Source organism: Streptomyces sp. NPDC007905, assembly GCF_042959345.1.
Taxonomy (GTDB): domain Bacteria; phylum Actinomycetota; class Actinomycetes; order Streptomycetales; family Streptomycetaceae; genus Streptomyces.
This window is the reverse complement of record NZ_JBIBKS010000035.1, coordinates 1-56,387: the sequence shown is the minus strand read 5'-3', so window position 1 is coordinate 56,387 and position 56,387 is coordinate 1. Positions and strand designations below refer to the sequence as shown.

Sequence of the window (56,387 nt, the reverse complement as noted above, 5' to 3'; positions counted from 1 at the left end):
CCGGCCGCACCCCGGCCCGTTCGAAGGCGAGCCTGCCGCTCACCGCCGCCGGGGAGACCGTGAAGTCCGGCCACGCGGACATCGCGGCGTGGGACACGTGCTCTCCGGTGCCGAGGATCCACACGGGGCGGGTGCGGCAGTCCGGCACGTACTCCTCGGCCGCCAGCAGCACCGCCGCCCCGCCGTCCGAGCGGATGCAGCAGTGCAGCTTGGTGAACGGGTCGGCGACCAGCGGCCCGTCCAGGACGTCGTCGACGGTGATCGGGTCGCGGAACATCGCCTGCGGGTTCAGGGCCGCGTTGGCCCTGGCCTGGACCGCCACCTCGGCGAGCTGCTCGATTGTCGTGCCGTGTTCGATCATGTGCCGGCGGGCCGCCATCGCGTACTTGGCGATCAGTGTGTGGCCGTAGGGGACCTCGAACTGGAGCGGGCCGCGCGCGCCGAAGGACAGGTTGCCCGTCCTGCGGCCCGCCCTGATGTCCGCGCGCGCCGTCGAGCCGTAGACCAGCAGGACGGCGTTCGCGTGGCCCGCCGCTATCGCGTCCGCCGCGTGCGCCGCCATGACCTCCCAGGTCGAGCCCCCGACGGAGGTGGAGTCCACCCAGGTGGGGCGCAGGCCCAGGTACTCCGCCACCTCCACCGGGGCCAGCGTGCCGAGGCCCGCCGAGGCGAAGCCGTCCACCAGGGCGCGGTCCAGGCCCGCGTCCGCCACGGCGCGGCGGGCCGCCTGGGCGTGCAGGGCGTACGGGGTCGCGTCGTCCATGCGGCCGCAGTCGGAGAGGGCCACCCCGGCCACGGCGACCTTCCGGTTCCCGGGCTTCATGAATCTGACGGTACATCAGATGCGGCGGGCCGCGGCAGGTGTCGCGCCTCTGGGTTTCCCTCCCGACCGGGCCTAATATGACGAACCGTCAGATCAGGTCGGAGGGATCGGATCAGCCATGGACACGCGCCTCACCGCCGAGCAGGACGAGATCCGCCGCACCCTGCGCGAGCTGCTGCACAAACGCTGTGGCGCCGAGGAGCTGCGGGCGGCCGTGGACAGCCCGGCCGGGTACGACCCCGCCCTGTGGTCCGCCCTCGCCGACCAGCTCGGACTGCCCGGGCTCGCCCTCCCCGAGGCCTACGGCGGTGTCGGCTGCTCGACCACCGAACTCGCCCTCGCCTGCGAGGAGACCGGACGCGCTCTCGCACCCTCCCCGCTGCTGGCCGGCTCCGTGCTCGCGGCCCCGCTGATCCTCGCCCTCGGGACGGAGGCGCAACGCGCCGCGCTCCTGCCCCCGCTCGCCGCCGGCACCCGCACCGCCACCCTCGCCGTCCCCGGGCACGCCCTCACCACCGCCCTCGCCCTGACCGGCGGCAACGGCGGGGAGTGGGCCGGTGGGGGCCGGGCCGGGGGTGTGCAGGCCCGGCACGGCGCGGACGGGTGGCGGCTGTACGGGCAGGCCGACCAGGTGCTGGACGGACACTGCGCGAGCCTGCTCGTCGTCGCCGCGCACACCGGGGGGTTCGCCCGGTCCCGGACCCTGCTGTTCCTGGTCGAGGGGGACGCCGTGGGGATCGTACGGGCCCGGCGGACCGCGCTCGACGCCACCCGGCCGCAGGGGCGGATCGAGCTGCGCGACGTGGCGGCCGAGTTGCTGGGCTCAGCCGACCAGGACGTGCTTGCCGCCCTCTCGGAACTCGGTGACACCGCGGCCGCCGTGCTCGCCGCCGAAGCGGTGGGAGCCGCCGGCCGGGCGCTGGAGCGGACCGTGGAGTACGTCGGGCAGCGGGAGCAGTTCGGACGGCCCGTCGGGTCCTTCCAGGCGGTGAAGCACCGGCTCGCGGACGTGTACGTCGAGGTGCAGGCCGCACGCTCGGCCGCCTGCTACGCGGCCTGGGCGACCGCTCATGGGCAACGCGTGGGCCGGCTCGCGCTCGCGCAGGCGCTCGAGGCGTTGCGGTGTGCGGCCGGGGAGGCGATCCAGCTGCACGGCGGGATCGGGTTCACCTGGGAGCACGAGGCCCACCTGTACTTCAAACGGGCGGCCGGGGACGAGCTGCTCTTCGGGCCGGTGCACCGGCTGCGGGAGCGGGCCGCCGAGGAGGCCGGGCTGTTCGTGCGCGGGGAGGTGGCGGTCTGATGGCCGGCGGCGTGCGGTTCGTGCAGAGGGTGTCCGCCACCCGGGCCTTCGCCAAGGCCGCCCCGCATGTGGTCCCGGCCCTCGACCGAGCCGTCCACCGGCTCACCCGGGGCCGGGTGCTGCTCAGCGCCCGGCTGCTGCCCGGGGTGATCCTCACCTCCACCGGCGCCCGCAGCGGACTGCCCCGCAGGACCCCGCTCGCCTGCATGCCCGAGGCGGAGGCGGCCGGACAGAGCTGGATCCTCGTTGGCTCCAACTTCGGCCGGACCGGACACCCCGCCTGGACGCACAACCTGCTCGCCCATCCGGAGGCGGCGGTCAGCTGGAAGGGTGAGGACATCCCGGTCACGGCCCGGCTGCTGACCGGCGAGGAGCGGGCGGCGGCCTGGCAGGCGGTCCTCGCCTTCTGGCCGCCGTACGCCGCCTACCAGGCGCGGGTCGACCGGGAGATCCGGCTGTTCCGGCTCGTCCGGAGGTGAGCGCTCTCCTTTTCCCCTTCCTTCCGCCGTTCCGCCGTTCCTCCGTTCCGCCTTTCCGCCTTTCCGGCGTCGGCGCCGTGGGGATACCCGGAGGCAGGGCACGTCGTACCGGGTCGGGGCGAGGGTGCGCACGGCGTGCGCGCGCCGATTACTCAGAGCGTCGACAACCGCTCCACCAGCAGGAACGCGCCGATTCCGAGCATCGCAGCGCCCGAGGTGCGGGTGACGGCGCGGGCCGCGGCCGGGCGGGCCGCCAGCAGGGCGCGGGCGAGGGTGCCCACGGTGAGGTACACCGCCGCGCAGCAGGCCATGTGGAGCACGCCGAGCGTGGCCGTCTGCACGGTCACGGGCAGGTGGGCGCCCCGCAGGGTGAGGAACTGCGGGAGCACGGAGAGGTAGAGCAGCAGGCCCTTCGGGTTCAGCCCGCTGATCGTGGCGCCCCGGAGGAACAGGCGGTGGCCGGCACCCGGCGCCTCGTCGGCCGCCCCCGGAGCGGCCGGCCGGCGCAGCACCCCCCAGCCCAGCCACAGCAGGTACCCGGCACCCGCCACCGTCAGTGCCGTCAGCAGCCGGGGCGAGCCCGCCACCAGCACCGCCAGGCCCGCCGTCGCCAGGACCGTGTGCAGGGCGTACCCGCAGACCAGGCCCGCCACCGCGCGCGGCACCCCGCGGCCGCGCAGGGCGGTCGCGATGACGTACGCCCAGTCCGCGCCCGGCACGCACACCAGCAGCAGGTCCACAGCGAGGAAGGAGAGGAGCAGTCCCGAGTTCATGCTGGGGACATTAGGCGTGAATGGCCCGAAAGTGTTCCTGAAGTTTGCCCATGATCGCCGATACTGAGCAATAATCTTCTTCATGGACGACGTGGACCGGAAAATCCTTGCCGAGCTGCAGCAGGATGGGCGGCTGACCGTGACCGAGCTGGCCGCCCGGGTGCGCCTCAGTGTCTCGCCCTGCCACCGGCGGCTGCGCGAGCTGGAGCGATCCGGCGCCATCCAGGGCTACCGGGCGGTGGTGGACGCGACCGCGCTCGGGCTGAACTTCGAGGCGCTGGTCTTCGTGTCCATGCGGCAGGAGGACCGGGACACGGTCGCGGAGTTCGAGCGGGCGGTCAGCGAGCTGGAACACGTCCTGGACGCCCAGCGGCTGTTCGGCGAGCCCGACTACCTGCTGCGGGTGGCCACCGCCGACCTCGCCGCCTTCCAGCGGCTGTACGACGAGCGGCTCGCGACCCTGCCGGGGGTGCAGCGGCTGACCTCGACGCTGGTGATGAAGCACGTGGTGCGGGACCGGGCGCTGCCCGCATAGCGCAGCAGGCGGTGGCTCATCGCAAGTGAACCGCCGCCTGCCGGACAGGACTTGGACCGGGAAAAAGGGCCGTGGGCTACTTCGTCGGCTTCTTGCCCGTCACGCCCAGGTGGACCAACAGCGCCAGGTTGGGCTTGAGTTCGGCCTGCTTGACGCCCCAGGAGGAGAAACCCTTCTGGTGCGCGGCCACCGCCGCGAGCATCGCGACGAGCGAGCCGGCGATCGCCGCCGGGTTCACGTCCTTGTCGACCCTGCCCTTGGACTGCAGTTCGGTAATGGACTCCGCGAGGGAGTTGTTCACCGAGTTCAGGATCTTCATGCGGATCTTGTAGAACCGTTTGTCCCCTTCGGCGGCGCCGAGGTCCACCACGCGTAGGATCGCCTCGTTCTTCCGCCAGAACTCCAGGAAGCCGTCCACGAGTTCCTGTGCGGTCTGCCACCCCGCCTTGCCGGTCCAGGTGCGCCCTTCGAGCAGCTCGGTCAACCCGGCACCCTCGGCGGCCATTTGCTCGGCGATCTCCAGGACGGCGCCCTCGACGTCCGGGAAGTACTGGTAGAAGGTCGCGGGCGAAGTGCCCGCCTTCCTGGCGACATCGATGACCTTGACGTCCCGGTAGGGGGAGGAGCTGAGCATCTCGCTGAGGCAGTCGAGCAGCTTCTGCCGGGTCGCCTGCCCACGCCGGCCGGCCACGCGGCCGTCGACGGTACGCACTTGTCCTGTCATGCCGTCAGCTTACCGAGGGGGGATGAGAGCGCGATTCGGCCGACTGCAAATGGGGTGCACGGGGGTATTCGGGGTGGTGTGGCTGGTCTGCGGGGTGTGCGCGGCACGGTTACTTTGGCGGCATGGCCGAAAACAGGGCATCCGGGAACGAAGAGGCGTACGCAGAGGGCGTCCCCTGCTGGGTGGACGCCGAGCTGCCCGACGTCGAGGCGGGCAAGCGGTTCTACGGTGAGCTCTTCGGGTGGACCTTCGAGGAGGCGTACGGCTCCTCGGTGTGGGCCCGGCTGAACGGCGACCTCGTCGCCTCGCTGGCTCCCAAGACGGACGGCCGTATGCCCACCGTCTGGACGGTCTCCTTCGCGACCTCGGACGCCGAGGCCCTCGGCCGGCGGATCACCGCGGCCGGCGGGCAGGTGGTCATGGCCCCGTTCCCGCTCGGCGACCTCGGGGTCGCCGCCCTGGCCGCCGACCCGGAGGGCGCGGTCTTCGGCCTGTGGCAGCCCGGCACCCACGCCGGCTTCGAACGGCGGCGCGAGCCGAACACCTTCGTCTGGGCCGAGCTGTACACCCGCGACACCGCCGCCGCGAACGCCTTCTACGGCGACCTCTTCCATGACGCACTGTTCGGCTCCGACGCCGAGCCCGACTTCGGCCGCGCCGACGTCTCCGAGGTCTTCCCGGCCGAGATGCCACCGCACTTCCTCGCCCACTTCCGGGTCACGGACCTGGACGACGCCGTCGGGGCCGTGCAGCGGCTCGGCGGCCGGGTCCAGGCGCCGGCCTTCGAGACGTCGTACGGACGAGTGGCCGTCGTCACCGACAATCAGGGGGCGTCGTTCGCGGTATTGCAGCGGTGATGCGGTCGTGATGCGGTCGTGATGCGCGGCACTACAGCGATGAAATGACCTTATTCGGCATGAGACACCCCGATTCGTCACCGGGTTCGCAACCAGCCGCCCGGCCAGGAAGAATCGGGGTGCGTGCCGCCATGGCGGTGCGGTGGTGAGACGCTGCACTTCGGTCGCGTACATATGTGGATGGCGCGGCTCGTACGGGGAGGTGGCAGGCAAGTGGTGGATCAGCTGACGCAGCACGATCCGCGGCGGATCGGGCCGTTCGAGGTGCTGGGCCGGCTGGGGGCCGGCGGCATGGGGCTGGTCTATCTCGCACGCTCGGCGTCCGGCCGGCGTGTGGCGATCAAGACGGTCCGCACCGAGCTGGCCGAGGACCAGCTCTTCCGCGTCCGCTTCACCCGGGAGGTGGAGGCGGCCCGCGCGGTCTCCGGTTTCTACACGGCGGCCGTGGTCGACGCCGACCCGCGCGCCGCCGTGCCCTGGCTGGCCACGGCCTACGTCCCCGCGCCCTCCCTCGAGGAGATAGTGAACGAGTGCGGGCCGCTCCCGGCCCAGGCGGTGCGCTGGCTGGCGGCGGGCGTGGCGGAGGCCCTGCAGTCCATCCACGGGGCGGGTCTGGTCCACCGTGACCTGAAGCCCTCGAACGTCCTGGTGGTCGAGGACGGCCCCCGGGTGATCGACTTCGGCATCGCCTCCGGTGTCTCGAACACCCGTTTGACGATGACGAACGTCGCCGTCGGCACCCCCGCCTACATGTCCCCCGAGCAGGCCAAGGACTCCCGCAGTGTCACCGGCGCCAGCGACGTCTTCTCGCTCGGCTCGATGCTGGTCTTCGCCGCCACCGGACACCCGCCCTTCCACGGCGCCAACCCCGTCGAGACCGTCTTCATGCTGCTCCGCGAGGGCCCGGACCTCACCGGTCTGCCGGACGAGCTGCGCCCGCTCATCGAGTCCTGCATGCAGATGGAGGCCACCGGCCGGCCCAACCCCGCCGACCTCCAGGCCCAGCTCGCCCCCCACCTCTTCGGTTCCGGCTCCGACGACAGCGGCACCGCCTCCGCCTGGCTGCCCGAGAAGGCGGTCGGCCTCATCGAGGCCCGCCGCGGCGGCCGCCCCGCGGTCAAGCCGGCCCCCACGGCCTCCGGCCCGCGCAGCGCGGGCAGAGCGGCCGTACCCCCGCCCCCGTCCTACGACCCCGTGGTCCCGGTCGGCGCCCCCGACACCGGCCCGGTCCGGCTGGCCGGCGCCCCGGTGCCCATCGGGCCCGGCCCGCGGGTCGCCGACGCCCGCGCCGCCGCCGTCAAGGCGCCCCCGCCGGAGGCCGGCCTGGTCGCCGGCTGGTCCCGCCCCCGCCCCGGCGTCAACGGCGCCGACCCCGCCGTACCGCCCGCGCCGCCGGTGTCCCCGGAGACGGCGAACGGCTGGCGCCCCTGGCGTTTCCGCATGTCGAACGACCTCTGGGGCACCCCGTCCGTGGACGGCGACCTCGTCTACGTCACCTCCTTCGAGGTGCACGCCCTGGACGTGGCCACCGGCCGCCGACGCTTCAAGACCCGGGACGTGGCCTGGTCCATGGCGGTCGCCGACGGCCGCATTTACGCCTCCGACGGCCCCACCCTGTTCGCCCTGGACGCCCGCGAGGGCGGCGACCTGTGGCGGCTGTCCACGGACGCCTGGGTGTACTCCCTCCAGGCCGCCCACGGCACGGTCGTCACCGGCACCCGGGGCGGCGGCGTCCAGGCCTGGGAGGCCGCGAACGGCCAGAAGCTGTGGGAGATCACCGGCTGCCAGACCGACTTCGAGTCCCCCGAGGCGGGCCCCGCCGTCCACGACGGCACCGTCTACGTCTGGCAGGACGCCCGCCTGCGCGCCCTGGAGGCCCGCACCGGCGAGGAGCGCTGGTCGTACCCCATCGGGGACGCGGCCTCCTGCGGCGGCGTCCCGGTCCGCATCACCCCGGCCCCCGACGGCTACGTCTACGTCTCCGCCGGCACCCGCGTCCTCGCGATCGACGTGGCGAGCGGCATGGTGCGCTGGCACTTCGAGGCCCCGGCGGTGTTCCTGTGCCCGCCCGCCTTCGCGCCCGGCCCCGCCGTCACCGGCGGCGGCATCTACCTGGCCGACTACCTCGGCACGGTCTACGCCCTGGACGCCACCGACGGCCGCGACCGCTGGCGCATCGCCACCGAGGCCCGCTCCTCCATCGAGCCGGTCCTGGTGGCGGCCGGGCACGTCCACGTCGGCAGCGGCAAGGGCCTGTACACCCTGGACGCGGTCACCGGCACCCCCAAGTGGCGCTTCCAGGCCGGCGGCGACGTCGCGGGCGCCCCCGTGGTCGCCGAGGGCCGCATCCACTTCGGCTCCACCGACCACCTCCTCTACACCCTCAAGGCCGACGACGGCCGACTGCGCTGGAAGCTCGCCACCGGCGGCGAGATCACCGGCTCGCCGGTCGTCAAGGACGGGGTGGTGTACGCGTGCAGCAAGGACCGCTGCGTATACGCGCTGGACGCGGAGAAGGGGACGGGGACGGCGCGGACGGCCTGAGTGCGTGACGGCCGTCGCACCGGTTTACACGGAAGGGCCTCGGACGGCGGCCGTCTCACGGCTGACGCTACCTCCGGTGCCCAGCACCCGCCAGGCGGTGCCACCGGCCGATAAGCTGCTGGCATGCACATGCAAAGCCGGACGCGCGCGCTCAAGTTCACGGCCGTACTGTCCTTCGTGGTGCTCAGCCTGACCGGCTTCTCGACCGGACGGCACCACAGCCGCCACGGGGGCGCAGGCGGGGGCGGGTGCAGCAGCTCCCACCAGGATCACGACAGTTCGTCCTCGTCCACGTCGGGGGGCGGGTCGTACGACGACTCGGACGAAGCCAGCTACGGCAGCAGCGGTACGAGTGGCAGCACCGGCGGGGGTTACCACTACACCCGGCGCCCGACCCACCGGGCCACCTCCACCCCTTCCGGCGGCGGCAGCAAGCCGCTGCGGGACGGGACGGCGAAGCTGATCAGCTGTGCGACCGAGAAGAAGCCGTACGCGACGGTCGAGGTCACGAACCCGAACGACCGCAAGGGCACCTTCAGCGTCGACGTCTCCTTCCGGGACGGCTCCGATGCCGAGGCCGACTACGGCTACACGTATGTCACCGTGCCGGCGAAGGGCCGGGCGACGGTCAGGGTGAAGCCCGACTCGGGGAACGCGGACCTGATCGACCACTGCCGGGTGGAACCGGAGGCCGACGCGGACTGACCGCCCTGCTCACCGCACCCGGAAGCGCCCGGCGGACCGTCTGCCGGCGAACAGCTCGGCCTGCCCTTCCGTCGGCAGATTCCCGAGCGCGATGAGATGCGGCGCCTGCGCGAACGCCTGCGCGCACGCCGCCTCCCTGGCCGCCCACAACGCCCGTACGGTCCCCTGCACGGCCTCCGCCGGACTCCCGGCGACGACGGTTGCACAGCGCACGGCCGCGTCCAACGCGGCGCCCGGTTCGGTGAGTTCGGACACGAGCCCGATGGCATGGGCGCGCTGCGCGGAGATCCGTTCCGCGGCCCCCATGAGCATCATCCGCGCCACCTCCCCGTACGGCATCCGTTGCGCCATGAGCACGGACTCGTACGCGCTGACCATCCCGTACGTCGTGTGCGGATCGAAGAAGGTGGCCGTGGTGTCCGCGACGACGAACTCACTCTCCCCGAGCAGGTAGAAGGCGCCCCCGCAGGCCATCCCGCGCACCGCGGCGACGACCGGCTTCCACAGGTCGTTCGCCTTCGGCCCGATCGACAGCAGCGGATCGTCCTGCATGTACGGCGACGAGGGCTGCGGCACGACCACGCCCCGGTCGATCCCCGTACTGAAGGCCCGCTCCCCGGCCCCGGTCAGGACGACGGCCCGCACGGAGTCGTCGAACCGCACCTCGCGCCACAGCCCGCCGAGTTCGCGTGCCATCTCCACGTCGATGGCGTTGAGCCGCTCGGGCCGGTTCAGGGTGACGACGGCGACACCGGTGCCCTTGTCGGCGTCGTAGCGCACGGAGTTCACGCGAGCACCCACTGCGGAAGCCCGCCGGAGAAGACCACCTGCACCCGGGCGCCGATCCGGATGCGGCGGGGATCAAGGGAGTCGAGCGGGGCTCCGGGACGGGCGACCAGATTCCCGACCAGCCGTATCCGGGGTACGTCCTCCAGCTCCACGACCACCACGTTGTACGGCGCCTGCGCGGCATAGTCGGGCAGCAGCGGCGGATGCGGCATGACGTACGACCACACGCGTCCGCGCCCCGAGACCGGACGCCACTCGCTCGCGAAGGACTGGCAGTGCGGGCAGCAGGGCCGGGGCGGGAAGCGGGGCTCGGCGCAGTCGGCACAGGCCTGGACCCGCAGCTCGCCCTGGGCGGCGTACTCCCAGAAGGGGGCGCCGTCGGTGTCGGTGACGGGCGTCAGCATGCCGGCTCAACTCCTCAGCAGGAGGGCGGAGGTGGGGACACCCTCGCCTGCGGTGACCAGACAGGTGGCGGCCCCCGGAACCTGCGCGGTGCTGGTGCCGCGCAGCTGCTTCACCCCTTCGTTGATGAGGTTGAAGCCGTGCACGTAGGCCTCGGAGAGCCCGCCGCCACCGGTGTTGACGGGCAGCCGCCCCCCGATCTCCAGGGCACCCTGCTCGGTGAAGGCCCCGCCCTCGCCCCTCCCGCAGAAGCCGTACCCCTCCAGGGAGAGGGGGACGAGGGCCGTGAACGCGTCGTAGATCTGCGCAACGTCGACGTCCTCGGGCGTGAAGTCGGCGTGCTTCCACAGGTGCCGGGCTGCGGTCCAGGCCGGGCCGGTGAGGGGGTCGTCGTTCCAGTAGTTGACCATGCCGTGGTGCTGGGCGGGCAGCCCCTGGGCGGTGGAGTGGACGTAGACGGGCTTCTTGGCGCAGTCCCGGGCCCGCTCCCTGCTGACCACCACACAGGCCAGTGCCCCGTCCGTCTCCAGGCAGTTGTCGAAGAGGCACAGCGGCTCGCTGATCCAGCGCGAGGTCATGTACATCTCGCGGGTGAGCGGCCGTTCGTACATGACCGCGGCCGGATTCTGATTGGCCCGGTTCCGGCAGGCGAGGGCCACGTTGAAGAGATGGTCGCGGGTGGCCCCGTACTCGTGCATGTACCGCCGTGCCAGCATCGCGATCTCGTCCGCGGGCCGGAGCAGCCCGAAGGGCCGGGTCCACTGGGCCGGAGTGGGCAGCTGGACGGTGGTGTTGGTCCAGGGCCGGGGGCCGCTGCCCCGCTTGCGCGAGCGCCAGGCGACCCCGACGGTGGCCTGCCCGGCGGTGATGGCGGCGGCGAGATGCGCGACGGTGGCGCAGGAGCCGCCACCCCCGAATCCGACCTTGCTGAAGAAGGTGAGGTCCCCGAACCCGACGGCCTTCGCCAGCTCCACCTCGTCGGTTTCCTCCATGGTGTAGGAGGCGAGGGCGTCGACCTCGCCGGGCGCGATCCCGGCGTCGTCGAGGGCGGCGAGAACAGCCCGGCAGGCGAGGGTCCTCTCGTCCTCCGGGAGGTGCTTGGCGAAGGCGGTCTGCCCGATCCCGACGATGGCGGTGGCGTCTTTCAGCCCCGTTCCTGCCATGGTGCACCCACCCTTCCTCTGCTGACAGCCCGTCAGGTTACAGCTAATCTGACGGACAGTCAGCTGCGGCGTAGGGGGCTGCTATGAGTGACTGGGGCACCATCCCGGGTCTGGTGCGATGGTCGGCGGAGCGGTACGCGGCCACCGAGGCGGTGGTCGAGGGCCGTACGAGGATCACGTACGCGGAACTGGGCGCCCGGGTGGAGCGAGCCGCCGCCGCCTGCCTGGCGAGCGGGGTGCGGGTGGGCGACCGGGTGGCGGTCTGGGCACCCAACTCCCTGGACTGGATCGTCGCGGCGCTGGGCGCGGTGTCGGCGGGCGCGGTGCTCGTGCCGTTGAACACGCGCTTCAAGGGTGGGGAGGCGGCGGACGTGCTGCGCCGCAGCGGGGCCCGGCTGCTGTTCGTGACGGGCACGTTCCTCGGCACGTCGTACGTCGCGTCGCTGAGGCGTGCGGCGGGGGCGTCCGACGGTGCCGGTCACCCGCTGCCCGGGTTGCCGGCGCTGCGGCAGGTGGTGGTCCTCTCCGGCGACGCACCACAGGGCTTCCTCGCCTGGAAGGACTTCCTGGCGGGAGGTGAGGGCGTGGGGAGCCCGGAACTTCTGTGCCTGGCTTCGGAGTTGGACGGTGGAAGCCTGTCGGACATCATCTTCACCTCGGGGACGACGGGCCGCCCCAAGGGCGCGGTGATCACACACGAACAGACCCTGCGCGCCTACGAGATCTGGGCGGACCTGGCAGGCCTGCGCACCACGGACCGCTACCTGATCGTCAATCCCTTCTTCCACACCTTCGGCTACAAGGCCGGAGTGATCGCGTGCCTGATGCGCGGGGTGACGATGATCCCGCAGCCGGTGTTCAACGTGGACACGGCGCTGGCGAACATAGCGGCGGAACGGGTCTCGGTACTGCCCGGGCCGCCCAGCCTCCACCAGTCCCTCCTGGACCATTCCTCCCGCGGTGCCCACGACCTGTCGGCCCTGCGCCTGGTGGTGACGGGCGCGGCGGTGGTGCCGTTGCGGCTGGTGGAACGCCTGCGGGGCGAACTCGGCATCGGAACGGTCCTCACGGCGTACGGCCTCTCCGAGGCCGGCGGCATCGTCACGATGTGCCGCCGCGGCGACGACCCCTCGGCGATCGCGGCCACGTCCGGCCGGGCGATCCCCGGTACGGAGCTGAAGGTGGTCGACGCGAAGGGCACACCGGTGCCGACCGGCACGCCCGGGGAGGTACTGGTCCGGGGCTTCAACGTCATGCGGGGCTACTACGAGGACCCGGCGGCGACACGGGAGGTGCTGTCGCCGGACGGGTGGCTGCGCACCGGGGACGTGGGCGTCCTGGACGCCTCTGGCAACCTGCGCATCACGGACCGCCTCAAGGACATGTTCATAGTCGGCGGCTTCAACGCCTACCCGGCGGAGATAGAGCAACTGCTCGGCACCCACCCGGACGTGGCCGACGTGGCGGTGATCGGCGTACCGGACGCACGGCTCGGGGAGGTCGGCAAGGCCTACGTCGTCCGCCGCCCGGGCTCGCTGCTCACGTCCGACGACCTGATCGCCTGGTCCCGCCGAGAGATGGCCAACTACAAGGTGCCGAGGTCGGTGGAGTTCGTGCAGGACCTCCCACGCAACGCGAGCGGAAAGGTAGTGAAGGGGGAGTTGAGGGGGCGAGGGAGCTGAGGAAGGGGGGACGGGGGCGCAGGGGGGACTGGGGGGAGTAGGCGGGCTGGGGGGACCGGGGGGAATAGGCGGGCTGGGGCACCGGGGGCACCGGGGCTGAAGAGTTGCCGTTGGGCCGCCCGCTGGGAATCGAGGGGAACCGGTGTTGCCGGGTTGCCGTGGGGCCGCCCGCTTCTTGGCGAGTGTCGTGCTTCCGCGAGGCGAGTCAAGGGCGCCTCCGTTCCGCTGCGCTCCACTCCCGCGTCGGCTTGCGCCGATCGGCCTACGGCCGACCCTTGACACGCCTCGCTCCAGCACGGGGAAGAAGCGAGCGGGCGGCCGGGGGAAAGTGGCCGACTGAGCCTTGCCGGGCCCTTGGGTGGGCTGCGTGTGAGCCGTTGGCGGAGGGGGCGCGACCCACCTCGCCTGCGCGGCGGGTGCGTTCGGCGGCTTGCGGGTGGGGGGTGGGCGCGCGCGGGAGGGGGCACGCCGGGTGGGTTTGGCGGCTTGCGGTCGGGGGGTTGGGGGCTGGCGCCGGGGGTGTCGGCAACCCCTGGGCGAGGCAGCCCCACCAGTCCCATCCGTCACAGTGAGCGGTCACACCAGTCCCAACCATCACACGACTTGGGGGATTGGAAGGTTTGGGCCAGCTGGGCAAGGACATCCCGCAGGACGTTGATGGCAGGCGTGGCCCAAGTCTTCCGATAGCTCTGCCGACGCACCGCCATCCCCGTTTCCAGCCCTCACGCCAGCCGCTGGCTCTCACGCTGGCCCCGGAACTCCGGCCCTCGGCAACGTCCGTCACTGAGCCCCCTGCCCCACCCCCCCACCGGCCGCAAGCCGCCGAGCTCGCCCGGCGTGCAGGTGACGGGGGAGCGAGCCTTCCCCCACCGGCCGCAAGCCGCCGAGGTCACCCGGCGTGCAGGCGAGGAGGGGCCGCGCTCCCAGTGATTGCCCTCACCGGCCGCAAGCCGCCGAGCTCTCCCGGCGTGCAGGCGCGGAGGAACGGCCCGCCCCACCGGCCGCAAGCCGCCATCCAACCTGGCGTTGAGGCGACGGGGGAGCGCGCCCTCCCCCACCGGCCGCAAGCCGCCGAGGTCACCCGGCGTGCCCCCGCCCCGCTCCCGCGCTTCTCCGCCAACGCCGTGAACGCAGCCCACCCAAGGGACCAACAGGCCTGAGCCGGCCACTTTCCCCGGGCTGCCCGCTCGCTTCTCACCCGTGCTGGAGTGAGGCGAGTCAAGGGTGGCCCGGAGGGCCATCGCCGTAGGCGACGCGGGAGTGGAGCGCAGCGGAACGGGAGCGCCCTTTACTCGGCTCGCGGAAGCACGACACTGGCCAGGAAGCGGGCGGCCCCACGGTTGCTGGGAATCACTGGCCAGGAGTCCCACGGTCGCTGGGGATCACCGGCCATGGAGCGGGCGGTCCCACGGTCGCTGGGGATCACCGGCCATGTTGCGGGCGGCCCCACGGTCGCTGGGAATCACCGGCTAGGTCGGCCAGGTTCGGCCTGGTCGGCCAGGTCGGCCAGGGCGGCCCTGATCTCCTCGATCATGTACGCAGGCCGGTGGAAAACGTCCTCGGCGCTGAAGCGGAGGAGGCTGCGGATCTCCGGGCATCGCAGGAGCTGGTTGTAGCGGGCGATGTCCTGGCGGTGGGCGTCCCGGGTGCCGTGGTAGGCGTACCCCTCGATCTCCACGCCCAGCCCTGCCGACCGGAACAGGAAGTCGACGACGCGGCGGTGGCCGTCCGGGGGGCGCAGTTCGGCTTGGCTCTCGGGATGGAGATCGGCGTCGTACATGCGCAGTCGGGCAATGGTCTCCGCAGGAGAACCGGCGAGCGGGTCGCTCAGGCGCAGCCAGTTCCGGGCCCGGACCGATCCCTGTAAGGCCGACTGCAGCGCGGCGGTGATCTCGTCCGGCTCGGTGAGCGGTGCGCGGCGGACGTGTCCGACCCGGCGGTAGGTCAGTGCCGATTCCACGGCGACGATCGCCGCGTCCCTCGGACCGCGCCGGAGCAGGTCGGCGAGTGTGCGGGGCGGGTTGGTGAGCCGTAACCCCTGCCGTTCCACCACGTCCCGCGTGCTGAGCGGCATCCGGTGTACGCGTACGCCGCTGCCCACGCGGCGGAGGGTGAGGTGCGGGTCGATGAACTCCAGCGGCGCCTTGCGGCCACCGTCGAGCGTCTCGATCCGCCAGAGGGCAGCTGCTGAACCGTGGCTCACGATCAGCCGGGGTTCGCGGAGCAGCACGGCCCGGAGGCGGGTGAGCAGGTCGGGGTCGCGCTCCGGCTCGGCCCAGGCGCCGTGCCGAAGCCGGGTCCAGCCCTGTGCCCGCAGCGCACGCGAGAGGCTGCGCCGGGGCCAGCCGGCCTCGACGGCACGTGAGGTGAGCAGGACGCCCCGGTCCGCCAGTGCCCTCAAGTCCCTTCGCTTCACCCGGGCAAGATCGCAGAATTCGCGACTTGCCGCTTGCCCTGTGGACAACCGGGCGGTTCTGCCGGCGCACCGTGCTGGTCGGCCGGCGCCCCATGCTCCGGACACACCTCGGCCGCGGCGGCTCCCCCTCCGCGCCGCCGCGGCCGACCCCCGGTGGGGAGGTGGCTCTACTTGCCGTTCAGGTCCAGAGCCGGCGGGGCCGGCATGTGGCTGTCGAGGGTCGTCACGGTGCCGTCCTTCGGCGGGGCCGGCATGTGGCTGTCGAGCGTGGTGATCGTGTCGTCCTTCGGCGGCGTCGGCATGTGGCTGTCGAGGGTCGTCACGGTGCCGTCCTTCGGCGGGGCCGGCATGTGGCTGTCGAGGGTGGTGACGTCGTCCAGGTTCTTGGGCTCTTCGGTGTTGCTCATGAAAACTCCCCTGTGGCGCAGCTGACGGGAACGCCCGCTCGGCAACTCCCCCGCGGGCTGTCGAACGGGCGTTCCGGGGGCGATCACCTTACCCGTGGGCCCCCACCGGATCCGCCCGCTCCCCCCGCCGCGACGGATCGATGACTTGAGGATGGCAGCCACCCATAAACGTTTGATGAACGCGGCCTTGGACGTGGTCAGAGGAGAGCGACCGAGGGAAGCAGCCGGCGCAGTTCGTCGGCCTCGGGTGAGCCTGCGCCTTCATAGATGGCGAGTGCCTCGCGCCAGCAGGCCTTCGCCCGGTCCGTCTGTCCCAGGCTCTCCAGCGAGTGCCCCAGAAGGGTGAGGATGTTGGCACGCATCCACTCGCCACCGATGCAGCCGGTCGTCAGCGCTTGCTCGGCATGCTGTGCGGCTCGGGCTGGGCGCCCTGCGGACAGGTGGACCTGGGCGATACGGAAATGGGTGGTGCCCTCCCAGAGGCGCTGCCTGTTGACGGTGAACGTGTCCAACGCCGCGCTCAGTTCACCCAGGGCCTCGTCATGGCGTCCTCCGTGTCCGAGTGCGATGCCCAGTGCGTACCTTGCGTTGGCCAGTCGGAACGTGAGCCCGAGTTCGTCGTAGATGGCGATGCCCTCGCGGACCAGGTCGATGGCGGTCGAGACCCGCTCCAAGGAGACCAGGACTCGGGAGAGGTTGCACAGAGCGCTGGCCTCTCCCGGGCGATTGCCGTCGGCTCTGAACGCCTTGATCGCCTCACGCAAGTGGGTCTCACTGACGGCGCGCTGGTTCAGGCAGTTGGCGATGATGCCCTGTTCGTTGTGGGCGTTGCCGCAGGTCCAGGGGTCGCCCGTACTGCGGCCGAGTTCGATGGCGCGCTCTGTCTCGGCACCGGCTTCCTCGAACCGCCCGGCGTGGCTGAGCACTTGAGCGAGCGTCGTCCGGGCCCTGCCCTCCGCGTAGGCGTCACCCAGCTCGGCCGCGGCATCACGGGCGGCCTGGGTGACTGCTTCGTACCGCAGGGCGCTTGCTCCGGACTCGGCCAGGTCCTTCGACGCGAGAAGCAGATCGACGGCCCTGCGCAGGGTGGGCGCGGCAAGCGACTGCTGGACGCAGGCGAGGATGCAGGCCGCTTCGGCGTGCAGCCAGTCCAGGGCACGGGCGTCATCCACGAATTCCTGGCCGGCGTGCTCCGTCTCCTCGAGGTGGTCCACTGTGCGGTCACCCGGGCGCTCTATGGCGTACACCCGTGTCGCCGAGGCCAGATAAAAGTCCAGCAACCGCGACAATGCGGCCTCCCGCTCACTCGGCGGCTGCTCGTCCCTTTCCGCGCATGCACGCGCGTAGAGGCGGACCAGATCATGGAAGCGGTACCGTCCGGGTGCCGCGGACTCCAGCAGGGACGTGTCGACCAGGGACTCCAGCAGGTCCTCCGTCTCCTCGGCCGGGAGGTCCAGGACCGCGGCCGCGGCGGCCAGGGAGATGTCCGGGCCGTCGGCCAGGCCCAGCAGGCGGAAGGCGCGGGCCTGGGCCGGCTCCAGCTGGCCGTAGCCGAGTTCGAAGGTGGCCTTCACCGCCAGGTCGCCCGCCTGGAGCTCGTCCAGGCGGCGGCGCTCGTCCGCCAGCTTGGCGGCGAGGACCGAGACCGTCCAGGTGCGGCGGGCCGCCAGGCGCGAGGCCGCGATGCGGATCGCCAGCGGCAGGAAGCCGCACGCGGCGACCACGTCCAGCGCCGCCTTCCGCTCCGCCGCCACCCGCTCCTCGCCCACGATCTTCGTGAACAGGGCGAGCGCCTCGTCGGGGGACATCACGTCCAGGTCCACCAGGTGGGCCCCGGCCAGGTCCACCATCCGGACCCGGGAGGTCACGAGGGCCGCGCAGCCCTCCGTTCCCGGCAGCAGCGGCCGTACCTGGGCCGCGTCCTTGGCGTTGTCCAGCAGGACCAGGACCCGGCGTCCGTCCAGGACCGAGCGGTACAGGGCGGCGCGCTCCTCCAGGGAGTCCGGGATCGCCGAGTCCGCCGTGCCGAGGGCGCGCAGGAAGGAGCCCAGAACCGTCTCGGGTTCCGCGGGGCGCGGCCCGGCGCCCTGCAGGTCCACGTACAGCTGACCGTCGGGGAACGCGGGTCGCGCCCGGTGGGCCACGTGCACCGCCAGCGTGGTCTTCCCGACGCCCCCGATTCCGGCCAGCGCCGAGACCGCCATCACCCGGCCCTCGGCCTCCGCGTCGGACGCCGACGCCAGCACCTCGCTCAGCTCGGAGACGAAGGACGAACGCCCCGTGAAGTCCGGGACGGAAGCCGGAAGCTGTGCCGGGCGGACGGGCATGACGGAGGACTCCGTCGCCGGGGCGGACGGCTCGGCGAGCGCCGGGTCCGCCTGCAGGATCCGCTGCTGCAGCTCCCGCAGCCCCGGTCGTGGATCCACCCCCAGTTCCTCCGCCAGCAGGCGCCGGGTGTCCGCGTACACGGCGAGCGCCTCTGCCTGGCGGCCGCTGCGGTACAGCGCCAGCATCAGCAGCTCGCGCAGCCGCTCACGGAGCGGCTGTGCCGCCGTCAGGGCGGTCAGTTCCGAGACCGCCTCCGCGTGGCAGCCCTGTTCCAGGTCCATGTCCAGGCGGGATTCCAGCAGCTGGAGTCGCCACTCCTCCAGGCGGACCCGTTGCGCGTCGGCGTACGGGCCCGGTACGCCCGCCAGGGGTTCGCCGTCCCACAGGGCCAGGGCCCGGTTCAGCACCTCCCGCGCCCGGTTCAGATCCCCGGCGTTGCGGGACTTCTCCGCCTGCGCCGCCAGTTCCTGCGCCACCGCCAGGTCCAGCGCCTCCTCGCCCAGCGAGCGCACCGCGTAGCCACCGGACTCGCTGACCAGGACCCCGGGGTCCAGGACCTTCCGCAGCCGGGACGCGTACGTCCGCAGCGCGGCCAGCGCCTGGGACGGTGGCCCGGTGCCCCAGAGCGCGTCGATCAGCTCGGCCGCGGTCGCCGTACGGCCCTCGCGCAGCAGCAGGGCGGCCAGCAGAGCGCGCTGCTGAGGGGAGCCGGTGTTCAGGGCCTCCTCACCGCGCCAGGCCCGCACCGGACCGAGCACGCTGAAACGCAACGCCGCCGGCTCCGCGATGGCACTGGCCGCGGCGTCGGCCCGCCGCCGCTCAGGTACGCGCGGCCCACCGTCCATGCGTTCGCCCCCCTAGGGCCTGTCCGGCGGATCATGCCGGAATCGCGGGGCATGGTGCGTCCATCCGCGGCGTTGGCCTCGGTTGCCGACGCTCCGCGTCGGCGCCCTCCCCGCCTCGCAGCTGGACGCACCATGCACCGCTCACCTGTACTGACAAGACACCGTTGCCTGGAGCCGGCCTGTTCCGCCGGACAGACCCTGGGCCTCACGAACAACCCCGTCAGTTTGCCTTGTTCGGGGCGGTTGCGTCAGCCATGGGAGATGCCGATCACAGGGCGTTGCTTCCGAGTCCACAAATCCCTCACACCGTCTTCGCACGCCGGTGACCGGCCGCAGTAGCTGACGATCCGTCAGATGAGCGCTACCGTGGGCGCCATGGACACCCACGACAGCACGTTTCCGCTGATCATCTCCGTGGACGACCACACCGTGGAACCCGCCACCGTGTGGCAGGACCGGCTCCCGAAGAAGTATCTGGACACCGGGCCGCGGATCGTTCGCGCGCCTGTGAAGGAAATGACCTTCCTGGGCGGCCGGTTCAAGCCCGTCATGGGGGAAGCAGGGGCCACGGACGGCCCGGTGGGCGACTGGTGGGTCTATGAGGATCTGCACCGGCCGCTCACCCGGCTCGACACCGCCGTCGGCTGCAGCAGGGACGACATCAGGCTGGAAGTCATCACCTACGGGCAGATGAGGGCGGGTTCCTACGACGTCCCCCGGCGTCTGGCGGACATGGACGTCAACCACGTCCAGTCCGCCGTCTGTTTCCCCACCTTCCCGCGTTTCTGCGGCCAGACCTTCAGCGAGGCACGGGACAAGGAGCTCGCCCTGCTCTGCGTCCGCGCCTACAACGACTGGATGGTGGAGGAGTGGTGCGGGCCGACGGCGCGGGGGCGGCTCATACCGCTCACCCTGATTCCGCTCTGGGACGCCGAGCTGGCCGCCCGGGAGGTGCGGCGCAACGCCGCGCGCGGGGTCCGGGCCGTCGCCTTCTCCGAGATACCCCCGCACCTGGGCCTGCCGTCCATCCACACCGACGACTGGGACCCGTTCCTCGCGGCCTGCGACGAGACCGGCACGGTCGTCGCCATGCACATCGGCTCCAGCAGCCGGATGCCCTCCACCTCCGCGGACGCCCCGCCCGCGGTCGGTTCCACCATCACCTTCGCCAACTGCTGCTTCTCGATGGTCGACTGGCTGATGAGCGGGAAGTTCGAGCGCTTCCCGAACCTCAGGATCATGTACGCCGAGGGGCAGATCGGGTGGATCCCGTACATCCTCGAGCGGGCGGACGTCGTGTGGGAGGAGAACCGGGGGTGGGGCGGGGTCGCCGACAAGGTCCACCGGCCGCCGTCCGAGCTGTTCGCCGACCATGTGTACGGCTGTTTCTTCGACGATGCCTTCGGGCTCGGGAACCTGGACGCCATCGGCGTCGGCAACGTGCTCTACGAGACCGACTATCCCCACTCCGACTCCACCTGGCCCAAGTCCCGTGAGGTCGGCGAGGCCCAGATGGGTCACCTGCCGGCGGACGTGGTCGAGCGGATCGTCCGGGGGAACGCCATCGAACTGCTGGGGCTCGCCCGGGACGGGCTCTGGCAGGGGTCACGGTGAGCCTCGGGTACGGCATCCAGCTGCCCGTCCAGTCACAGAGCACCCTCTACACCGAGGGCTGGGAGGCCGCCGCCGGGCCCGCCGACCTGGTGGAGATCGCGCGGGCCGTGGACCGGGCCGGGTTCGACTACCTCGCCTGCTGCGACCACGTGGCCGTTCCGCGCCGGCTGGCCCCGGCGATGAGCACGGTCTGGTACGACCCGGTCGCCACCCTCGCCCATCTCGCCGCCGTGACCGAGCGCGTCCGGCTGCTCAGCCACGTGGCCGTCGTGGGGTTGCGGCACCCGCTGCTCACCGCCAAGCAGTACGCCACCCTCGACCATCTCTCCGGCGGGCGGCTCGTCCTCGGTGTGGGCGCCGGGCACGTGCGGGAGGAGTTCGAGGCGCTGCAGGTGGACTTCGAGCGGCGCGGAGCCGTGCTCGACGAGGCGATCGACGCGCTGCGGGCCGCCCTCGGACCCGAGGAGTTCCCCGAGCACCACGGCAAGCTGTACGACTTCGCCGGTCTGGGACAGCGGCCCCGGCCCACGCAGGAGCACATCCCGATCTGGGTCGGCGGCTCCTCGCCCGCGGCCGTCCGCCGGGCGGCCCTGAAGGGCGACGGCTGGCTGCCGCAGGGGGACCCGCGGGACCGGCTGCCCGGGCAGATCGCGCGGCTGCGGCGGCTGCGCGAGGAGAACGGCATCGAGGCGCCCCTCACCGTCGGCGCCATCACCGAGCCCTTGTACGTCGGACGGGCCGGCTGGGACGTGGGACGGCGCACTCTCACCGGGGCGCCGGAGCGGATCGCCGAGTCGCTGCGGGCGTACCGCGCGATGGGCGCGCACCAGATCCAGGTGCGGTTCCGCAGCCGGAGCCGCAGTGAACTCATCGACCAGATCGGCACGTTCGGGGCGGAGGTCGGGCCCCGGCTGGACTGAGGAGCGGACATGGGCAAGCTGGACGGGCGGGTCGTCATCGTCACCGGGGCGGCGCGCGGACAGGGTGAGCAGGAGGCGCGGCTCTTCCGGGAGGAGGGCGCGCGGGTGGTCGTCGCCGATGTGCTGGACGACCTGGGGGAGGCGCTCGCCAAGGAGATAGGGGCCCTCTACGTCCACCTGGACGTGGGCACGCAGGAAGGGTGGCGGGAGGCCGTCGGGGTCGTCAAGCAGACGTACGGGCGGATCGACGGGCTGGTCAACAACGCGGGCATCCTGCGCTTCAACGCGCTGGTGGACACCCCGCTGGACGAGTTCATGCAGGTCGTGCAGGTCAACCAGGTCGGCTGTTTCCTGGGCATGAAGACCGTGGCGCCGGAGCTGGCGGACGGCGGCACGATCGTCAACACCGCGTCCTACACCGCGCTCACCGGGATGGCGGCCGTCGGGACGTACGCGGCGACCAAGCACGCCGTGCTCGGGTTGACCCGGGTGGCCGCGCTGGAGCTGGCGAGCCGGCGGATCCGGGTCAACGCCATCTGCCCGGGGGCCATCGACACCGCGATGTCGAACCCGGCCCGGCTGGAGCCGGACGCGGACCCGGAGGAGATGAGCCGGTCCCTGGACGAGCTGTACCGGGGGCTCGTGCCGCTCGGCCGGGTCGGGCAGCCGGAGGAGGTGGCCCGGCTGGCTCTGTTCCTCACCTCGGACGACTCCTCGTACATCACCGGGCAGCCGTTCGTGATCGACGGGGGATGGCTGGCGGGGGTCAGCGTGATCTGACGTACCGTCAGCTATTGACGGTCACGGCGGTCGGTGCGACAGTCGGCCGACAAACAGCATCTGACGGTATGTCAGAAACCCTGGGGACGGTGAACCGCCTTGGAATTCGGGCTCTTTGTACAGGGATACGTGGGCAAGCGCGCCGAGACCGACCCGCTGGCCGAGCACAAGGCGCTGATGGAGGAGACCGAGTACGTCATCCAGGCGGACAAGTCCGGCTTCAAGTACGCCTGGGCCTCCGAGCACCACTTCCTGGAGGAGTACTCGCACCTGTCCGCCAACGACGTCTTCCTCGGCTACCTCGCCCACGCGACCGAACGGATCCACCTGGGCTCGGGGATCTTCAACCCGCTCGCCCAGGTCAACCATCCGGTGAAGGTGGCCGAGAAGGTCGCCATGCTGGACCACCTCAGCGAGGGCCGCTTCGAGTTCGGCAGCGGGCGCGGCGCCGGCAGCCACGAGATCCTCGGCTTCCTCCCCGGGATCACCGACATGAACTGCACGAAGGAGATCTGGGAGGAGACCATCGCCGAGTTCCCGAAGATGTGGCTCCAGGACGAGTACACCGGCTTCCAGGGCAAACACTGGCAGCTGCCGCCCAGGAAGGTGCTCCCGAAGCCGTACGGGACGTCGCATCCGGCGATGTGGTACGCGGCCGGCTCGCCGCCGTCCTACGCCATGGCGGCGAAGAAGGGGCTCGGCGTCCTCGGCTTCAGCATCCAGAAGGTCTCCGACATGGAGTGGGTGCTGGAGCAGTACAAGACGGCGGTCGTGAACGCGGAACCCGTCGGGGACTTCGTCAACGACAACGTCATGGTGACGACCACTGCCGTCTGCGCGCCCACGCATGCCGAGGCCATCGAGATCGCCGTCAACGGTGGACTGCATTACCTGCCGTCCCTGGTGTTCAGGTACCACGACACCTTCCCGCGGCCCGAGGGGTTCCCGGTGTGGCCCGAGACGTTGCCGCGGTACACGCCCGAGTTCGTCGAGCTGCTCATCGAGGAGGAGCTGCTGATCTGCGGGGACCCGGACGAGGTGCTGCGGCAGTGCAAGCGGTGGGAGCAGGCGGGGGCGGACCAGCTGAGCTTCGGTTTGCCGGTGGGGGTGCCCAAGGAGGAGACGCTGCAGACGATCCGGCTGATCGGGGAGCACGTGATTCCGAAGATCGACACGGATCCCGTTCACCGGACGACCCGGTTCCGTCAGGCGGTATGAGGGGGCTCCCGGCATGCTGGACCATGTGATCGAGGGGGCCACCGTCGTCGACGGCACCGGGGCCCCCGCGTACACCGCCGACATCGGCCTGCGTGACGGGCGCATCGCCGTCATCGGCAGGATCGCCGAGGGTTCCCGCACCAGCGAGGACGCGCACGGTCTCGTCCTCGCTCCCGGCTTCGTGGACCCCCACACCCACTACGACGCCCAGCTCTTCTGGGACCCGTACGCCACGCCCTCGCTCAACCACGGGGTGACCACCGTCGCCGCCGGGAACTGCGGGTTCACGCTGGCGCCGCTCCACCCCGGCCGCCCCGAGGACGCCGACTACACCCGGCGGATGATGTCCAAGGTGGAGGGGATGTCCCTGGTGGCGTTGGAGCAGGGGGCGCCGTGGAACTGGCACTCCTTCGGGGAGTACCTGGACGCCCTCGAAGGGCGGATCGCGGTCAACGCGGGCTTCATGGTGGGGCACTGCGCGCTGCGGCGGTATGTCATGGGGCCGGAGGCCGTCGGCGGCCGGCCGAGCGAGGAGCAGCTGGGGGAGATCGTCCGGCTGCTGCACGAGGCCATGGACGCGGGGGCGTGGGGCTTCTCCACCACCCAGTCCACGACCCACTCCGACGGCGACGGACAGCCGGTCGCCTCCCGGCACGCCGGCCCCGGGGAGCTGCTGGCCCTGTCCCGGGCCGTCGCTGAGCACGAAGGGACCCAGATCGAGGCGATCGTCGCCGGCTGTCTGGACCAGTTCAGCGATGCCGAGATCGATCTGTTCGTAGAGATGAGCGCGGCGGCGCGGCGGCCACTGAACTGGAACGTCCTGACCGTCGACGCGGCCGTGCCGGAACGGGTGCCCCGGCAACTGAGCGCGAGCGAGCGGGCCAGGAAGGCGGGCGGGCGCGTGGTGGCGCTCACGATGCCGATCCTGACCCCGATGAACATGTCCCTCGGTACCTTCTGCGCCCTCAACCTCATCCCGGGCTGGGGCCCGATCCTCGCACTGCCCGTTCCCGAGCGCATCGCCAGGCTTCGCGATCCCGACGTCCGGGCGGAGATGCTGCGGCGGGCCGGGTCGAAGGAGGCGGGCGTCTTCCGGCGGCTCGCCGACTTCGGCCGGTACGTCATCGGCGACACCTACAGCGAGACGAACCGCGGACTGACCGGGCGGGTGGTGCGGGACATCGCCGCCGAGCGCGGCCAGGACCCCTTCACCTGCCTGGTGGAGATCTGCGCCAACGACGAGCTGCGTACGGTGCTGTGGCCGATGCCCACCGACAACGACCCGGCCTCCTGGGCCCTGCGCGCCGAGACCTGGCAGCACGAGGACGTGCTGCTCGGCGGCTCGGACGCGGGCGCCCACCTGGACCGGATGTGCGGGGCGCCGTACACCACCCGGTTCCTCGGGGACTGTCTGCGCGGCCGGAAGCTGGTCGGTCTGGAACAGGCGGTGAAGATGCTGACCGACGACCCGGCGCGGCTCTTCGGGCTGCGCGAGCGCGGCCGGATCAGGGAGGGCTGGCATGCGGACCTGGTCCTCTTCGACCCGGAGCGGATCGACGCGGGCCAGGCCACCCTGGTGCACGACCTGCCGGGTGACAGTCCGCGGCTGGACTCCAGGGCGCTGGGGGTGCGGGCCGTGTGGGTCAACGGGGTGGAGGCGATCAGGGACGACGCGGTGAGCGGGGCCGTGCCCGGCAAGGTGCTGCGGTCCGGGCGCGACACCGGGACGGTGAGCACCGGGTGAGCGAGGACCAGCGGCTGTTCATCGGCGGGGAGTGGGTCGAACCGGACGCCGGGTACCACCCGGTGACCGACCCGGCCAGCGAGGAGACGGTGGGGCGGGCGCCGGAGGCGTCCGTGGCGCAGGTCCGGGCGGCCTGTGCGGCGGCCCGGGAGGCGTTCGGCCCCTGGTCGCGTACCCGGCCCGAGGAACGGGCCGCGGCGCTCGGGCGTGCCGCGGAGATCATCCGCGGCCGGCTCGTCCCGTACGCCGAGCTGGCGCGGGCCGAGACCGGGGCGACGACGGGGACGGCCCGGGCGATGCAGGTCGGGGTGGCCGCCGCCCGCTTCCGCCGGTACGCCACCGTGGAACCGGCCGAGTGGGCCATCGCCCCGCAGATCAACGAGGCCGGGCCGATGGGCCGGGCGGCGGTGATGGGCGCGCTGGCGGTACGGCAGCCCGTCGGCGTGGTCACGTGCATCACCTCGTACAACAACCCCTGGGCCAACCCGGCCGGCAAGGTCGCCCCCGCCCTGGCCATGGGCAACACCGTGGTCGTGAAACCGGCCCCGCAGGATCCCCTCTCCGTGTACCGGATGGCTCAGGCTCTGGCGGAGGCCGGGGTGCCGCCCGGGGTCGTGAACGTGGTCTCCGGGCGTTCGGTCGCCGTGGGGGAGGCGGCGGTGGAGTCGGACGACGTCGACATGGTCAGCTTCACCGGCTCCACGGCCGTCGGCCGGCGCATCGCCGAGGTGTGCGGGCGGGACATGAAACGCCGGTTGATGGAGCTGGGAGGGAAGGGCGCGGCTCTCGTCTTCGACGACGCCGACCTCGCATCGGCGGTGGCCGGGATCGGTACGACGTTCTCCTTCTACAGCGGGCAGATCTGCACCGCCCCGACCCGGGTGCTGGTCCAGCGGGGGGTGTACGACCGGCTGGTGGTGGAACTGGGCGCGTACGCCGCCCGGTTGAAGGTGGGTGACCCGCGCGAGCCGGACACGGTGGTGGGCCCCGTGATCTCCGGCGAGCACCGGGCGCGCGTGGAGTCGTACGTCGAACTGGGGCGGAAGGAGGGTGCGACGGTGGTCACGGGTGGCGAACGCCCGCCTGTGGAGCGCGGTTTCTACGTCGCCCCCACCCTCCTGGCCGACTGTGCCAACGACATGCGGGTGGCCCGGGAGGAGATCTTCGGCCCCGTGGTGGTGGTGATCCCGTTCGACCACGAGGAGGAAGGGGTGGCCCTCGCCAACGACTCCGACTACGGGCTCATCGACTACGTCTGGTCGGGCGATGTGGCCAGGGCCTTCCGGGTGGCGCGGCGACTGCGGGCGGGGGGAGTGGGCGTCAACACGGTCGGCCGCAACATGGAGGCGCCGTTCGGCGGGTTCAAGAAGAGCGGGGTCGGCCGGGACGTCGGGGTGTACGCCCTGCACGCGTACAGCGAGGTGCAGGCGATCGTGTGGCCGGGGTGAGGGCCGGGGCCGGGTGGACTTCGGGTCGAGTACGGCGCGAAGGCCGATGCCGACCACACCCGTGACGCGCTGGTCGACCGGCCCACCGCTTGGGGCGCTCAGTCCGTCAGGTCCACCCGCACCGTCAGCAGGTCCGTGCCGAGCGCCCGCACCACCGCGCTGTTGAAGCGGGGCAGGGCGCGCAGCCGGGCCAGGGCGTCGTCGTCGGGGAGGAGGTGGGCGGTGCCGTGGTGCCAGCGGCCGGCGATACGGACGCGTACCTTCGGGTCGGCCTGGATGTTGCGCACGTACTGCGACGTGTGGCCGAACTCCGAGACGATCCAGAACGACTCCCCGACCCGGCGCCCGCCGACGGGCGTCTGCCGGGGCCGGCCGGACGTGCGGCCGGTGGTCTCCAGGAGCGTCTGGAAGGGCAGCCGCCGGTTGAGCGGGTTGGCGAGGTGCCGCTGGAAGCGGGTCACCACGCGGTGCTTGAGGTCTGCGCGGCCTGACATGTCTGTCGCTCTCCTGCTCTCCTCGGCGGACGGCGTCCGGACGTACGCCTCGCGGGGATGCTGTGGCCGCCGCGTGCGGGGCCCGTGACGCGTGAACATACGTCCGCTCAACCCGTGTTAGCCTCCCCGGCGGTCATGATCAAGGGTAAACGGGGGAGTGGGATGGGCGCGTCTTCGGACGGCTACCAGGTCAAGTCCGGCATGTCCGGCCAGGCGAAGGAACTGGACGGCGCGGGCGACGACACCGGCAAGATGGGCAAGGCGATCGCCCCTGGGCTCTGCTACACGGACGACGCGCTGGGCGGCCCGGACGCGGCGGCGGCGTTCAACGGGTTCGCCGCGGCCTGGGAGAAGGAGACCGGCACGCTGGAGTCGGCCCTGCACGAGCTGGCGGACAAGGTCAGGCTGTCCAAGGGGGCGTACGACGGCAGCGACGGCCTCGTCGACACCAGCGTTCGCAGCGTGCCGGCTGGGGACGGCTACGTGACCACCATGCCCGCCTACGCCACGCGCCCGTCGGCGCTGTCGCGCTACTGAGGGGCGGCGCACGATGACGACGGAGGACACCACCGACCGCCGCAAGCGGCTGAACGGCCTGTGCGACAGGATTTCCTCGGCGGACAGCAAGAACGACCTGATCGACGCGATCGACGACGCCCTCGGAGTGTCGGCCCCGGTGGGCGACCACGCGACGCTGGAGACGCTGGCCAAGCTGTACCGCGGGCAGACCGACAAGGCCGCCGACGTGCGGGACCGCGTCGACAAGGTGGCGCGCAAGGGCCTTCCGGAGGTGTGGGTCGGCCGGACCAGCGTGCTCGCCTCCGACGTGGTGGCCGCCGCCGCGCGGGACGCGCAGCAGATGATCGACGCCTTCGAGGGCGGCGCCAAGGCGCTGCTGAAGCTCGCCGACGCGGTCAAGGACGCGCAGCGGCAGGACGGCGACGGGCGGGCCAGGCTGCGGCAGGCGCGCTCGATGCTCGGCGGCAGGGACGGCTTCTTCGACGACTGGTACGAGGACGACGACGAGGAGGGCACCCGGCTGAAGGCCCGCTCGGTCGCCTCCTCGGGCGTCGACCTGCTGCACAAGGCCGCTGCCGCGGCCGACGACGCCGCCCGGGCCGCCGCGCGGGACCTGAACAAGTGGGCGTCCGAGGCGCGGGCCGGGAAGCTGGACGGTCCCGGGCTGTCGGCGGCCGACCGGCTGGCGCTGGCCGACACCAGCAATGTGGGCGGCGACCCCGAGATGAACGAGGTCCTCAGCGCCAACGACCTCGAGCGCTCCGGCCGCGCCATGGACCGCCTGTCGGCCGCCGACCGCGCCCGCATGGACCGCCTGATGGCCGACGCCTCCACTCCGCAGGAGAAGGCGTACCTCCTGAAGGCTCTCGCCTCCGGCTACTCGGCCGACGACGTGGAGACGTTCGCGGGGAAGATCCACGGCAAGGATCCGGCGTGGCTGGAGGACCATCTGGCCCCGGTCACCACGCAGGCCGACAGCCTGGACGACGAGGGCAGGAACGCCAACGGCTCCAACCACAACACCGACGACCAGACCTTCGGCAACCAGCGGTGGTCGCAGGACGCCGCGACCTGTGTGCCGTCCTCCACGGTCACGGCGCGCGCCATGGTCGATCCCGTCTACGCCCTGCAGCTGACCGGCGGCCCGACCGGCCAGGACGACGACCCCGCGCACTTCCGCAAGCGGCTCCACGACGAGCAGTACCGGCTGCACGAGGAGGGCGACGGCGACTACACCCACTTCTGGAGTGACACCCCGGCAGGCATGGACTCCGACGGCCAGGTCGAGATCTCCGAAAAGGAGCTGAGTCCGCACACCGGCGACCACTACGCGTCGCACGACATGCACGGCGCCGACGACCGCCGCGACGTGCTGACCGACATCGAGAAGTCCGTCGCCGAGGGCAAGCCCGTGCCCATCAACGTCGAGGGGCACGAGGAGAACGGCGATTGGGTCGGCCACGGCATGATGATCGTGGGCCAGGAGGGTGACAAGCTCCAGGTGTACAACCCCTGGGGCACCACCACCTGGGTCAGCGAGGACGACTTCGTCAAGGGCGATCTCAGCGGCGCCTCGGACAACCGCTTCGACAACGTCAATCGCGTCTACATCGACCAGGACTGACCGTGCGCAGAACGACATCGGCCCGCCTGCTGGCGGCCTCGGCCCTCCTTCCCCTCACCCTGGCCGGCTGCGGCCTGCTCGGCGGAGACGGGCAGGCCGAGTACGGCGCCCAGCAGCGCTCCATCGCGGTGGACGCGGGCGAGAGGTTCACCCTGTCGCTGCCCGCCAGTCCGGCGCTCGGCGAGCACTGGTACCTGGCCGGCCCGCGACCGGACGCCGCCGTCCTGAAGTACCGCGGCAAGCGGGAGGACGTCCACGGCAGCCCGGAGGGGATCACCGGTGGCGGCGAGGGCACCGAATACTTCGACTTCACCGCGGTCAAGTCGGGTACGACCCAGGTGAAGATGCTGCACTGCCCGATGGCCAGGTGCAGCAGCGCCGCCGAGGCGGAGGCGTCCGCGAGCCCCGTGCCCACCGCCACCGGCACTCCCGGCGATGTCGCCGAGTACTTCGTGTACAAGATCACCGTCCGCTGACCCGGACCGACCCCGAGGCCCCCATGCCACCCACCCCCGCCACCCGCACCGACGACGAACTCCTCGCCACCACCGACATCGGTGCCCTGCTCCGCTACGGCCTCACCCGGGACGCCTTCCGCACCGCCCTCTTCGGCGACGGCGCCGTCGCGGCCGCCGTCACCCTGGACCGGCTCGGCGTGGTGCCGCGCTCGGTGGCGTACGTCGCGAGGATCGTCCGCGCCGGCGGCCCCCGCTACGCCGCCGAACTGCCCGAGCCACTGCCGTCCCCCGAGGCGTCCGCGCTGCTGCGCGGCTGGCTGGAGACGGCCGCGCAGTGCGCCGACACCCCCGAGGGTGAGACCCGTACCGCCCGCTGGCTGGAGTCGGTCGCCGAGATTCTCGGCCTGCGCCGGGACAGCCGGCCGCAGCACTAGGCTTCCGCGTCCGGCAGCCGGTCGCCGTGGAAGCCGAACGGCACCCGGGCCGGCAGGTGGATCCCGGCGACCGGGGGCGCGGTGAGGTGCTCGGCGTCCAGGAGGGCCAGGGCGCCGCGGCCGGCGGCGGCGTCGTGGACGTACGTCATGAGTCGGCCCGAGCCGCCGGACGTGGCGTCGGCCGGGGCGAAGGCGGCCTCCGGGGCGTGGTTGCCGCAGAGGTGCCTCGGGGTCATCGGGTGCGTTTCAACGCGATGCGGCGGGAGTGGGCCGAGTGGGCGGCGGACCAGCTCGAACAGCCCCGAGGAACACCGGGTTGGTGAACGCGGCCATGGCTCCGGGTAGCGGGCCCAGTGCCGTCTCGTGCCGCAACTCCGCGCGCACGTAGGCGGCGTACGCCGGTGTCGTACGCCACTCGACCACGCCCGCGCCCGACACGGGCAGCGGATCGCTCGTGAGCAGCACGCCCTGGTCGGTGACGAACCGGACCGAGCAGCGCGGTGCGCCGGCGACCTCCAGGCGTACCGTCACCGGAATGTCGTCGGGGACCGCCAGCCGCTCACCGATTCCGGCCTGCCGGCCGTCCGCGCCGGTGGCGGTGAGGGCGAGGGTCACGTGCCGCGACTCGGCCACGTAGGAGCGGCCCGCGCGCAGGCCGTCCTGAATCGCCTCGCGGGTCAGGTCCTCCGCGAGGACGACCGTCTGGGGAAGGCCGATCGCGTCCGGGTCGCGGTGGGCGTCGCTGTCGCCCATCGCGGGCAGCCACGCCCGGTTCTCCCGCACGGACGCGACGAGCCGGGCGTCCCAGGCGGCCAGGGCGACCTCGTCGTCGGGCGTGTACGGCCCGTTCCACACCTCGACCGCGTCCGCCTCCCCGAACCCGAACTTCCAGGCGCACCCGACACAGGTGGCATGCGGATGGGCGGGTACGACCAGGCCGCCGGCCTCACGGATCCGGTGGGCGAAGCGGCCAAAGCGGCCGTCCCGGGCCCGGTAGCGCCAGTCGACGAAGGTGCCCGGCTCGGTTCCGAGGGCCAGCACGTGGCCGTTCCTGGTGGTGACCTCCTCGCCCAGCATGACCAGCAGGTCGTCGCCGGCCACAGCGGCCCAATGGGCGTGGGCGGACGTCGTGTTGTGCTCGGAGCTGTTGATGAAGTCCAGGCCGGCCGCGCGGGCCAGCGCCGCGATCTCGGCCGGGGTGCGGCGCCCGTCGGAGTGCCAGGAGTGCAGATGGCAGTCCCCCCGGTACCAGGCACGGCCCCGGCCGCGGGCGCGGTCGGGCGGGTACACCGGTGCGGGTGTCGTACCGGGGTCCCCTCGGGTGAGCGTGACCGTCAGCTCGTACGTCAGCCCCTGCGGCGCCACCGTGTAGGGGCCCAGCGCGATGTGCCAGGTGCCGGGACGCAGCGGGCCGGGGAGATAGCCGGGCGTCGCCTCGTCCGCCCGCACGAAGAACTCCGTACGGGCGCCGCCCGACCAGCCCCTGAAGCCCCGGCCGCCCAGCTCGATGCCGCGCTCGTCGAAGAGCCCGATGTCGAGGGCGTGCCCGGGGTGCCGGGCGGGACGGCGGGCCGGTCGTAGGTGTAGGAGACGCGCAACTCGCTGGTGCCGGGAGACACTTCGACGGGTACGTAGACATAGTCCGGGGAGCCCGGGGGCAGGGTGCCGCGCAGCGTCGTCACGCTTCCAACGTAAGCCGGTCGAGGGGCGCGGGACAGTGTCGATATGCGCCTCCGCCGCGTGGGCGCGACGAGCCACAACGAAACCCGCACCGGCCGGCGGCGGTCGACCAGCCCCCACGGGGCACCCCGAATCCCGACCGGTCGGTATCGACAGGGGCCGTCGCACCCGGTACAGATGACACATGCGTATCGCCGTCACGATCTTCCTCACCGACGAGACCGTCACCCCCACCGGGCTCGCGCGTGAGCTGGAGCGGCGCGGCTTCGCCGGGCTGTACCTGCCCGAGCACACCCACATCCCGGTGGAGCGGGCCACCCCGTACCCGGCGGGCGGCGAGCTGCCGCGCGAGTACGGCCGTACCCTCGACCCCTTCGTCGCGCTCGGGCAGGCCGCGGCCGTGACCGAGCGGCTGGGTCTCGGCACCGGGATCACGCTGGTCGCCCAGCACGATCCGATCGCCCTGGCCAAGCAGATCGCCACCCTCGACCATCTCTCCGGCGGCCGCTTCACCCTCGGGCTCGGCTTCGGCTGGAACGTCGAGGAGGCCGCCGACCACGGCGTCGAGTGGCGCGGCCGCCGGGAGCTGGTGCGGGACCGGATGGGCCTGATGCGGGCGCTGTGGTCCGAGGAACCGGTGGGCCACGAGGGCGAGTTCGGCGGCGTGCGGCCCAGCTTCGCCTTCCCCAAACCGGTGCGGAAGCCGCGCGGCCCGGTCGTCGGCCCCCGCACCCTCGTCGGCGGGGCGGCCGGTCCCAAGCTGTTCGCGCACATCGCGGAGTACGCCGACGGCTGGCTGCCGATCGGCGGACGCGGGCTCACCGAGTCGCTGCCGGTGCTGCGGTCCGTGTGGTCGGACGCCGGGCGCGACCCGGCCGCCCTCCAGGTGGTCCCGTACGCCGTCCACCCCACCCCCGGCAAACTCGCCCACTACGCCGAGCTGGGCATCGAGGAGACCGTCGTCCAACTGCCCTCGGCGGGGGAGGCGGAGGTCCTGCGGGTGCTGGACGAGTACGCCGTGTTCCTGCAGCCGAAGGCGTAGCCACGGCGAACCCGTCGGGCAGGCGAGGGCGCAAGCGCAGGCGTGGGGAGCTGCGCGCCACGCCCCCACGCCCCGCCACCCGACCACGCAGCGAACCCCCAGCAGACGGCCGAACCGGCGACGCCACACGGTGATCAGCCCGAACGTATGCTCAAGGGATGACGACTTCCGCGACCTCCGGAACCGGCCCCCCCGAGAACTCCATGCGTCGCGCCCTCAAACGTGCCCGGGACGGCGTCGCCCTCGACGTGGCCGAGGCGGCGGTGCTCCTCCAGGCCCGCGGCGAGGCCCTCACCGATCTCGCCGCGTCCGCCGCCCGGGTGCGGGACGCGGGCCTCCGGGCGGCGGGCAGGCCCGGAGTCATCACCTACTCGAAGAGCGTCTTCATCCCCCTCACCCGGCTGTGCCGGGACAAGTGCCACTACTGCACCTTCGTCACCGTCCCCGGCAAGCTGCGCCGGGCGGGCCACGGGATGTTCATGTCCCCCGACGAGGTGCTCGACATCGCCCGCAAGGGCGCCGCCCTCGGCTGCAAGGAAGCGCTGATCACCCTCGGCGACAAGCCCGAGGACCGCTGGCCGGAAGCGCGCGAGTGGCTGGACGCGCACGGCTACGACGACACCATCGCCTACGTCCGCGCCATCTCCATCCGCGTCCTGGAGGAGACGGGCCTGCTGCCCCACCTCAACCCGGGCGTGATGACCTGGACGGACTTCCAGCGGCTCAAGCCGGTGGCCCCCAGCATGGGCATGATGCTGGAGACCACGGCCACCCGGCTCTGGTCGGAGCCCGGCGGCCCCCACCACGGCTCCCCGGACAAGGAACCCGCCGTACGCCTGCGCGTCCTGGAGGACGCGGGCCGCTCCTCCGTCCCGTTCACCTCCGGCCTGCTGATCGGCATCGGCGAGACCTATGAGGAGCGCGCCGAGTCCCTCTTCGCCCTCCGCAAGGTCTCGCGGGCCTACCACGGCATCCAGGAACTGATCATCCAGAACTTCCGCGCCAAGCCGGACACGGCGATGCGCGGCATGCCGGACGCCGAACTGGACGACCTCGTGGCGACGGTGGCCGTGGCCCGGCACATCATGGGCCCGAGCGCCTGCCTCCAGGCCCCGCCGAACCTCGTCGATGCCGAGTACGAGCGGCTGATCGGCGCCGGCATCGACGACTGGGGCGGGGTGTCGCCCCTGACCATCGACCACGTCAACCCCGAACGCCCCTGGCCGCAGATCGAGGAGCTCACCGAGCGCTCCCGTGCCGCCGGTTTCGAGCTGCGCGAACGCCTCTGCGTCTACCCGGAGTTCGTCCGCCGCGGCGAACCGTGGCTGGACCCGCGGCTGCGCCCGCACGTGAGCGCGCTCGCCGACCCGGCAACCGGTCTCGCGCGTCCGGACGCGGTGGTCGAGGGCCACCCGTGGCAGGAGCCCGAGGAGGCGTTCGCGGCCACCGGCCGCACGGACCTCCACCACACCATCGACACCGAGGGCCGTACGTCCGACCGGCGCGACGACTTCGACGAGGTGTACGGCGACTGGGAGGCGCTGCGCGAGGCGGCGGCGCCCGGCATGGTGCCGGAGCGCATCGACACGGACGTACGGCAGGCCCTGCGCACGGCGGCCGACGACCCGACCCGACTGACCGACGCCGAGGCCCTGGCCCTCTTCCACGCCGACGGCGCGGCGCTGGACGCGCTGTGCCGGGTGGCGGACGACGTGCGCAAGACGGCCGTGGGCGACGACGTGACCTACATCGTCACGCGCAACATCAACTTCACCAACGTCTGCTACACCGGCTGCCGCTTCTGCGCCTTCGCGCAGCGCAGGACGGACGCCGACGCGTACACGCTGTCCCTGGAGCAGGTGGCGGACCGCGCCCAGCAGGCCTGGGAGGTGGGCGCGGTCGAGGTGTGCATGCAGGGGGGCATCCACCCCGACCTGCCCGGGACGGCGTACTTCGACATCGCGAAGGCGGTCAAGGAGCGCGTCCCCGGCATGCACGTCCACGCCTTCTCGCCCATGGAGGTGGTGAACGGCGCGACCAGGACGGGGATGTCCGTCCGCGAGTGGCTCTCCGCCGCCAAGGAGGCCGGTCTGGACACCATCCCCGGTACGGCGGCGGAGATCCTGGACGACGAGGTCCGCTGGGTGCTGACCAAGGGCAAGCTGCCTACGGCGACGTGGACCGAGGTCGTGACGACGGCCCACGAGCTGGGCATCCGGTCCTCCTCCACGATGATGTACGGCCACGTGGACCAGCCCCGCCACTGGCTCGGCCACCTGCGCACGCTGGCCGGGATCCAGCAGCGGACGGGTGGCTTCACGGAGTTCGTGACGCTCCCCTTCATCCACACCAACGCCCCGGTGTACCTGGCGGGCATCGCACGCCCCGGCCCCTCGGCTCGGGACAACAGGGCGGTGACGGCGATGGCACGGCTGCTCCTGCACCCCTACATCCCCAACATCCAGACAAGCTGGGTCAAATTGGGCGCCGAGGGCGCGGCGGAGATGCTCCGCTCCGGGGCGAACGACCTGGGCGGCACGCTGATGGAGGAGACGATCTCCCGCATGGCGGGCTCCTCGTACGGCTCGTACAAGTCGATCAGGGACCTGGTGGCGGTGGCGGAGGCGGCCGGCCGCCCGGCGAAGCCCCGTACGACCCTGTACGGCGAGGTGCCCGAGGAACGCCGGCGGGTCGCGGAGGCCTCGGACGGACACCTGCCCGACCTGCTGCCGGTCCTGGACTGAGTACGATGATCCGACCCCAGATCCGAGTGGGGGACCCGTAGCGGAGGAGATGCGTACCCGTGCCTGCCCGACTGCCCTCATGGGCCTGGGTCTCCGGTCTGACGGCGGGGGCGACCGCGGTCGTCGTCGCCCTTGCCCTACAGGCGGGCCACGGGCCGCATCCCACCGGCGCGACGGCCAAGCCCAGCCCGAAGCCGTCGACGGGTGCGCACGGTTCCGCGACGCCGAAGCCGTCGACGGTCCCCGCGCTGCCGGACCGGTCGGGCACGGGCCGCCGGATCGTCTACTCCCTCGGCGGCAAGCGCGTGTGGCTGGTCGACGCGACCGGCAAGGCCGGCCGCACCTTCACGGTGTGGCCGGGCACGGTGAGCCCGCAGCCCGGCCGCTACTCGGTCATCAAGCGCGCCGAGGCCCTCAAGGGTTCGGACGGCGTCCAGATCGAGCATGTCATGTACTTCACGGTGACATCCGGTGTGAACATAGCCTTCTCGAACGCCGTCGACGGCTCCTCGCCGCCGCCCACGAACGACCTGAGGACGGGCGGCATCCGCGTCCACAAGGACGACGGAGCCGCGCTGTGGGCCTTCGGCGACCTGAACACCAAGGTGGCCGTGGTCAAGTAGCGTCCCGCTGCCCGCCCGGCAACTGGTTGACGATCAGCGCCACCCCGCTGAGCAGGAACACCCGGGTCGCCGCGTCCAGCCCATTCCAGGTCTTCGACTGCCACATGGCGAACCACTCCCCGCCGATGGCGATGAACCCGGCGCCGAAGAGCAGGACGAGCATCAGCAGCCCGTAGGTGGAGAACCGCCGTGCCCGGCCGAAGTCCCGCCGCGCCCAGAGCCAGGTCCCCCGGACGAGGACGAGGGCCGCGACGGTCTCCCACACGATGATCGCGACGTACGCGGTGTCCTGAAGCGCGGTGCTGGTGATCGCCCGCCACATCAGATCGTCGTCCTTGAAGGTCGTGTCCATCGCGAGAACGTGCCGCACGAACTGCTGGTTCGTCCCGAAGTCGGTGATGTTCCCGAGGGCGACCAGGGCGATGTACAGGGCGAGTATCCCGGTGAGGACACCGGCGGCCAGCGGGAGGGCGGTGCCAGAGGTGCGGCTGGTGGGAGTGGTGGCTGCGGTGGGGGTGGTGGTCATGGCTGGATTCTCCCCGACGAACGCCGCCTTCTCCCATGCGCATTGAGTCAGAATGAAGAGACGGACGTCGGGGGAAGGGCGTACGGATGGCGCAGGCACGGCCGTCGATGCAGGAGCTGATCGGACGGCGGAGGAGGGCGGGTTTCGTCGGCCGCAGCGACGAACGAGCGGCGTTCCGCGAGAACCTCGACCTTCCGCCCGAGGACGAACGCCACCGCTTCCTCTTCCATATCCACGGCAACGCGGGTGTCGGAAAGACGTACCTGGTCAGGGAGTTGGAGCAGATCGCGCGGGAGCGCGGGGCGCTGACGGCGTACGTCGACGAGGGCGTGGGGAGCGTGCCGGAGGCGATGGCCGCGCTCTGCCACCAACTCGCCCAGCAGGGCCATCGTTTGAAGAGACTCGAGGAGGCGCTCGTCGCCCACCGGGAGCGGCGGCACGAGGCCGAGGCCGAGGTGGCGACCTTGGAGCCCGCTCTCGACGGCCCCTCCGCACTGACCACGACGGCGGTACGGCTGGGCATGGCGGGCGTGGGCGCACTGGTCCCGGGCGCCGGCGCCTTCGTGGGAGCGATGGACGCCGGCCAACTGGCGGAAGGAGCGGCGCGTTTGAAGGCGCGACTCAGCGCACGCTTCCGCGATCAGGAGGACGTGCAGCTGGTGCTGTCCCCCGAGCGGGTGCTGACTCCGAAACTGCTGGACGAACTGTCCGCGGTCACCTCCTCGGTCTCCTGGCTGGTCCTGCTGTTCGACACCTACGAGCGCACCGGCCCCCTGCTCGACGGCTGGCTGCACGAGCTGATGACCACCGACCGTTACGGCGCCCTGCCCGCCAACGTCATCGTCGTCACCGCCGGCCAGCGCTCCTTCGACACCGCCCGCTGGGGTGGCTTCGTGGACTTCATGACCGACCTGCCGCTCGGCCCGTTCACGGAGGCGGAGGCGCGGGGGCTGCTGGCGGACCGGGGCGTCGTGGCGGAGCCGGTGGTGGAGGAGGTGCTCCGCCTCACCGGCGGCCTGCCCGTCCTCGTCTCCACCCTCGCCGAGGCCCGCCCGGCCGACCCGGACGACGTGGGCGACCCGAGCGCCACGGCGGTGGAACGGTTTCTGAAGTGGGAGCCCGATCCGGTGCGGCGGTCGGTGGCTCTGGCCTGCGCGCTGCCCCGGCGACTGGACGCCGATGTGTTCCGGGCGGTCGTGGACTGCCCGGAGGCCGAAGCCGAGGCCCTGTACGACTGGCTGCGCGGGATGCCGTTCGTCGGCGAGCGGGGCGACCGGGTGCAGTACCACGACGTCGTACGGGCGCCGATGCTGCGGTTGCAGCGCAGGCGGTCACCCCGGCGGTGGACGCAACGGCATGGGCGGCTGGCGGAGACCTTCGGGAGGTGGCGGGAGGAGCGGCAGGACGGTCTCGCCGATCCCTGGGCGGACGAGGCGTGGCGGGAACTGCGGCTGGCCGAGGCGTACCACCGGCTGTGCGCGGGGGAGCGGACCGCGCTGCCGGTCGTGCTCGGAGGCGTGGTGCGAGCCTGCGGCTGGCGCGAGGAGGAGGCCCGCCGCTGGGCCCGGATGCTGGTGGAGGCCGGAACGGACACCCAGGCCGAGGAGGTGATCCGCTGGGGCAGAGACCTGCTGCGGGCCCTTCAGGCCCCGACCGCCGCCCAGGCACTGACCCTGCTGCTCGACCACGCCGGCCTCGACGCCACGTCCCGGGCCATCGCCCATGCCGCCCGCGGCCACGTCTTCCGGGTGGGTGACGACTACGAGCGCGCTGTGTCCGAGTACGGACGGGCCGTCGCCCTCGACCCCGACCTTGTCTTCGCCTACGCCGGCCGGGCTGCCGTCCGCGCCGAGCTGCGGGACTTCGAAGGCGCCGTCACGGACCTGGACCGGGTGCTCGTCCTGGATCCCGACAACGCCCGCCATCTCGCTGCCCGTGGCGATCACCTCCGGATGTGTGGACACCAAGACGCCGCCCTGCGGGATCTGACCCGGGCGATCGAACTCGACCCGACGCTGCGGAGTGCCTGGGCCACGCGCGGAGCCGTCCACCGCGCGATCGGCGACCACGACCTCGCGCTGGCTGACCTGGACCGGGCACTGGAGATCGACCCGGACTTCGTCTGGGCCCTGGTCGTCCGGGCCCGGGTACGACGGTCGCGCGGCGAACGCGAGCTACAGCTCGCCGATCTCGATCGCGCCGTGGCCCTCGCCCCGGAGGCGCCCTGGACGTTGTGCGAACGGGGCGACGCGCTCAGCGCCGTGGGCCGCGAGGAGGAGGCGCTCGCCGACTACCAGCGGGCCATCGGCCTGGACGATGCGTACGCGTCGGTGTATGCCAGCCGGGGCGCCCTGCACGGCAAACACGGCCGCGATGAGGAGTCACTGGCCGACCTGGACCGTGCGTTGAGCCTCGCACCGCATTACCCCTGGGCGCTGGTGCATCGCTCCAAGGCCCACCGCCGCCGGGGCGCGTACGACAAGGCGCTCGCCGACTCCTACCGCGCGGTGGAGTTGGATCCCGAGAGCGCGTGGGCCCTGGCGAACAAGATCCAGACCGATATGAGGGTCGGCCGGCTGGAACAGGCACGGGTGGACCTGGAGCGGTACGTCACGCTGGCCGGCGATCTCGCCTGGGCGAACCGGCAGTCGGCCCGTGTGCACCTATGGAGCGGCCGGTTCGAGAAAGCGCTGGCCGACGCGGACACGGCCGCGACACGATCCGCCGTACACCTGCTCATGGGGAACTGGACCCTCGCCCGGCGGTCGGCCGAACAGCAGCGGGTGGTCGACGAGCCCTGGGGCCTGTGGAACCTGGCCCTGGCGGTGAGCGGGGAAGAGGGCGCGCACGCCGCCCGTCCGCTGTGGACGAGGCTGGCCCACGCGGCACGGCAGCCGGACGCCTACCCTCCGTGGGCGCACGCCTTCATGGAGGCCACGATCAGCGCGGCTCTTGAGGCCTGGGCCGCACTGGACACATGGCTTCACCGCGCGCTGGCCGGGTACGACTGGCCCAACCTCGCGACTCTGGCCAACTGCCTGGACCTCCTGCTGCACAGCCCCGGCAGCGACCGGGCGAGGCTCACACCCCGCCTGGCGAGGACGGTCGCGGCCCGCGACGCGATCCGGGCGCGTTACGCGCAGTGAGCGGCGAAGTCCAGGAATTCCGTCCAGGTGGCTTCAGTGACGGCGAGTTGGGCGCCGTTCTCGTTCTTGGAGTCGCGGATGTGGATGGTGGCGGGGGTTATGGCTACCTCGACACATTCCGGGCCGTCGTTGCCGCTGTAGCTGCTCTTGAACCAAGCCAACGTGGAGGGGCTCATGCTGTTTCTCCCAGAACTCTCTCGATGAACGCCAGCGACTCCCGAGGCGAGAGGGCCTGCGCTCGGATCATTCCATAGCGCATCTTCAGGATCTGAACTTCCTTCGGGTCCCAGCGCCCTGGGCGACCGGGTCCCGCGTCTCCCGGACCCGGTGACCGAGGACGCGGAGACGGGCCGGGGTTTACGGATCGTGTCGGCGTACGCGGACCGCTGGGGCGTGGCCGAGGCACCGGCCGGCGCGCGGTCTGGGCGGAACTCGTACCGGGTCGCGGCGGGGCGTGACCCGGCGGCTCCCGACCCCAAAAGACCAAAGAACCGGGGAAAGAACCGAACCCTCCCCCACCGCCCCCGTCGATCACTCGCCGGAGTGAATATGCCCAACGCAACTGGCGCGGCGGGGCAGTTGTGGTGCAGCGTCAGCGACAACAACCCGCAGACATGCATCGGCCCTCGCCGGGACTGCCATCCCAGTGCGAGGGCCTGATCACCGAGGAAGAAGAGGCTTCCCGATGACTGACAAGCAGCGTAACGCGCCCGCGCGTCCGAAGACCCGGCATTCCTCCGGCGTCACCCACGTGAACGAACCGCACCACGACAATTTCACCGTTGTCGGCAACCACCTCGCCCAGCACCCTGAGCTGTCCCTGGTGGCCATCGGCCTGGCGCTGCACATCCAGTCGCTGCCCGAGGGCACACCGATCGGCATCAAGACGCTGGCGGCGAAGTTCCCCGAGGGCGAGATCCGGATCGCGGCGGCCCTGCGCGAGCTGGAGGAACACGGATACCTCGCGCGCCCCAGGGAGCGTCTTCAATCGGGACAAGTGACGACCCGGACGATCTCGTTCAACAAGCCGAGGCTCGCGGTGGCCGCAGCGGCCCCGGTCCCGGTCCCGGCCCCGGTCCCGGTCCCGGAACCCGAGCCCGCGGCGCGGCCGAAGGCTCCCGCGCCACCCCGGGCGGCCGCTGATCTGCTCGCCGGTCTGCGCGCCCACGACTCGCGGCTGCTCCTCACCGAACGGGACGTACACCGCCTGGCCCCGGCCGTCACCGAGTGGCTGGAGCGAGGCGTGCCGCCCACGGCCGTCACCCGTACCCTCACGACGGACCTGCCCCAGGACCCGATCAAGCACCCGGCGGCCTTCCTGGAACACCGCCTCACCAGTCGACTGCCACCCCACCTTCCCGCCCCGGCTCCCGACTCGGTACGGCACCGCCCATCCCCACTCCATACCTGTGACGGGTGCGAGCGAGCCTTCCGCGCCCCTCACCCGGGCCGGTGCCGCGATTGTCGTGTCTCATCCGTGGCCGTGGCATGAGCGTCGGCTCTCCGGCGTACTGCCGAGTGCACCGGTACCGTACGAGGACCGAGCCACCCGCCCCGGAGGTCACCGTGAGCGCCCAGACCGACGGCCCGTGCGGACCGCTGATCCCCATGCCCGAGCTGACGCCGGGCGCCTTGCGGGCGGCGGTCGCGCGTATCGCTCCGAGTCGGGTCCCGGCCCTGACGCAGCACCTCTTCGAAGCCACGACCAACGCTCAGCAGACCCAGAGCCTCGCGCCGTTGCGAGCCTTCGTACACTCCTGGGCCGTTTTCGTGGCCGTTGAACGGCGCCCAGAACGCGCGGTCCGCCTGCGAGAACTGGAGCGCATCGTGGATGCGGGGGAGCAGGACCCGGCAGCGGCCATTGCGGAGATCCGCGCGATCCGCGAGGCGGCCGAGGCGGAGGCCGGGCTGTGACGGACTGGGCTTGGGACTACAACCCGAGTGCGGCTTCCTCGCCGTAACCCGCCACGAGTGTGTCTCCGTCGGCAACGTCACGTGGTACGGCTGAACCCGCCCTGATGCCCTTCAGCGTCCCACCGCCTCCCCCGTCACCACCGGCCGCACCTTGCTCAGCATCAGGTCCAGGAACTGGTCGGGGTGGCGGAAGGACGCGAAGTGGCTGGCGTCGCGGATCAGGGCGAAGTCCTTTACGGGGGCCGTCACTTCCTCGTAGAAGCGGTGGGCCGGTTCCGGTGGGGTCAGGACGTCGCTGTCGCCCTGGAAGAGGAAGAACGGGAGGCGGAAGGTAGTGCCCTCGGCGTACTCGTCGATGGACATCGCCTGCGGGCCCAGCTGTTCGGAGAAGGTCATGCCCTTCAGGTAGGCGCGCAGACCGCGCAGGCTGTGGAACGGGGAGAACCAGAGCGAGCGGATGACGACCGTCTTCAACGTGTCGTAGGTCAGCGGATCGGTGGTGACCACGATCTTCGCGTGCTCCGACCACTCGTGCGCGGACCAGGCCGTCCGGTCCGGGCCCATCGCCGACACCTTCGCCAGCTCCTTCTTCTTGCCCGCCTTCTCCAGCCGGGCCAGCAGCGCCTCGTACGACGAGGTGTCGCGGCCGCCCCCGAGGATGTTCTGGTCGGTGCCGACGTACGCCGAGTACAGCTCGGGGTGGTTGCGGGCCAGGCGGAGCCCGGTGACCGTGCCGAAGCTGTTGGCGACGAGGAGGAGCCTGGAGACGCCCAGGCGCCCGCGGATGTGATGCGTCACTTCCAGGGCGTCGCGGTAGAGGCGGTCGAGGGTCATCTCGCCCTGGCCGGCCGGGCCCCCGGCGGCGAAGGTCCTGCCCGCGCCCCGCATGTCCCAGCGGACGATCGTGAAGTGCCGCTCCCAGGCGCGGGTGCGCGGGGTGAAGACCAGGTTGGAGGCGCCTGGTCCGCCGTGGACCTCCAGGATCACGGGGTTCGACAGGTCCTCGCCGCGTATGGAGATCCACTGGTCGATGCCGCCGATGCGGACGTACGACGACTCGTCGATGCCGTTCGGGGTGGTGATGCGCAGCTTCTTCGTGTGCGAGCGCCGTTTGAGGGCCCGGTAGGTGAGCAGCATGAGTGTTCCCCCTAAACTGTTTATGTCGTCAGCAGTTGCGTTTACGGTATATACAGTTGGTGGGCGGAGTCAACGGGCTTCGCCGGGTCGAGGGGAGGAGCCGCATGGCCGCCCGGAACAAGGGGCAGGACGAACCGCGGGACGCGCGGGCGAGCCTCGCGCTGCTGTGGGGCGAGCAGGAGCAGCCCACCCGTGGGCCCAAGCCGAAGCTGTCCCCGCGGCGGATCGCCGCGGCCGCCGCCGAACTGGCCGACGCGGAGGGGCTGGACGCGGTGTCGATGAGCAAGGTGGCGGGCGAGTTCGGGGTCTCGGCCATGGCGCTGTACCGGTACGTCCCCGGCAAGGGCGAGCTCGTCGAGCTGATGGTGGAAGAGGTGCTCGCCGAGGCTCCCGACCTGTCGGGCGTACCGGAGGGGGACTGGCGGGCGGCCGTGCGGGAGTGGACCCGGCAGTGCGCACACGTCTACGCGGCCCACCCCTGGCTGCTCACCGCCACCGCCATGCGCCGCCAGATCATGGGCCCCCGGCAGCTGCGCTGGCTGGACGCGGCGCTCGCCGCCCTGGAGCCGACCGGACTGGGCGGCGCCCAGCGGCACCAGATCTTCCTGCTCCTCGTCGGCCTCGTCCGCAACCTCGCCCAGCAGCGGCGCGACCACGACGAGGCGGACGAGCGGGAGTGGAACCGGCTCACCGGCGAACTGCTCGCCCGGCACGCCGACCGTTTCCCGGCCCTCACCAAGGCCGTGGCCGAGGGAGCCTTCGACCCGGCCGGCATCGACCCGCTCGACTTCGGCCTGGACCGGATCCTGGACGGAGTCGAAGCGCTCATAGCTGTGCGGGAATGACCCGACGGGGCCGATTTGCCCCCGTGAACCGACCGTCCCGGGTCGATTACAGTGCTCAGCGTCGTACGTACGGACGGTGCCATGAGGAGGTCTGGGTGGGTGCGACATCCGGTGCCGTCTGGGGCCGCGCCGAGCAGCAGGACTTCCGCAGCCGGGTGCGCGGCACCCTGCTCGGCGTGGCCGTCGGGGACGCGCTCGGCGGACCTGCCGACGCGCTCGCCCTGGACGAGATCCGCTCTGCCTACGGCCCGGAGGGGCTGCTCGACCTGGCCTTCGGGCACGGGCGGCGCGGTACGGTCACGCACCACACCCAGCTCACCCTCTTCACCGTGGACGGGCTGATCCGCGCCCAGGTGCGCCGCGACACCGGCGCCTGGCATCCGCCGACCGATCTGCACCGCGCGTATCTGCGGTGGGCGGCCACCCAGCGGGACTGGGGGCCCGACGAGCGCCGCAAGGACGACGGGTGGCTGGCGCGGGAGGAATGGCTGTACGCCCGTCGTGAGCCGAGCAGGGCGCTGCTCACCGGGCTCGGCGACGAGACCATGGGCACGCTGGAGACCCCGAAGAACCCCGGTGAGCTGGGCCCGGAGGCCGTTGCCCGCTCGGCTCCCTTCGGCCTCCTGGTCGGCTGGGAACCCCAACTCGTCGTCCAGCTCGCCGTGGAGTGCGCCGCCCAGACCCACGGACACCCCATCGCCTACCTCTCGGCGGGCGCGTACGCCGTCATCGTGCACGCCCTCGCCCGCGGGGAGAGCCTGGACGGCGCCGTGCAGCGGGCCCTCGCCCTGCTCGCCACCCGCCCCGGCAACCAGCCCGTCGCCGACGCCCTGCAGCACGCGCTCGGCGCGGTACGGCAGGGCCTGCCCGGGCCGACCCGGGTGGAGGAGCTGGCCGGCGACGGCACGGCGGACGGGCTGCTGGCCGCGTCCGTTTACTGCGCGCTGGTGGGCGAGGACGTACGGCACGGGCTGTGCCTCGCGGTGAACCAGAGCGGCCCCTCGGCGGCGGCCGGCGCCCTGACCGGCGGCCTCCTCGGCGCCCTGCACGGCGAAACGGCCCTCCCGCCGGCCTGGCTCGCGGAGTTGGAGGGGCGGCCGACGATTCTGGAACTGGCCGACGACTTTGCCATGGAGATGACCCAGGGGCCCGCCCTGCACGGGCCCGCCGGGTCCTCTCCGGGGTGGCTGGCGAGGTATCCGAGGGGCGGATAGCCGCCGCGTCAGTCCTTGACCGGAGTACCGACCATGCCGTCTCCCGCGCCGGCGGGCGTCGGCACCGCCGCCGTCGCCGCGTCGCCGTCCGTGTTGACCCGTTCGATGATCGCCAGGCGGTCCGGGGTGTCCTCCGGCTTGAGGTAGCCGATGAGGATGTACAGGACCAGGGAGACGGCCAGCGGGACCGAGACCTGGTACTGGAGCGGGACTCCGCCGTCGACGTTCCAGTTGATCGGGTAGTTGACCAGCCAGAAGGCCAGCAGGCCCATCGCCCAGCTGGTGAGCGCGGCCGTCGGGCCGGAGCGGCGGAACCGGCGGAGCAGACCCAGCATCATCGGGATCGCGATCGGGCCCATCAGACCGGCGACCCACTTGATCACGACGGTGATGATGTCCTTGAAGGTGGGGGAGTTGACCTGCGTCGCCACCGCCATGGACAGGCCGAGGAAGACGACCGTGGTCACCCGGGCCGCGATGAGGCCGGAGCGCCGGCCCCACGCCCGGGCCCGCGCCGACAGCACCGGTGCGACGTCCCGGGTGAAGACGGCCGAGATCGCGTTGGCGTCGGAGGAGCACATGGCCATGGTGTGGGAGAAGAAGCCGACGATGACCAGGCCCAGCAGGCCGTGCGGCAGGAGCTGTTCGGTCATCAGGCCGTAGGAGTCGGAGCCGTCCGGCTTCTGGGCGTGGACCAGGAGCGGTGACATCCACATCGGGAAGAAGAGGACGACCGGCCAGATGAGCCAGAGCGCCGCGGACAGGCGGGCCGAGCGGGTGGCCTCCTGGGCGCTGCCCGTCGCCATGTAGCGCTGGGCCTGGTTGAGCATGCCGCCGTTGTACTCGAACAGCTTGATGAAGAGGAAGGCGAGCAGGAAGACAGTGCCGTAGGGGCCCACCAGGGGCTTGTCGTGGTTGTGCAGGGCGGGCTGGTCCCAGGCGTCGAAGAAGCCGATGCCCTTGTCGTTCAGCTTCAGTACGACCGCGATGAACATCGAGACGCCGGCCAGCAACTGGATGATGAACTGCCCCAGTTCGGTCAGCGCGTCCGCCCACAGGCCGCCGATCGTGCAGTAGATGGCGGTGATCGCACCGGTGATGAGGATGCCCTGGTTGAGCGAAAGCCCGGTGAAGACGGACAGCAGCGTCGCGATCGCGGCCCACTTCGCGCCCACGTCCACGATCTTCAGCAGCATGCCGGACCAGGCCAGGGCCTGCTGCGTCTGCAGGTTGTAACGGTTCTTCAGGTACTCGAGCGGGGAGGCCACGTGCAGCCGGGACCGCAGCCGGTTGATGCGCGGCGCGAACAGCTTCGAGCCGATGGCGATCCCGAGCGCGATCGGGAAGGACCAGGTGATGAAGGAGGTGACGCCGTAGGTGTAGGCGATCCCGGCGTACCCCGTGAACATCACCGCGCTGTAGCCCGACATGTGGTGCGAGATACCGGACAGCCACCAGGGCATCTTGCCCCCGGCCGTGAAGAAGTCGCTGACGTTGTCCACGCGCTTGTGCGACCAGACGCCGATCGCGACCATCACTCCGAAATAGCCGATCAGCACGGCCCAGTCGAGACCGTTCATGTGTCCCCTTCCAGGGTTCGCAGCCAGGGTCAGGCATGTGAACTCTGGTTTCGACCGTGTACGCGCGCAAGGAAGGGGGAGGTCAAGAGCGAGCAAAGATGTTCGTTGTGATGACCTTGGTTCATGTATATGAATGAACGGATGGGCCCCTCGCGGCCTCAGCGCATCAGCTCACCCGCGTTGACCAGCAACGACTGTCCCGTGATGGACCTTGCCCGGTCCGAGGCCAGGAACACCGCCGCGTCGGCCACGTCCCCGTCCGTCGCCAGCTCCGGCAACGCCGTCCGCTCCGTCAGCCGCCCCAGCACCTCCGCTTCGGGCACCCCCTCGCTGTGTGCGGTGAACTGCACGTAGGCCTGGACCGGCGGGCCCCACATCCAGCCCGGCAGCACCGTGTTGACCCGGATCCGGTACGGCCCCAGCTCCCGCGCCAGCGAGTACATCGCGCTGGTCAGCGCCCCCTTCGAGGCGGCGTACGCGGCCTGCTTCACCTGTGAGGGGGCGGCGACGGCCGACTGCGTCCCGATGAACACCACCGCGCCGCCACCCCTCTTCAGCTCCGGCAGGCACGCCCGTGTCATCCGCAGCGTTCCCAGCAGGTTCACGTCGATGACCGACTGCCAGGTGGCGAAGTCGGCGTCCTCGACCCCGCCGAAGTACGAGTCCCAGGCCGCCACGTGCACCACGGCGTGGAGCCCTCCGAACCGCTCCCGGGCCAGCGCGGCCAGCGCCCCGCACTGCCCCTCGTCGGTGATGTCCGTCGCCCGGTACGCCGTGTGCCGGCCGTCCGGACCGATCTCGGCCGCGCTCTTGGCGAGGTTCGCCTCGGTGCGCGCCCCCAGCACCGCGTTCCCGCCGTCCCGCACGACGGCCGCGGCGACCTGATGGCCGAGCCCGGCCCCCACCCCCGAGACGACGACGGTCTTGCCTGCGAGCAGCGACATCGCGACCTCCAGCTGTCCTGGCTCTGGCGCATCACCTGACGGAGCGTCAGAGTATGGGCGAGCGCAGGAGGACGGAAGGGGAGCGACATGCCGCAGGAGACCGGCACCCGCAGCGAGACGTACGCCGAACTGGCCGCCGTGGGGCCGTACGGCGTGCACCCCGGCCATGCCCTGATCACCATGGTGGAGCCGCACCCCGGTCACGAGTACGCCTACAACCGCTGGTACGAGGACGACCACTACTACGCCGGTGCCATGGCCATGCCCTGGATGTACGCCGGCCGTCGCTGGGTCGCCACCCGCGACCTGCAGCTCCTGCGCTACCCGGAGAAGTCGGCCGTCGCCCGGCCCGTCACCGCCGGCTGCTACATCTCCACGTACTGGATCACCGACGGCCGCTACGACGACCACATGAAGTGGACCGTCGCCATCAACAAACGCCTCAACCGCGACGCCCGCGTCCACCACGCCCGCACCCACGTCTTCACGGCCTTCCAGGACCACGAGACGACGGTCTACCGGGACGGCGCGGCGGGCCCTCGCGACTTCCACGCCCTCGACCACCCGTACCCGGGGCTGGTGGTGGAGGTGATCGACGCGGAGTCGGCGGAGCAGCGGGCCGAGCTGGTGGAGTGGTTGCGCACCCGCCATCTGCCCCGCCGCCTCGCGGGTTCCCCGTCCGCCATGGTGATGGTCTTCCGGCCCACGCCGCTGCCCGGCGACCGCATGACCTACGTCAAGCAGGTCGAGGGCGTGGACACCCGGCTGACCCTGCTGTGGTTCCTGGAGACGGACCCGAGGCAGTGCTGGGCGGAGCACTTCACGGCTCTCGACGAACAGGTGACGGAGGCGGGCCTGGGCAGGGTGGAGCTGGTGGCCCCGTTCATACCGACCATTCCCGGCACGGACCGCTACGTCGCTGAGCTGCGAGGAAGCGCGTAGAGCCGCTCGGCCGACGGAGTCGTGGGGGCGAGTGGGAAGCGGGGCGCCGGGGGCGGCGCCCCCGGCACGGTCACTTCAGCTCGTCCGGGCAGGGCGTACCGCGGGGCAGCTGGTAAGGCGCCGCCAACCGATACGTCCCCGCCTTCGGCGCGAGCAGCATCGTCCACTTGTCGCCCTTCGCGTCCTCCGGCGTCTCCATCAGGCACCCGTTGACGTTGGCGTACCTCTTCGGCATGCCCTCGGCCCGGTGCTTGGACGCCTCCGTCTCCTGCGGCGGCTTCAGGCTCTTGCCCTCGGCGTCGACGATGCTCAGCCACGGCGAGTACGGGATCTTGATGAGGATGCGCCCGGGCTTGCGCACCTGCAGCGTCATCTCGCCCTGCTCGGCCCGGTCCACCACCGCGTTGGGCTCGGCGAGCGGCGCCGGGTCGGTCACCTTGAACAGCTGCCAGTTGGCGTCGCCCCAGACCTGCTTCAGGTACGGCATCCCGCGCCGCAGGAGCGCCCGCTCGCGCTGACCGCCGTCCCCGTCGGGATTGTCCTTCGGCAGCACGACGAAGTGCACGGCCCAGCGCTGCAGCCACTCGTGGTAGTTCGCCGAGTTGAGCGTGTCGTCGTAGAAGAGCGGATTGCGCTCCATGTCGGCCTGCCGGTTCCAGCCGCGGGCCAGGTTGACGTACGGCGCGAGCGCGGAGGCCTCGCGGTGGGAGCGCGCCGGGACGACCTCGACCCTGCCCTTCTCCGCGCCGACGTTCTGGAGCTGGTTGACCAGCGGGGCCAGCTGACGGGCCCAGGACGCGGCCGGGGTCGTGTGCATGATGTCGTCGACCGACTTGAAGCCGATCCAGCCGACGCTGCCCAGGAAGGCCAGCACGGTCAGGTACCACTTGCGCGAGCGCGGCACGGTGAACGGCAGCGCGGTGAGCAGCGTCACCCCCGCGAACAGCATCGGCAGCCGCGAGATGTTCGAGCCGATCTGCGAACTGATCAGCCACACCAGGACGACGCCGAGGCTGTAGACGGCGGCCGTCAGCCGTACGGTCTTCCACTCCTTGGGCACGAGGAACAGGCACAGCAGGCCGTACAGCAGGGGGAGTATCACCGAGCCGATCGTCATCGGCTGGGTGCCGGAGAACGGGAACAGCCACGCCGAGACGGCGACCACCGCCGAGGGCGCGAGCCCCAGCGCCCACGCGCCCGGCCGCCGCTTCTGCAGGAACAGCGCGGCCGCGACCAGGCCCACGAACAGCCCCGCGACCGGCGACGACATCGTGGCGAGCGCGGCCAGCGGGGCGGCGACCAGCGCCTTCGCCCACCGTTTGTACCGCCACCGGTGGGGCCAGCAGAAGACCGCCGCGACCGCGCCGAGCGCGAACAAGGTGCCGAGCCCGAAGGTCACCCGGCCCGACACCGCGTTGCATATCAGGGCGAAGACCCCGGCGAGCGCGGCCCACAGCGGGTTCCTCACCGCCCGGCTGCGGATCAGGACCAGCGTCAGCAGGCCCGCCGAGACCGTACCGGCGATCATCATCGTCGTACGGACGCCGAGGACCGACATCAGATACGGCGACACCACGCTGTACGACACCGGGTGCATGCCGCCGTACCAGGCGAGGTTGTACGCGGAGTCCGGGTGCCGGCCGACGAACTCCGCCCAGGCGTCCTGGGCCGCGAGGTCGCCGCCGCTGTTCGCGAAGGTGAAGAACCAGATGATGTGCAGGGCACCCGCGAGGGCGGTGACGGACAGCACGGGGTGCAGCAGGAGCCGTTGCCGGAGGGGCTCGGCGGCGCCGAGGAGACGGGCGAGCCGGCCTGGGCGTGCTTCGGTACGGCCGTTCGTGTGACCGTCCGCACGGCTGTCCGTGTGGCTGTCCGGGCGGCCGGGCGCGTGGCTGTCCGTACGGCTGTCCGCGTGGCTGTCCGGGCGGTCCTGGTGATGACCGTCCGTGTCAGCCGCGGACAGGCGTATTCGCGGGCCGGATCCCGGGTCCGGATCGGCGTCGTCGGCGCGTGTCGGCTCGGTTGTGGCCACCTGAAGGCACTCCCCGTGTCCCGTCTTCTGTTCTCGGCCGTGTTCCTCGATGTTCCCGGCCGCTTCCCGTACAGTTCGCGGCCCCGTCCCGTGACCGGTTACCTGCCCCGTTTCGTGACGCTAGCACGCACCCCGCCGCGAGGCCTGATCGACGGGGTGCGGTCGTGCTGAACCGGGGGTGGGGATCAGCCGAGGCGGGTCAGCTTGTCCGTGAAGCCGGGTTCGGTCAGGTCCTTCCGCAGGGCCACCGGCACCTTCACCGCACCGGCCGAACCATCACCCACGGTGAGCGTGCCGACCTGGGTGCCGGCCTTCGCGGTGTGCGGTACGGCGTCGGAGGCGAAGGACAGCTTCACCTTGAGACCGGCCCAGCCCGCGGCCGTGACGTCCTTCGTGGCCACGACCGGCGTACGGTTGCCGAGCCCGTCGTCGACGTACCCGACGACATCGCCCTTCTTCAGGATCGTCGCCGACTTCAGCGCGCCCTGGGCGGCCCGGATCAGCTTGTCGCCCGCGTCCAGGACCCCGCTGATGATCGTGTTGTCGAAGCCACCGGCGGGCTGGCGCATCACGGCACCGATGATGGTGCGCGTCTCGCCGCCGACCTGCTGCTTCGCCGCGAAGACGAGGTTGCCGAGGGCGGAGGTGGTGGTGCCGGTCTTGATGCCGACGACGTTGTTGTGTCCGACCAGCCGGTTGTAGTTGGAGTGGTTCGCACCCTTGTAGTCGTCGTACGACATCATCGCCGCGACCTCGCGGAAGGCGGGGCTGAGCATCGCCGCCTTGGCCAGCTTCACCTGGTCAACGGCCGTGCTGACCGTCGAGTTCGTCAGGCCCGAGGGGTCGGTGTACTTGGTGTTGACCATGCCGAGGTTCCTGGCGGCGGCGTTCATCCTGGTCACGAACGCCTTCTCCGAACCCGCGTCCCAGCGGGCGAGCAGCCGGGCCACGTTGTTGGCGGAGGGCAGGAGGATGGCCTCCAGGGCCTCGCGCTCGGAGATGCGGTCGCCGGCGGTGACGGGGACGGTGGACTCCTGGCCGGCGTCCGACTGCTCCTCGGCCGCCTTGTCAATCTTGATCTTCGGGCCGGCCTCGCCGCTCTTGAGCGGGTGGTCGCGCAGGATGACGTACGCCGTCATGACCTTCGCGACGCTCGCGATCGGTACGGGCTTCTGGGTGCCGGAGGAACCGAAGGTGCCGATGCCCTGGACGTCGAGGGCGGCCTCGCCCGACCCCGGCCAGGGGATGTCGGCCTTGGCTCCGTCGAAGGTGTAGGTGTCCTTCGCGGTGAGGTCGAGGGTGGGCGGGGGGAGGGGACGGAAAGCCTGTACGACCGCGAAGACGATCGCCAGGAGGAGGACCAGGGGGGTCCAGATCTTGACCCGGCGGACGAGCGTGCGGACCGGGGTCTCCGGGGGCGGAGGCGTGTTCGTCAGCTCGGCCAGCAGGTCCAGCGGGGGCTTGGGCGGGAGGGGCTGCTGGGTGGTGCGCTCCGGGCCCACCTGGGGGACGAGAGACGTGACGTCGGACTTCAGCGCGACGAACTTGCTGGTGCGCTCGGCCTCGGACTCGGGGGTCTTGGGCTTCGTCCCGAGCTTGAGCATGGTGGTCGGCTGGTCGACTTCGGGCTTCTTCGGGCGTACGGCCTTGAAAGCGGTGGTCGGCTGGTCGATCGCCCGCGGTGCCTTGGGGGTTTCGGCGGCAGGCTCGGCTTCGCCTTCGGTGTCGCTCTCGTTCCCACCCGCACCGCCCGTGCGGCTTTCGTCGTCGGCTGGTGGCCCCTGCGGGGCGTCCTCACCGTCACCGTCGGCGGCCGCGGCCTTCGAGTCGTCGTCTTCGTCCTCGGCGTCGTCTTCGGCTTCGGTGTCGTCTTCGTCCTCGGCGTCGTCTTCGCCTTCGGCCTCGTCCGACTCCGCCGCCGTCTCCGAGTTCGGCTCAGCCTCCGACGTCGAGTCAGTTCTTGCGTCCGCCTTGGCTTCCGCGTCGGCGACCGCGTCCTCGACCTCGTCCGACTCGGTGGTGTCGGCTTTCGGGTCCGCGTCTGCGTCCTCGTCCGACTCGGACTCCGTGTCGGCCTTCGCGTCCACGTCGGTCTCGCGCTTCTCCTCCGAGGGCTCCTCCGGCTCGGCGTCCGCGGTGGTCTCGGTGTCCTTGACGTCCTCGACTTCCGCGGCGTCCTTGACGCCCCTGGCGCTCCTCGCGTCCTCGGCGTCCTCGGCCTCCGCAGCGTCCTCGGACTCGGCCTTGTTCTCGGCCTCTTCGGACTTCTCCGATGCCTTTGCAGTCGCGTCGGCTTCGGGTTCAGGCTTCTTCGTGTCGCCGGCCGAGCGGACCCATGCCGAGACGGCCTCGCGGAGGTCGGCGTCCTCGTCCTTGGCGGGAGACTTGGATTCGGGGGTCTCGGCGGTCTCCGGGGCCTCGGGATCCTCGGAGGCGGCCGCGGTCTTCACGTCCCGGACCGAGAGAACTTTCGTCGCGGTGTCCACCGTGCCGTCCGAGGAATCCTTTTCGCGGGACACCGTGAGTCGCGGATCCCGAGCCGCGGGAACCGTACCCGCGCTCCCCGACGTCGGTTCCGCCGACGACTCGTGCTGCTTCGACCTGTCGGGGGACTCGCCCGCCACCGATGCCTCCTCCATGCGCCGCACGCACACGCGCGCGCCCTGTCCGAACCATGTACCAGTGTCCTGTGTGGGGGCTTGGCCCCTGTGGTAGACGAGAACGACATATCTACCGGTTCCCTTACGAACCGGTCACGCACTCTCGACAGACCAATGTGAGAGGGGTCACCCTGTCATTCATCCACGCGGGGAGGCATGGATGGGCAGGAGCCGCAGAACACTTCCGGAAGAGCTTCTGTTGCTGGCACTGGACCCGGCCACGGGTACCACTGCACAGCCGCAGTCGCTCGACCTCGGTCTGGCCGGAGCACAGCTAGTGGAGCTGGCGCTGGCCGGACGGATAGCCCCAGACGGGGATCGTATCGCCGTGGTGGCACCACGGCCGACAGGAGATCCGACTCTGGACTGCGCGTTGGAGTTGCTGCGAAGGCGTGGCGCTCCGGTACGCGCCGTCCACTGGATCGGCGGGCCACGACTGGGGCTCCGCCAGACCTACCTCTCGCATCTGGAGCGGTGCGGCATGGTCGCCGCCGTAGCGGGCCAGATGTGCGGGGTGTTGCCGACGACGCGGTACCAGGCGACGGACACCGCCATCAGCCGGGAGATCCGAGCTCGGCTGGATTCCGCGATCCGCACCGGCGTCCCGCCGGACCCGCGGACCGCGGCGCTCGCCGCCCTGGCCCACGCCGTCGGACTCGGCAAGCACCTGTATCCGGGGAACGAGGGGCGCTCCTCACGTTCCCGGCTGCGGGACCTGATCCGGCACGACCCCATGGGCGGGCTGGTCGCGCATGCCGTGATGGACGTGCAGAACGGCGCGGCGGCCCAGCCGCGGCGCGGTCCGGCCGCGGCCGGCCGCCCGGCGGGGCCCGGAGCCAGGGCCGTGGCGGAACCCGCACGCGGGGTTCCGATGCAGCCGCGCCACGGGTCCATGGCACGCGCCGTGGCCCACTGATCCACCGCCAGACCACAAGACCCGGTACGGGAGCCGCTGGTTCGAGCGGGGTGGTGAGACCCTTGTGGTCCCACCACCCCGCTCGACCGCGTCCGGACCCGTGAATCCGTGTCCGAACTGACGCGTACGCGCCGCATATCCACCGTTTGCCAGCGGTAGTAAGCACCTTGGTGGCAGTCTGCTCAGCAGCAGATACGGAAAGTGTTAGGTACAGGCAGGCAGCCGGAGGTGCACGTCACGTGGCGTCCAATGTCAATCCCACCGTCAGGCGACGCCGCCTGGGCCAGGAGCTGCGCAGGCTCCGTGAGCTCAAGGGCATGACGGCCGAAGAGGTGGCGGAGCGGCTGCTCGTGTCGCAGTCGAAGATCAGTCGGCTGGAGAACGGCCGCAGGAGCATCAGTCAGCGCGATGTGCGCGACCTGTGCGGGGTCTACGAGGTCGAGGACCAGCGGATCGTCGACTCGCTGATGGAGATGGCCCGGGACTCGCGGCAGCAGGGCTGGTGGCACACGTTCGGGGACATCCCGTACAGCGTGTACATCGGCCTGGAGACCGACGCGGAGTCGCTGCGGGTGTACGAACCCCAGCTGGTGACGGGTCTCCTGCAGACCCGCGCCTACGCGGAGGCCCTGGTGCAGGGCGCCTTGCCGGAGACCTCCACGGCGGAGATCGAGAAGCGCGTGCAGGTGCGTATGCGCCGACAGGAACGTATCACCGCCGAGGCCAACCCCCTGCGGCTGTGGGTGGTGCTGGACGAGGCGGCGCTGCGCCGGGTCGTGGGGAGCCGGCTGGTGATGCGCGAGCAGCTGGAGCACCTGATCGAGATGTCCCAGCTGCCGCACGTCACCGTGCAGATCCTGCCCTTCGAGGTGGGCGCCCACCCGGGGCTCAACGGCCAGTACGCCATCCTGGAGTTCACCGACGCGGCCGACTCGAGCGTGGTCTACCTAGAGGGCGTCACCAGCGACCTGTACCTGGAGAAGGCGCAGGACGTGCAGAAGTACGCCGTGATGTACGAGCATCTGCGGGCACAGTCCCTCAATGTGGAGCAATCCCGGCAATACATCTCGGATGTGGCGAAAACGTACGCCGATTGAGCCCTGTGCCACAAGAAGTGCCGGATCGTACACCGTGGTTGCGCTTACGCGGAAGGCCCACTTGGAATATGCCATCCGCTTGAGTGAACGGCTACTCCGGCGGAGGCGGTTGCCCGGTAGCGTCGATCACGCCAATCAGACGACAAGGTTGGCGTGAACCGCACCACCAGCAACTCGCAACAGGAGTGGACATGGCACTGATTCAGGGCGCTTCGGAGACGTGGATGAAGTCTTCTTATTCCGCGGGCAACGGCGCCTGCGTCGAGGTCAAGTCGCCCACCACCGCGGAACTCGCCGTTCGCGACTCCAAGGTCCACGAGGGCCCCGTCCTGGCCTTCCCCGCCGATGCGTGGAACGCCTTCGTGGCCTCGGTCAAGGCGTAGGGGGTCCATCCCTGACCCTCCCCCGTAGACACGTTCGACGACAACCGCACAAGCACCAGCCCAGAGCCCTCTCGACCAGTCGCCGTCCTTGCCGAGGGGGCTCGGCCATGCCCGGCCTCGCGGGTGAGGTCGGGCGACCTGAAGGGGCACGGGGGACTGCGCGACCAGCCACATCAAACCCGCAGCAGCCACCCCAGATCATTCCCCCGAGTTCCTGGGCGTCCGGCCGCGATCCCTCCGCGATGTCATCCTCCGTCACCGGGCGGTCCTTCCCGCCCGGTGACGCACACGCTCGCCCCTGCCCCTGGGGCAAGGTCAACCGGTCAGGCCAGCTGCCCCTCGATCGCCGCGACGACCTCCGCGGACTCCGGCTCGGTCTGCGGCGAGAAGCGCGCGACGACCTGCCCGTCCCGGCCGATCAGGAACTTCTCGAAGTTCCAGCGGATGTCCCCGCTGTGCCCCTCGGCGTCGGCGAAGCCCACCAGACGCTCGTACAGGGCGTGCCGGCCCTCCCCGTTCACCTCGACCTTCTCGGTCAGCGGGAAGGTCACGCCATACGTCGCCGAGCAGAACTCGGCGATCTCCTCGGCGGTGCCGGGCTCCTGTCCCAGGAACTGGTTGCAGGGCACCCCGAGGACGGTGAAGCCCTGCTCGGCGTACCGCTCCTGCAGCCGCTCGAGACCCGAGTACTGGGGGGTCAGGCCGCACTTGGAGGCCACGTTCACGATGAGCACGGTCTTGCCGGCGTAACCCGCCAGGTCGGCGGAGCCGCCCTTGAGGGCCCCGATCTCGACGTCGAGCACGGAGCCGGTGTGGTCAGTAGTCGTCATGAGCGGATGCTAGTAGGGCTCCGTTAGGTCTGTCTCGCGGTCCTGTTTGGGGGCATGTTGGGGGTGTGGATGCACATGAAGTGAACCGTGCTCGGGCGAAGTTG

General features: G+C 71.5%; 48 protein-coding genes and 2 pseudogenes (1 of these 50 running past the window's edge). 29 read left to right on the top strand and 21 right to left on the bottom strand.

The window, feature by feature from the left end; all coding sequences use genetic code 11:
* Positions 1 to 823 carry the 5' portion of an acetyl-CoA acetyltransferase gene (locus tag ACFZDC_RS38140; protein ID WP_391331203.1) on the bottom strand. 350 nt of this gene lie to the left of the window's left edge, so only the first 823 of its 1,173 coding nucleotides appear in the window; the start codon lies at positions 821 to 823; its stop codon lies beyond the left edge, outside the window.
* A gap of 118 nt (positions 824 to 941) precedes the next feature.
* On the opposite strand from ACFZDC_RS38140, the gene ACFZDC_RS38135 reads away from it, so the two are divergent.
* Positions 942 to 2,126 carry an acyl-CoA dehydrogenase family protein gene (locus ACFZDC_RS38135; RefSeq protein WP_391331200.1) on the top strand — a complete coding sequence of 395 codons (1,185 nt, stop codon included), beginning with the start codon at positions 942 to 944 and terminating at the stop codon, positions 2,124 to 2,126.
* Positions 2,126 to 2,605 carry a nitroreductase family deazaflavin-dependent oxidoreductase gene (locus tag ACFZDC_RS38130; protein WP_391331198.1) on the top strand — a complete coding sequence of 160 codons (480 nt, stop codon included), beginning with the start codon at positions 2,126 to 2,128 and terminating at the stop codon, positions 2,603 to 2,605. The genes ACFZDC_RS38135 and ACFZDC_RS38130 overlap by 1 nt, the downstream gene beginning before the upstream one ends.
* Positions 2,606 to 2,757: 152 nt before the next feature.
* Here the strand turns inward: ACFZDC_RS38130 and ACFZDC_RS38125 are convergent, their stop codons facing one another.
* Positions 2,758 to 3,378: a LysE family transporter gene (locus tag ACFZDC_RS38125; protein ID WP_391331196.1), complete on the bottom strand. Its 621-nt coding sequence runs from the start codon at positions 3,376 to 3,378 to the stop codon at positions 2,758 to 2,760.
* A gap of 82 nt (positions 3,379 to 3,460) precedes the next feature.
* Here ACFZDC_RS38125 and ACFZDC_RS38120 point away from each other — a divergent pair, with 82 nt between their 5' ends.
* Entirely contained in the window at positions 3,461 to 3,913 is a 453-nt protein-coding gene (locus tag ACFZDC_RS38120; RefSeq protein WP_391331194.1) for an Lrp/AsnC ligand binding domain-containing protein, read from the top strand.
* A gap of 76 nt (positions 3,914 to 3,989) precedes the next feature.
* On the opposite strand, the gene ACFZDC_RS38115 is transcribed toward ACFZDC_RS38120, so the two are convergent.
* A complete protein-coding gene (locus tag ACFZDC_RS38115; RefSeq protein WP_391331192.1) occupies positions 3,990 to 4,637 on the bottom strand; it encodes a TetR family transcriptional regulator in 648 nt (215 codons plus the stop codon).
* Between the two features lie 122 nt (positions 4,638 to 4,759).
* Between ACFZDC_RS38115 and ACFZDC_RS38110 the strand changes: the two genes are divergently transcribed.
* From ACFZDC_RS38110 to ACFZDC_RS38100, 3 genes are all read left to right on the top strand, one after another.
* Positions 4,760 to 5,494, top strand: a complete 735-nt coding sequence (locus ACFZDC_RS38110) for a VOC family protein (RefSeq protein WP_391331190.1) — start codon at positions 4,760 to 4,762, stop codon at positions 5,492 to 5,494.
* 213 nt (positions 5,495 to 5,707) lie between these two features.
* The gene (locus ACFZDC_RS38105; protein ID WP_391331188.1) at positions 5,708 to 8,038 is read left to right on the top strand and encodes a PQQ-binding-like beta-propeller repeat protein; all 2,331 of its coding nucleotides are present in this window, start codon (positions 5,708 to 5,710) and stop codon (positions 8,036 to 8,038) included.
* 123 nt (positions 8,039 to 8,161) lie between these two features.
* Positions 8,162 to 8,743 (top strand): hypothetical protein, encoded by a 582-nt coding sequence (locus tag ACFZDC_RS38100; protein ID WP_391331185.1) that lies wholly within the window; start codon positions 8,162 to 8,164, stop codon positions 8,741 to 8,743.
* Between the two features lie 9 nt (positions 8,744 to 8,752).
* On the opposite strand, the gene ACFZDC_RS38095 is transcribed toward ACFZDC_RS38100, so the two are convergent.
* From ACFZDC_RS38095 to ACFZDC_RS38085, 3 genes are read right to left on the bottom strand one after another with little or no spacing between them, the layout of a single operon-like run.
* Positions 8,753 to 9,532, bottom strand: a complete 780-nt coding sequence (locus tag ACFZDC_RS38095; RefSeq protein ID WP_391331183.1) for an enoyl-CoA hydratase-related protein — start codon at positions 9,530 to 9,532, stop codon at positions 8,753 to 8,755.
* Positions 9,529 to 9,936 carry an OB-fold domain-containing protein gene (locus tag ACFZDC_RS38090; RefSeq protein ID WP_391331181.1) on the bottom strand — a complete coding sequence of 136 codons (408 nt, stop codon included), beginning with the start codon at positions 9,934 to 9,936 and terminating at the stop codon, positions 9,529 to 9,531. Before ACFZDC_RS38090 ends, ACFZDC_RS38095 begins: the two co-directional genes overlap by 4 nt.
* 6 nt (positions 9,937 to 9,942) lie before the next feature.
* On the bottom strand, positions 9,943 to 11,097 hold the full coding sequence (locus ACFZDC_RS38085; protein ID WP_391331179.1) for a lipid-transfer protein: 1,155 nt from the start codon (positions 11,095 to 11,097) through the stop codon (positions 9,943 to 9,945).
* 83 nt (positions 11,098 to 11,180) lie between these two features.
* Here ACFZDC_RS38085 and ACFZDC_RS38080 point away from each other — a divergent pair, with 83 nt between their 5' ends.
* Positions 11,181 to 12,779: a FadD3 family acyl-CoA ligase gene (locus ACFZDC_RS38080; RefSeq protein ID WP_391331177.1), complete on the top strand. Its 1,599-nt coding sequence runs from the start codon at positions 11,181 to 11,183 to the stop codon at positions 12,777 to 12,779.
* Between the two features lie 1,462 nt (positions 12,780 to 14,241).
* On the opposite strand, the gene ACFZDC_RS38075 is transcribed toward ACFZDC_RS38080, so the two are convergent.
* The 3 genes from ACFZDC_RS38075 to ACFZDC_RS38065 form a co-directional block, all read right to left on the bottom strand.
* Positions 14,242 to 15,195, bottom strand: coding sequence for a hypothetical protein (locus ACFZDC_RS38075; RefSeq protein WP_391331175.1), 954 nt, complete (start codon positions 15,193 to 15,195; stop codon positions 14,242 to 14,244).
* A 167-nt stretch (positions 15,196 to 15,362) separates the two neighbouring features.
* Positions 15,363 to 15,602, bottom strand: a complete 240-nt coding sequence (locus ACFZDC_RS38070) for a hypothetical protein (protein ID WP_391331173.1) — start codon at positions 15,600 to 15,602, stop codon at positions 15,363 to 15,365.
* Positions 15,603 to 15,799: 197 nt separating this feature from the next.
* Positions 15,800 to 18,775, bottom strand: coding sequence for a BTAD domain-containing putative transcriptional regulator (locus tag ACFZDC_RS38065; protein WP_391331171.1), 2,976 nt, complete (start codon positions 18,773 to 18,775; stop codon positions 15,800 to 15,802).
* A 375-nt stretch (positions 18,776 to 19,150) separates the two neighbouring features.
* Between ACFZDC_RS38065 and ACFZDC_RS38060 the strand changes: the two genes are divergently transcribed.
* The 6 genes from ACFZDC_RS38060 (at position 19,151) to ACFZDC_RS38035 (ending at position 26,499) form a co-directional block, all read left to right on the top strand.
* Complete coding sequence (locus ACFZDC_RS38060; protein ID WP_391331217.1) at positions 19,151 to 20,389, top strand: amidohydrolase family protein; 1,239 nt, start codon at positions 19,151 to 19,153, stop codon at positions 20,387 to 20,389.
* Positions 20,386 to 21,309: a TIGR03619 family F420-dependent LLM class oxidoreductase gene (locus tag ACFZDC_RS38055; protein ID WP_391331169.1), complete on the top strand. Its 924-nt coding sequence runs from the start codon at positions 20,386 to 20,388 to the stop codon at positions 21,307 to 21,309. The genes ACFZDC_RS38060 and ACFZDC_RS38055 overlap by 4 nt, the downstream gene beginning before the upstream one ends.
* Before the next feature lie 9 nt (positions 21,310 to 21,318).
* Complete coding sequence (locus tag ACFZDC_RS38050; protein WP_391331167.1) at positions 21,319 to 22,089, top strand: SDR family oxidoreductase; 771 nt, start codon at positions 21,319 to 21,321, stop codon at positions 22,087 to 22,089.
* A 99-nt stretch (positions 22,090 to 22,188) separates the two neighbouring features.
* Complete coding sequence (locus tag ACFZDC_RS38045; RefSeq protein ID WP_391331165.1) at positions 22,189 to 23,307, top strand: LLM class flavin-dependent oxidoreductase; 1,119 nt, start codon at positions 22,189 to 22,191, stop codon at positions 23,305 to 23,307.
* Between the two features lie 13 nt (positions 23,308 to 23,320).
* Positions 23,321 to 25,051, top strand: coding sequence for an amidohydrolase family protein (locus ACFZDC_RS38040; RefSeq protein ID WP_391331163.1), 1,731 nt, complete (start codon positions 23,321 to 23,323; stop codon positions 25,049 to 25,051).
* Positions 25,048 to 26,499 (top strand): aldehyde dehydrogenase family protein, encoded by a 1,452-nt coding sequence (locus ACFZDC_RS38035; protein WP_391331161.1) that lies wholly within the window; start codon positions 25,048 to 25,050, stop codon positions 26,497 to 26,499. The genes ACFZDC_RS38040 and ACFZDC_RS38035 overlap by 4 nt, the downstream gene beginning before the upstream one ends.
* Before the next feature lie 98 nt (positions 26,500 to 26,597).
* Here the strand turns inward: ACFZDC_RS38035 and ACFZDC_RS38030 are convergent, their stop codons facing one another.
* On the bottom strand, positions 26,598 to 26,993 hold the full coding sequence (locus ACFZDC_RS38030; protein ID WP_391331159.1) for a nitroreductase/quinone reductase family protein: 396 nt from the start codon (positions 26,991 to 26,993) through the stop codon (positions 26,598 to 26,600).
* 162 nt (positions 26,994 to 27,155) lie between these two features.
* Between ACFZDC_RS38030 and ACFZDC_RS38025 the strand changes: the two genes are divergently transcribed.
* Genes ACFZDC_RS38025 through ACFZDC_RS38010 form a run of 4 tightly spaced genes read left to right on the top strand, consistent with a single transcriptional unit; the run spans position 27,156 to position 30,028 of the window.
* Positions 27,156 to 27,530 carry a hypothetical protein gene (locus ACFZDC_RS38025; protein WP_391331157.1) on the top strand — a complete coding sequence of 125 codons (375 nt, stop codon included), beginning with the start codon at positions 27,156 to 27,158 and terminating at the stop codon, positions 27,528 to 27,530.
* A 13-nt stretch (positions 27,531 to 27,543) separates the two neighbouring features.
* On the top strand, positions 27,544 to 29,136 hold the full coding sequence (locus ACFZDC_RS38020; protein WP_391331155.1) for a peptidoglycan-binding protein: 1,593 nt from the start codon (positions 27,544 to 27,546) through the stop codon (positions 29,134 to 29,136).
* A 2-nt stretch (positions 29,137 to 29,138) separates the two neighbouring features.
* The gene (locus tag ACFZDC_RS38015; protein ID WP_391331153.1) at positions 29,139 to 29,612 is read left to right on the top strand and encodes a protease inhibitor I42 family protein; all 474 of its coding nucleotides are present in this window, start codon (positions 29,139 to 29,141) and stop codon (positions 29,610 to 29,612) included.
* Positions 29,613 to 29,635: 23 nt separating this feature from the next.
* Positions 29,636 to 30,028 (top strand): hypothetical protein, encoded by a 393-nt coding sequence (locus ACFZDC_RS38010; RefSeq protein WP_391331151.1) that lies wholly within the window; start codon positions 29,636 to 29,638, stop codon positions 30,026 to 30,028.
* Here the strand turns inward: ACFZDC_RS38010 and ACFZDC_RS38005 are convergent.
* A complete protein-coding gene (locus tag ACFZDC_RS38005) occupies positions 30,025 to 30,264 on the bottom strand; it encodes a carotenoid oxygenase family protein (protein ID WP_391331149.1) in 240 nt (79 codons plus the stop codon). The genes ACFZDC_RS38010 and ACFZDC_RS38005 overlap by 4 nt on opposite strands.
* A gap of 10 nt (positions 30,265 to 30,274) precedes the next feature.
* Positions 30,275 to 31,755 (bottom strand): annotated as a pseudogene (locus tag ACFZDC_RS38000) (CehA/McbA family metallohydrolase).
* A 137-nt stretch (positions 31,756 to 31,892) separates the two neighbouring features.
* On the opposite strand from ACFZDC_RS38000, the gene ACFZDC_RS37995 reads away from it, so the two are divergent.
* The 3 genes from ACFZDC_RS37995 (at position 31,893) to ACFZDC_RS37985 (ending at position 36,117) form a co-directional block, all read left to right on the top strand.
* The gene (locus ACFZDC_RS37995) at positions 31,893 to 32,750 is read left to right on the top strand and encodes a TIGR03619 family F420-dependent LLM class oxidoreductase (protein WP_391331147.1); all 858 of its coding nucleotides are present in this window, start codon (positions 31,893 to 31,895) and stop codon (positions 32,748 to 32,750) included.
* A gap of 158 nt (positions 32,751 to 32,908) precedes the next feature.
* Positions 32,909 to 35,494 carry a bifunctional FO biosynthesis protein CofGH gene (locus ACFZDC_RS37990; RefSeq protein ID WP_391331145.1) on the top strand — a complete coding sequence of 862 codons (2,586 nt, stop codon included), beginning with the start codon at positions 32,909 to 32,911 and terminating at the stop codon, positions 35,492 to 35,494.
* A gap of 59 nt (positions 35,495 to 35,553) precedes the next feature.
* Positions 35,554 to 36,117 (top strand): hypothetical protein, encoded by a 564-nt coding sequence (locus ACFZDC_RS37985; RefSeq protein ID WP_391331143.1) that lies wholly within the window; start codon positions 35,554 to 35,556, stop codon positions 36,115 to 36,117.
* Here the strand turns inward: ACFZDC_RS37985 and ACFZDC_RS37980 are convergent.
* Entirely contained in the window at positions 36,110 to 36,643 is a 534-nt protein-coding gene (locus tag ACFZDC_RS37980) for a DUF2165 family protein (protein WP_391331141.1), read from the bottom strand. The genes ACFZDC_RS37985 and ACFZDC_RS37980 overlap by 8 nt on opposite strands.
* An 86-nt stretch (positions 36,644 to 36,729) precedes the next feature.
* Here ACFZDC_RS37980 and ACFZDC_RS37975 point away from each other — a divergent pair, with 86 nt between their 5' ends.
* Positions 36,730 to 39,789, top strand: a complete 3,060-nt coding sequence (locus ACFZDC_RS37975; RefSeq protein WP_391331139.1) for a tetratricopeptide repeat protein — start codon at positions 36,730 to 36,732, stop codon at positions 39,787 to 39,789.
* Here ACFZDC_RS37975 and ACFZDC_RS37970 read toward each other — a convergent pair.
* Positions 39,777 to 39,950 (bottom strand): DUF397 domain-containing protein, encoded by a 174-nt coding sequence (locus ACFZDC_RS37970; RefSeq protein ID WP_391331137.1) that lies wholly within the window; start codon positions 39,948 to 39,950, stop codon positions 39,777 to 39,779. The genes ACFZDC_RS37975 and ACFZDC_RS37970 overlap by 13 nt on opposite strands.
* Before the next feature lie 11 nt (positions 39,951 to 39,961).
* Positions 39,962 to 40,075 (bottom strand): annotated as a pseudogene (locus ACFZDC_RS37965) (transcriptional regulator); the annotation flags it as partial.
* 399 nt (positions 40,076 to 40,474) lie between these two features.
* On the opposite strand from ACFZDC_RS37965, the gene ACFZDC_RS37960 reads away from it, so the two are divergent.
* Both ACFZDC_RS37960 and ACFZDC_RS37955 read left to right on the top strand, forming a co-directional pair.
* The gene (locus tag ACFZDC_RS37960; RefSeq protein ID WP_391331135.1) at positions 40,475 to 41,281 is read left to right on the top strand and encodes a helix-turn-helix domain-containing protein; all 807 of its coding nucleotides are present in this window, start codon (positions 40,475 to 40,477) and stop codon (positions 41,279 to 41,281) included.
* 74 nt (positions 41,282 to 41,355) lie between these two features.
* Positions 41,356 to 41,703 (top strand): DUF6247 family protein, encoded by a 348-nt coding sequence (locus ACFZDC_RS37955; protein ID WP_391331133.1) that lies wholly within the window; start codon positions 41,356 to 41,358, stop codon positions 41,701 to 41,703.
* Between the two features lie 111 nt (positions 41,704 to 41,814).
* Here ACFZDC_RS37955 and ACFZDC_RS37950 read toward each other — a convergent pair whose 3' ends face one another.
* The gene (locus tag ACFZDC_RS37950) at positions 41,815 to 42,840 is read right to left on the bottom strand and encodes an alpha/beta fold hydrolase (protein WP_391331131.1); all 1,026 of its coding nucleotides are present in this window, start codon (positions 42,838 to 42,840) and stop codon (positions 41,815 to 41,817) included.
* Positions 42,841 to 42,944: 104 nt separating this feature from the next.
* On the opposite strand from ACFZDC_RS37950, the gene ACFZDC_RS37945 reads away from it, so the two are divergent.
* The gene (locus ACFZDC_RS37945) at positions 42,945 to 43,685 is read left to right on the top strand and encodes a TetR/AcrR family transcriptional regulator C-terminal domain-containing protein (protein ID WP_391331129.1); all 741 of its coding nucleotides are present in this window, start codon (positions 42,945 to 42,947) and stop codon (positions 43,683 to 43,685) included.
* 95 nt (positions 43,686 to 43,780) lie between these two features.
* Entirely contained in the window at positions 43,781 to 44,899 is a 1,119-nt protein-coding gene (locus tag ACFZDC_RS37940) for an ADP-ribosylglycohydrolase family protein (RefSeq protein ID WP_391331127.1), read from the top strand.
* An 8-nt stretch (positions 44,900 to 44,907) separates the two neighbouring features.
* Here ACFZDC_RS37940 and ACFZDC_RS37935 read toward each other — a convergent pair whose 3' ends face one another.
* A complete protein-coding gene (locus tag ACFZDC_RS37935; protein WP_391331125.1) occupies positions 44,908 to 46,479 on the bottom strand; it encodes a sodium:solute symporter family protein in 1,572 nt (523 codons plus the stop codon).
* 158 nt (positions 46,480 to 46,637) lie between these two features.
* Positions 46,638 to 47,423 carry an SDR family oxidoreductase gene (locus tag ACFZDC_RS37930; protein ID WP_391331123.1) on the bottom strand — a complete coding sequence of 262 codons (786 nt, stop codon included), beginning with the start codon at positions 47,421 to 47,423 and terminating at the stop codon, positions 46,638 to 46,640.
* Between the two features lie 87 nt (positions 47,424 to 47,510).
* Between ACFZDC_RS37930 and ACFZDC_RS37925 the strand changes: the two genes are divergently transcribed.
* Positions 47,511 to 48,365, top strand: coding sequence for a hypothetical protein (locus ACFZDC_RS37925; RefSeq protein WP_391331121.1), 855 nt, complete (start codon positions 47,511 to 47,513; stop codon positions 48,363 to 48,365).
* 70 nt (positions 48,366 to 48,435) lie between these two features.
* On the opposite strand, the gene ACFZDC_RS37920 is transcribed toward ACFZDC_RS37925, so the two are convergent.
* Entirely contained in the window at positions 48,436 to 50,397 is a 1,962-nt protein-coding gene (locus ACFZDC_RS37920; RefSeq protein ID WP_391331119.1) for an MFS transporter, read from the bottom strand.
* Positions 50,398 to 50,582: 185 nt separating this feature from the next.
* Positions 50,583 to 53,036: a D-alanyl-D-alanine carboxypeptidase gene (locus tag ACFZDC_RS37915; RefSeq protein ID WP_391331117.1), complete on the bottom strand. Its 2,454-nt coding sequence runs from the start codon at positions 53,034 to 53,036 to the stop codon at positions 50,583 to 50,585.
* Positions 53,037 to 53,217: 181 nt separating this feature from the next.
* Here ACFZDC_RS37915 and ACFZDC_RS37910 point away from each other — a divergent pair, with 181 nt between their 5' ends.
* From ACFZDC_RS37910 to ACFZDC_RS37900, 3 genes are all read left to right on the top strand, one after another.
* Positions 53,218 to 53,973: a GPP34 family phosphoprotein gene (locus ACFZDC_RS37910; protein ID WP_391331115.1), complete on the top strand. Its 756-nt coding sequence runs from the start codon at positions 53,218 to 53,220 to the stop codon at positions 53,971 to 53,973.
* Positions 53,974 to 54,212: 239 nt separating this feature from the next.
* Positions 54,213 to 55,070: a Scr1 family TA system antitoxin-like transcriptional regulator gene (locus tag ACFZDC_RS37905; RefSeq protein WP_391331113.1), complete on the top strand. Its 858-nt coding sequence runs from the start codon at positions 54,213 to 54,215 to the stop codon at positions 55,068 to 55,070.
* A gap of 191 nt (positions 55,071 to 55,261) precedes the next feature.
* A complete protein-coding gene (locus ACFZDC_RS37900) occupies positions 55,262 to 55,453 on the top strand; it encodes a DUF397 domain-containing protein (protein ID WP_020940643.1) in 192 nt (63 codons plus the stop codon).
* Between the two features lie 323 nt (positions 55,454 to 55,776).
* Here ACFZDC_RS37900 and ACFZDC_RS37895 read toward each other — a convergent pair whose 3' ends face one another.
* Complete coding sequence (locus tag ACFZDC_RS37895) at positions 55,777 to 56,283, bottom strand: glutathione peroxidase (RefSeq protein ID WP_391331111.1); 507 nt, start codon at positions 56,281 to 56,283, stop codon at positions 55,777 to 55,779.
* Positions 56,284 to 56,387: the final 104 nt, after the last annotated feature.

Bases quoted from the DNA above. Each gene is read 5' to 3' on its own strand.
- ACFZDC_RS38135 (WP_391331200.1), top strand. From the start codon at position 942: ATGGACACGCGCCTCACCGCCGAGCAGGACGAGATCCGCCGCACCCTG.
- ACFZDC_RS38130 (WP_391331198.1), top strand. From the start codon at position 2,126: ATGGCCGGCGGCGTGCGGTTCGTGCAGAGGGTGTCCGCCACCCGGGCC.
- ACFZDC_RS38125 (WP_391331196.1), bottom strand. From the start codon at position 3,378: ATGAACTCGGGACTGCTCCTCTCCTTCCTCGCTGTGGACCTGCTGCTG.
- ACFZDC_RS38120 (WP_391331194.1), top strand. From the start codon at position 3,461: ATGGACGACGTGGACCGGAAAATCCTTGCCGAGCTGCAGCAGGATGGG.
- ACFZDC_RS38115 (WP_391331192.1), bottom strand. From the start codon at position 4,637: ATGACAGGACAAGTGCGTACCGTCGACGGCCGCGTGGCCGGCCGGCGT.
- ACFZDC_RS38110 (WP_391331190.1), top strand. From the start codon at position 4,760: ATGGCCGAAAACAGGGCATCCGGGAACGAAGAGGCGTACGCAGAGGGC.
- ACFZDC_RS38100 (WP_391331185.1), top strand. From the start codon at position 8,162: ATGCACATGCAAAGCCGGACGCGCGCGCTCAAGTTCACGGCCGTACTG.
- ACFZDC_RS38090 (WP_391331181.1), bottom strand. From the start codon at position 9,936: ATGCTGACGCCCGTCACCGACACCGACGGCGCCCCCTTCTGGGAGTAC.
- ACFZDC_RS38085 (WP_391331179.1), bottom strand. From the start codon at position 11,097: ATGGCAGGAACGGGGCTGAAAGACGCCACCGCCATCGTCGGGATCGGG.
- ACFZDC_RS38080 (WP_391331177.1), top strand. From the start codon at position 11,181: ATGAGTGACTGGGGCACCATCCCGGGTCTGGTGCGATGGTCGGCGGAG.
- ACFZDC_RS38070 (WP_391331173.1), bottom strand. From the start codon at position 15,602: ATGAGCAACACCGAAGAGCCCAAGAACCTGGACGACGTCACCACCCTC.
- ACFZDC_RS38065 (WP_391331171.1), bottom strand. From the start codon at position 18,775: ATGGACGGTGGGCCGCGCGTACCTGAGCGGCGGCGGGCCGACGCCGCG.
- ACFZDC_RS38060 (WP_391331217.1), top strand. From the start codon at position 19,151: ATGGACACCCACGACAGCACGTTTCCGCTGATCATCTCCGTGGACGAC.
- ACFZDC_RS38050 (WP_391331167.1), top strand. From the start codon at position 21,319: ATGGGCAAGCTGGACGGGCGGGTCGTCATCGTCACCGGGGCGGCGCGC.
- ACFZDC_RS38040 (WP_391331163.1), top strand. From the start codon at position 23,321: ATGCTGGACCATGTGATCGAGGGGGCCACCGTCGTCGACGGCACCGGG.
- ACFZDC_RS38030 (WP_391331159.1), bottom strand. From the start codon at position 26,993: ATGTCAGGCCGCGCAGACCTCAAGCACCGCGTGGTGACCCGCTTCCAG.
- ACFZDC_RS38025 (WP_391331157.1), top strand. From the start codon at position 27,156: ATGGGCGCGTCTTCGGACGGCTACCAGGTCAAGTCCGGCATGTCCGGC.
- ACFZDC_RS38020 (WP_391331155.1), top strand. From the start codon at position 27,544: ATGACGACGGAGGACACCACCGACCGCCGCAAGCGGCTGAACGGCCTG.
- ACFZDC_RS38010 (WP_391331151.1), top strand. From the start codon at position 29,636: ATGCCACCCACCCCCGCCACCCGCACCGACGACGAACTCCTCGCCACC.
- ACFZDC_RS38005 (WP_391331149.1), bottom strand. From the start codon at position 30,264: ATGACCCCGAGGCACCTCTGCGGCAACCACGCCCCGGAGGCCGCCTTC.
- ACFZDC_RS37995 (WP_391331147.1), top strand. From the start codon at position 31,893: ATGCGTATCGCCGTCACGATCTTCCTCACCGACGAGACCGTCACCCCC.
- ACFZDC_RS37990 (WP_391331145.1), top strand. From the start codon at position 32,909: ATGACGACTTCCGCGACCTCCGGAACCGGCCCCCCCGAGAACTCCATG.
- ACFZDC_RS37980 (WP_391331141.1), bottom strand. From the start codon at position 36,643: ATGACCACCACCCCCACCGCAGCCACCACTCCCACCAGCCGCACCTCT.
- ACFZDC_RS37975 (WP_391331139.1), top strand. From the start codon at position 36,730: ATGGCGCAGGCACGGCCGTCGATGCAGGAGCTGATCGGACGGCGGAGG.
- ACFZDC_RS37960 (WP_391331135.1), top strand. From the start codon at position 40,475: ATGACTGACAAGCAGCGTAACGCGCCCGCGCGTCCGAAGACCCGGCAT.
- ACFZDC_RS37950 (WP_391331131.1), bottom strand. From the start codon at position 42,840: ATGCTGCTCACCTACCGGGCCCTCAAACGGCGCTCGCACACGAAGAAG.
- ACFZDC_RS37945 (WP_391331129.1), top strand. From the start codon at position 42,945: ATGGCCGCCCGGAACAAGGGGCAGGACGAACCGCGGGACGCGCGGGCG.
- ACFZDC_RS37935 (WP_391331125.1), bottom strand. From the start codon at position 46,479: ATGAACGGTCTCGACTGGGCCGTGCTGATCGGCTATTTCGGAGTGATG.
- ACFZDC_RS37930 (WP_391331123.1), bottom strand. From the start codon at position 47,423: ATGTCGCTGCTCGCAGGCAAGACCGTCGTCGTCTCGGGGGTGGGGGCC.
- ACFZDC_RS37925 (WP_391331121.1), top strand. From the start codon at position 47,511: ATGCCGCAGGAGACCGGCACCCGCAGCGAGACGTACGCCGAACTGGCC.
- ACFZDC_RS37915 (WP_391331117.1), bottom strand. From the start codon at position 53,036: ATGGAGGAGGCATCGGTGGCGGGCGAGTCCCCCGACAGGTCGAAGCAG.
- ACFZDC_RS37910 (WP_391331115.1), top strand. From the start codon at position 53,218: ATGGGCAGGAGCCGCAGAACACTTCCGGAAGAGCTTCTGTTGCTGGCA.
- ACFZDC_RS37900 (WP_020940643.1), top strand. From the start codon at position 55,262: ATGGCACTGATTCAGGGCGCTTCGGAGACGTGGATGAAGTCTTCTTAT.
- ACFZDC_RS37895 (WP_391331111.1), bottom strand. From the start codon at position 56,283: ATGACGACTACTGACCACACCGGCTCCGTGCTCGACGTCGAGATCGGG.